Raw genomic sequence first — 57,671 nt, 5'->3', positions numbered from 1 at the left:
ATCCATACTCTTATTATATAAGTGAATGAAATTAGAAGTAAAGCGATTTTGCCTTGAATCTAGCGGATTTCTTCCCGGAAATGAAAAAACTACCACATTTGAATTCACAGTTTTATGTTGCTCTTTGCTTTTCCTTAGCTCAATCTTTTGGTAGACTAAAAAACGGATTTATTTTTTATATTACATATAGCTGAGGATGAGGTAGATGAAAGCAAAGTGGAGATTTATTGATTCCAACAACCGTTCGCCTTATTACAATATGGCGTTAGATGAAGCGTTATTAGAATGGCATAGTAAAGGAGAAATTCCACCTACGATTCGTTTTTACGGATGGAACCCTCCAACGCTGTCAATCGGTTATTTTCAAAAAGCTGAAAAAGAAATTAACTTTGATAAAGTAAAAGAATTAGGACTGGGCTTTGTAAGACGTCCAACGGGCGGCAGGGGCGTGCTTCATGATGAAGAGCTTACTTACAGCGTAATTGTATCTGAAGAGTATCCTAACATGCCTAAGACAGTTACAGAGGCATATCGCGTAATCTCTGAAGGTTTACTGGAAGGATTTCGTTCGTTAGGGCTCGAGGCTTATTTTGCTATTCCTCGTTCAGAAGAAGAAAAAAATAGCTTAAAAAACCCTCGTTCGTCCGTGTGCTTTGATGCTCCTTCTTGGTATGAACTAGTTGTAGAGGGCCGCAAAATTGCTGGGAGTGCCCAAACTAGACAAAAAGGAGTTATTCTACAGCACGGCTCTATTCTGTTAGAGATTGATGAAGATAAATTATTCAGCGTGTTTAATTATCCAAATGATCGTGTGAAAGAAAGAATGCAGCGCGCATTTCGTTCCAAAGCGGTAGCCATCAATGCAATTGCGGGCCGCAAAATCTCTATTGAAGAAGCAAAAGAAGCGTTTTATAAAGGATTTGCTTCTGCTCTTGATATCGATTTAGAACCGTATACACTGTCTGAAGAAGAGGAAGCATATGTAGAAGAACTAGCGCGCACAAAGTACGGATCGGATGAATGGAACTTTAAGCGCTAAACGGATGCCCATGGGAAATAGATAAAAGTGCAACTTCTTATAAGTTGCACTTTTTATTGGGATTTTTAGAAACAATGCTTGGCTAATAGAATACATAGAGAAGAAAAGTCAAACACTTTTTTTACGAAAAAAAAAATATTTCACTTGACACCCTTCTATATGTAGATGTTTGGAGAAGTGTCAAATACTATATATTGAATTCGTCCAAGCCGTGTGGTAAGTTATTGATAGTTGATTGAAAAACTCTATTTCCTTTAAAAGGAAATAGAGTTAATAAATTTATAGATGTTCGATAGGTAAGGAGTTGTGAGAATGACTGTTTTGTTAAATCAAAAAGTGAATATGAATGTTGAAAAGCTCAATTCAGATATTGAACGCTTTCCGCAAGTACATCCGATTACACCGGATATGAAGTTGACTCATAAAGGTGTTTCAAGATTGGTAATGTTAGACCGCTATGCGTTTAAGGATACGGAAAAATTAACGTTATCAGAAGGAGATTTTGTTGTTCTAACCGTAAAGGAAGATCCAAAATTTCCAGCACGAGGACTTGGCTATGTGGAAAGCATTAATTTTGAGCAAAAAACCGCTGTTGTCAAGGTAGAAGATGAGTTTAGAGGAGCTTTATCGCCTGAAGAAGCAGAAAACGGATTAATTACTCGTTCTTTAGATGTCATTGAAAAACCTCTAGAAGTCTTTTATGAGCAAATTGCAAAACGTAATGCAACAGGCTTAGCTTCTGTGGAAAGAACAGAAGAAAAGCGCAAAGAGTGGTTTGAAAAGTTCTATCAAGAGCTTGTTCAGCTAAACTTTGTACCAGCTGGCCGCGTTCTTTACGGTGCAGGTGCTGATACGGACGTAACGTACTTCAACTGTTATGTAATGCCTTATGTAAAAGATTCACGTGAAGGTATTTCAGAACACCGCAAACAAGTAATGGAAATTATGAGCCGTGGAGGCGGTGTTGGAACGAATGGTTCAACTCTTCGCCCGCGCAACACGCTGGCTCGCGGTGTAAACGGCAAATCATCTGGTTCGGTTTCATGGTTAGATGATATTGCTAAACTGACGCATCTTGTTGAACAAGGTGGGTCGCGCAGGGGCGCCCAAATGATCATGCTTGCCGACTGGCATCCTGACATTGTAGAGTTTATTATTTCTAAAATGCAAAATCCTCGCATTTTACGTTTCTTAATTGAAAACACAAATGACGAAATGATTAAAAAACATGCGCAAGATAAATTGAAGTTCACGCCGCTAACAGAGTCTGAAGAAGCGATGTATCAAGGAATCATTAACTATAAACAAATTCCTGGTCTTGGTGGATTCAGTGAAAAAATCATCAAAGATGCAGAAGAAAAGCTGCAAACAGGCGGAACGTACAGCGTTCATAACTCAGAGTTTTTAACAGGAGCAAACATTTCTGTATGCTTAACAAAAGATTTCATGGATGCTGTTGAAAACGATGGAGAATACGAACTTCGCTTCCCAGACGTAGAAAGCTATTCAAAAGAAGAAATGGCTAACTACAATGAAAACTGGCACGAAGTAGGCGACGTGCGCGAATGGGCAAAACAAGGAAACAAAGTTCGTACGTACCGTACTATCCGTGCAAAAGAGCTATGGAACTTAATTAACATCTGTGCAACGTACTCAGCTGAACCAGGCATTTTCTTCTTCGACAATGCTAATGACATGACAAATGCTCAAGCATATGGTCAGCACGTTGTTGCAACAAATCCATGTGGTGAACAACCACTTGCACCATTCTCTGTCTGCAACTTAGCTGCTGTTAACTTAGCGCAAATGGCAGATAAAGAAACGAAAACTGTTAATTTTGAAAAGTTACGTCAAACGGTTGAAACAGGCGTTAGAATGCAAGATAACGTTATTGATGCAACTCCTTATTTCTTAGAAGAAAACCAAAAGCAAGCGCTTGGCGAACGCCGCGTTGGCCTTGGTGTAATGGGTCTTCACGATCTTCTTATTTATTGTGAGACAGAGTACGGCTCTGACAAAGGCAATGAGTTAGTAGATAAAGTGTTTGAAACAATTGCAACGACGGCTTACCGCGCGTCTGTAGAGCTTGGAAAAGAAAAAGGAAGCTTCCCGTTCTTAGTGGGTGAAACAGATGCTGAAACGGCTTCTTTACGTGAAGCATTTACAAATACAGGCTTCATGAAAAAAATGCCTGAAGATATTCGTCAAAACATTAAAGAGAACGGTATCCGAAACTCTCATTTATTAACAGTAGCGCCAACAGGCAGTACTGGAACAATGGTTGGAGTATCAACGGGTCTTGAACCTTATTTCTCATTCTCATACTTCCGAAGCGGCCGTTTAGGTAAATTTATTGAAGTAAAAGCTGATATCGTTCAAGAGTATTTAGATCAGCATCCAGAAGCAGATCCAAACAATCTTCCTGAATGGTTCATTTCAGCTATGGAACTTGCACCACAAGCTCACGCGGACGTGCAATGTGTGATTCAGCGCTGGATTGACAGTTCAATTAGTAAAACAGTAAACGCTCCTCGCGGTTACACAGTAGAGCAAGTTCAAAAAGTGTACGAGCGTCTGTATAAAGGCGGAGCAAAAGGCGGTACGGTGTACGTAGACGGCAGCCGTGATGCACAAGTCTTAACGCTAAAAGCAGAAGAAAATACGTTTGATGAAGAAATTGAAGCGCCAAAAGAAGAAACGAAACCGCACGTTGTGTTAGTTGATACAATTAATGAAATTCGTTCAACTGATGTAACAATCGGTTCTGAAGTAGGTAATACTTGTCCGGTTTGCCGTCAAGGAACGGTAGAAGAAATGGGCGGATGCAACACATGTACAAACTGTGGTGCACAGCTGAAATGCGGCCTTTAATTTTGAACATGATTGACTAGTAAAAGCTGACTCAAACGAGTCAGCTTTTATTATGTATAAAAATGGGGCATAAATAAGAAGCGGGATCGAACGGTTCTTGTATTTGAATAAGCATTGTAGTATGATTTTAATTGAATGTCTTTTATCCAGTTTTATCTTATGACATCGCTTTATTTACACGTTTTTTTCACATAGATTATCAAACATGAACACGATATCACTATAAGAAACAGACATTTATGACTTATTATTAGCAATACATAATATTAATTGGGGGAGATTTCATGCCTACACCGAGTATGGAAGATTATATTGAACAAATATATATGCTAATTGAAGATAAAGGATACGCTCGAGTGTCTGATATTGCTGATGCATTGGCGGTTCACCCCTCATCTGTAACGAAGATGGTTCAAAAGCTAGACAAAGATGAGTACTTAATTTATGAAAAATATCGAGGCCTTGTTTTAACAGCTAAGGGGCAGAAGATTGGAAAACGTCTTGTTTATCGCCACGAGCTTTTAGAGCAGCTGCTGCGCATCATTGGCGTAGATGAGAAAAATATTTATGATGACGTAGAAGGAATTGAACATCATTTAAGCTGGAATTCCATTGATCGAATTGGAGATTTGGTTCAATACTTTGAAGAAAATCATAACCGTATTCAAGATCTTCGCAATGTACAAAAACGAAATGAAGAAGAGCAAAAATTATAAGAAAAAAGCAGCGGCCAATAGCGTCACTGCTTTTTTTCTTTTTATCATAACTTGTTGCTGAGTCGACTACAAATGTAGAGTGGGTAGTTTGGAGGAGAGGCTGTGTACGTCGACGGAGTGTTTTCAGGTGGCGGTATTAAAGGGCTTGCACTGATTGGCGCGTTACAAGCTCTAGAAGAAAAAGGCTTGATCTTTCGGCGGTTAGCCGGAACGAGTGCGGGTTCCATTATTTGTGCATTTGTAGCAGCCGGTTATACAAGTGAAGAAATTGTTGAAATGATGAATGAAATTGAGTTATCGTCTTTTTTAGATCAAAGAATGTCTTTTTTACCATCGAGCTTGACAAAGTGGCTGTTTTTATATTGGAAAATGGGATTGTATAAAGGAGAAAGGCTTGAAAAGTGGATTGCTGAGAAATTGCGGAGCAGAGGAATTCGTACATTTGCTGATTTGCCTGATCAGTCGCTGCGTATTATTGCGTCAGACTTGACCAACAGTACGATGCTTGTTCTTCCAGATGATTTGCCTAAATATCAAATCGACCCGAATCGCTTTTCTGTAGCAAGAGCCGTTCGAATGAGCTGCAGCATTCCATATTTTTTTGAGCCGGTTAAATTAAAATCTACCCCAAGCAGTTTAATAGTCGACGGGGGCGTGTTAAGCAACTTTCCAATTTTTCTGTTTGATGATGATAAAAGTCTTAAGAAGCGACCGGTAATTGGTGTGAAGCTGAGCCCGAAGGACGAAGAAAGGGAACGGAATAAAATTAAAAATGCCGTTGGTTTATTCAGCGCGCTTTTTGAGACGATGAAAGATGCGCACGATGCAAGGCATATTTCAAAACGTCACGAAAAAAATATTATCTTTTTACCTGTTAATCAAGTTTTTGCGACAGAATTTACCCTCACAGAAGAACGGAAGGAGGAGCTGATTGCGTTTGGAAAAAAGCGTACAAGGGCATTTTTGAAAAAATGGTGCTATTAAAAAAACAAGGAGGCTTTTCTCCTTGTTTTTTTAAAAGAATGCTCTATTTTTCTTTTTTCCTTTTTTACCTTCGATGACGGTCAAGTGTGAGTTGTTTTTCTTTTTCTTTAGCGGTTTCGTTGATTTGGATACCGGGCGCTTATTTGAGCTTCGGTACGTATGCATATCAACTTTGTTGCTTCCTCGCTCTTTTTCTTTTTGACGCAGTTTTGATTGTTTTACTGCGCGCACATAGCCTCTATCTTGACCTTTTGTCTGAGAAGGGCGGAGAATAAACCGATAAACTAAGTAAAACAAAATGATAAACAGAAAAATATAACCTGCTTGACGTAATAAAACAGCTGGATCTGTAATCAACGTAAATGCAAAGCCAATGACTCCTAACCCGATTAGACCATATACAAGTGGTTTCACGAATGGACGTCTCATTTTGTTCACCTCCTAAAATAGTAAAAAAAGAAAGCAAAACGGTGTGGATTAGACAACTTGTTCGTCAGTGGTAGAAGAAAGTTCATTTTCAACGCGTAAAAGTTCTTTAAATGAAGCAATCGCAACTTCAACTTGATCATCTTTTGGTTCTTTGGTTGTTAAAAGCTGAAGCCATAAACCGGGATAACCTAAAAAGCGAAGAAGAGGGACATGACGAACTTTATTGGTTAACTGTAACACTTCAAATGATAAACCAAGGACAACTGGAATTAATGCAAGGCGATCCACAATTCGTAACCAAAGAGGATCCGTTGGAACAAGTAGGTAGACAAACATTCCTACAACTACGGTAAAGAGGATAAAGCTACTTCCGCAGCGATAATGAAGTCGAGACTGTGCTTGCACGGCTTCTACCGTAAGTTCAGCATTGTTTTCATATGCATTAATGACCTTGTGTTCTGCTCCATGATATTGAAACACCCGTTTAATAAGTGGCGTTTGTGAAATCACATAAATATAGCCAAGAAGCAATAATAGTTTAAATACTCCTTCAATAAAAACCTGAGCTACACTTGAAGTGAAAACAGGACGTGTCAATTGTGCTAAAAACACAGGAATCAATGTAAATAGTACTTTCCCGAAAAGAAAGGATATTACACCAATAGTTGCAACGCCAAATATTAAAGATAGTTTTGATTCTTTTTTCTCTTTTTGTTGTTCTGCTGCTACTTGAGCATCATCTTCTGGATTCACGTCATAGCGTTCAGAGGAAAAGTTCAAGTGCTGCGTACCGTTTGCACTGGCTTCAACAATAGCAGCAATCCCTCGTAAAAAAGGAATTTTTTTAAAACCAGTGAGTACGGAATTTGATTTTCTTTTTGAATGAAAATAATCAATAGATTGATCTTTGCGGCGAATAGCCGTCACCATCATACGTTTGCCACCGAACATGACACCTTCTATAACGGCTTGACCACCATACGCAGGTTTTTGTAATTTAGACATTTCAGGCACCAACCTAACTTAACTAGACTAGACTTCTTAGTATTTTATATTCTACAGCAAAATCAAATAAACCTCTAGGCGGATGCATGTTATCTAGTTTAGCCAATATTTTTCATCTCCACACCCTTGTTATGAATTTTTTTCCTTTCACTTATAAAATTTGTTTATGAAACTCTGTGCGAAGTAATTTAAAAATGTCTCTTTGATATCAGGCTCCCTTCTTGCGTATAGGAAGAGTAATAAACGTAAAAACTTAGAAATGAGTCAGTAGGAAATGAGAAAAAAGTTCATACTACATCAAGAGGTGATTAATATGTCAGAACCTAAAGAACAGCATGAAAAAAAACAGGATAACCACCCTACGCATAAACAGGAAATGTCTTTTTTATTTAAAGCCATCTTTATTTCCTTTTTTGGAGGGGTTTTCTGGAGCTTTATTGGCTATTTAAATTATCTGTTCAGCTTTAGTGTTATCAATCCAAATATGCTTTTAGATCCATGGGCGTTAGGTGACTGGAAGGATAAAGGAATAGGTGTTATCGTCAGTATTTTTCTTATAGGGGTATTATCTATTGTTGTCGGGTTGTTATACTACGTCCTATTAAAGAAGTTTAAAACAATTTGGATAGGTTTTGCTTACGGCTTATTATGGTGGGCAATTGTATTCGTTGTTTTGAATCCGCTCTTTCCTAACTTAAAAACAATTGGAGAGCTTCCAGCTAACACGATTATTTCATCCCTCTGTATTTATATTTTATATGGTGTATTCATCGGATATTCCATTTCTTTTGAAGCTGCAGAGCTTCAAACAAAAGATGAATCTACAGATTTTCAAACGGCGAATAAGTAGTGTGAATGTTCCAACGTATGCTAATATATTCTATATAATGATTTAAAAAGAAAAATAAAGTGCAAATTCACATAAGTGAGCTGCATAAAGGGTTCGTAGTAGGGGAGAGTGTTGAATTAAGATGAATAAGATTTTAGTAATAAACGGTCCTAATTTAAATCGTTTAGGCGTACGCGAACCAGCGGTATATGGGACAGATAATCTTCAAAATCTTGAAGAGAAGCTTCAGCGAGCAGGCAGAGACCATGGGGTAGAAGTTGAGTGCGTACAGTCTAATCACGAAGGTGTAATTATCGACTGGATTCATGAAGCGGATGAGAAATTTGATGGAATTATGATCAATCCTGGTGCTTTTACTCACTACAGTTATGCCATTCGAGATGCGATTGCCAGTATATCTGTTCCTGTTATTGAAGTGCATATTTCGAACGTACATAAGCGTGAAGAGTTTCGCCACCATTCGGTGACGGCACCTGTTACACATGGTCAAATTGTTGGGTTAGGTTTATACGGATACGAGCTTGCCCTGCAGGCACTTTTACAATTAAGGGGGAAATAAAATGAAAATCGAAAAACTACGCGAACAGTTTTCAAAGTTGAATGTGGATGGTGTTGTAATTACAAGTGAATATAACAGACGCTATATGACCAATTTCACAGGATCTGCTGGTGTCGTTATCATTTCTGAAGACAAAGCGGCATTTGTAACAGATTTTCGTTATGTTGAACAAGCAACTAGTCAAACAGAAGGTTTTGATATCGTTCAGCACAAGGGTCCTATTGTAGAAGAAGTAGCGAATGTAGTGAAACAATTTGGAATTAAAAAGCTTGGTTTTGAACAGAATTATGTTACATATGGACAGCATCAATTATTTGATAAGCATATCGGCGCGGAACTTGTTCCAATCTCGCACGCAATCGAAAACTTACGCTTGATAAAGAGTGACTCAGAGATTAAGATATTAAAGGAAGCTGCAAAAATAGCAGATGCAGCATATGAACATATTTTAACCTTTGTTCGTCCTGGTTTAACAGAGCTTCAAGTATCTAATGAACTGGAGTTCTTTATGAGAAAACAAGGCGCAACATCTTCATCTTTTGATACAATTGTTGCTTCAGGGCATCGCGGGGCTTTACCGCATGGTGTTGCTTCTGAAAAAGTAATTGAAAAAGGGGAACTTGTAACGCTTGATTTTGGCGCATACTATAATGGTTACTGTTCAGATATCACACGGACATTTGCCGTCGGTGAAGTAAGTGATAAGCTAAAAGAAATTTATAATGTCGTACTACAAGCGCAGCTTAATGGAATGAGCGGCATCAAAGCGGGTATGACGGGTAAAGAAGCAGATGCGTTAACGCGTGATTATATTACAGAACACGGATACGGCCAGTATTTTGGACATTCGACCGGTCACGGCGTAGGGTTAGAAGTACATGAAGGCCCATCACTTTCTGTGAAATCTACAGATGTACTGCAGCCAGGTATGATTGTAACCGTTGAACCAGGTATTTACATACCAGACTTAGGGGGCGTTCGTATTGAAGATGATACGATCGTCACAGCAGAAGGTAATGAGGCATTATCGCACTCATCAAAAGAGTTCATTATTTTATAAAATGTAGGAGGATTTCTTCATGATTTCAGTAAATGATTTTCGTACAGGTTTGACAGTAGAAGTAGACGGAGGTATTTGGCGTGTAATGGATTTCCAACACGTAAAGCCTGGTAAAGGCGCTGCATTCGTTCGCTCAAAACTACGTAACCTTCGTACAGGAGCTGTGCAAGAAAAAACGTTCCGTGCAGGTGAAAAAGTAGGAAAAGCACAAATTGATAACCGTAAAATGCAATATCTATATGCAAGCGGCGATCAGCACGTATTCATGGACAACCAGTCTTATGAGCAATTAGAGCTTCCAGCAAGTGCAATTGAATATGAGCTAAAATTCTTAAAAGAGAATATGGAAGTAGCAATTATGATGTACCAAGGTGAGACATTAGGTGTTGAACTTCCAAACACAGTTGAGCTTAAAGTAACAGAAACTGAACCTGGTATTAAAGGTGACACAGCTTCTGGCGGTACAAAACCAGCAACTGTGGAAACTGGCTTAACAGTAAACGTTCCGTTCTTCGTAAACGAAGGCGACGTATTAATTATCAACACAACAGACAGCAGCTACGTATCACGCGCGTAATTGGATCGTGTAAGTAAGCTGCAAACATACAAAAAAGGCAGAGAATCATTCTCTGCCTTTTTTGTATGTTTTTTTGTGCTAACTCTTCCTTATTTTGCATAGGTTGTACTAAACAACGCAGAGATATAGGAGGGGCTTATGAAGCAGTGGTTGGATCATTTAAACGGTACGGTATTAACGATGGCGTGCCTTCGATTTATTTCTTCATTTATTGAGTTTATTGCCGCTATTTTAATTGTCACAAACAATGATGTGAAAAAAGCGTTAATGATTAATGGAATGTTAGCACTTGTTGGTCCGATTGTAATGGTGAGTTCTTTTACCATAGGTTTAGTGTCCGTAGCCGATCAATTATCTTTTGGGAAATTAATCATGATTGTAGTAGGAGTGCTCTTCATTTTAATCGGTGTTTTTAAATAAAAGGTAGGCATAAAATGGTCAAGCTTATAATACATTGAAGTGAGTTCAAATATGAGGGGATGAATATGTTAAACGAAATACTTGCAATCTTTCCGCCTAATTTAAAAAAGACTGTTGAATTTTATGTTACAAACCATTCTCATGTACTAGAAGAAATTCGAGTGCGTATAGGAAGACCTGTCGAATTTACAATCAACAATCAGCCATATTTCGAATCGTATCTTCCAAGTGCAGAAGATGCTTTATTTATCTTAAATAAATTAAGCCAGTTTTCAATTTATATGATTGAAGAAGAATTGAAAAAAGGATATGTCACCATTGAAGGCGGGCACCGGGTTGGGCTAGCGGGAAAAGTTGTAACAGAAAATGGACAGGTTCGTGTGATTCGAGATGTATCATCCTTTAATATCCGGATTGCTAAACAAAAGATTGGTATTTCGAATCAGCTTATTCCTTTTTTATACAATCGCTATTGGCAAAGCACGGTCATTATAGGACCTCCTCAAACAGGAAAAACAACCATGATTCGCGATTTAGCCAGAGTAATAAGTACTGGCATAGAGCGCTCTAAGATTCCTCCGTTTAAAGTGGGAATTGTAGATGAACGATCAGAAATTGCTGGGGCTGTTAAAGGGGTTCCTCAGCATACATTCGGATCTAGAATGGATTTATTAGACAGCTGTCCGAAAGCTGAAGGCATGATGATGATGATTCGCTCCATGAGCCCCGATGTGCTGATCGTGGATGAAGTGGGAAGTGAAGAAGATTGTAAGGCCGTACTTGAAGCGGTTAATGCTGGCGTTCGTGTCATTATGACTGTTCATGGCTATGACATTGACGATTTAATGAAGCGTCCCACTTTGCAAGCTTTAATGAAACTTCACGTATTCAAAAGGTATGTTGTGCTATCGAACAGCCGAGGTCCTGGAACACTTCAGGCTATCTACGATGAGCACTATAATTCCATGAAAACGTCCGTTGAAAAGTCGCTTATTGAAAATAGTAAAGGGTGATGGTGTATGAAACTGTTTGGTGCCATCTTTATCTTATTTGCTTCCACTTACACAGGGTTTGAGTTTGCAAAGCAGCTTAGTGCAAGACCTAGGCAGCTCAGGCAATTAAAAACGGCTCTGAGGTCGTTAGAAGCAGAAATTATGTACAGCAATCGGCCTCTTCAAGAAGTTGCTCATTTGTTATCTCTACAGCTTCCTAATCCTTTGGCTTCTTTATTTAATGAGTTTTCAATGAAATTAAAAGAAGGTACTGAAAGTGTCAAGGAAGCTTGGGAAAAGACGTTGGACCAATTTTGGAAACAAACCGCACTTAAAACGGGAGAACTAGAAATCTTAAAACAATTTGGTGAAACGCTTGGTCAGCATGATCGTTATTCGCAGCAAAAGCATATCTTACTGACGCTGAATCATCTTGAACGCGAAGAACAAGATGCAATTGATAAGCAGAATCGCTATGAAAAAATGGTTAAAAGTTTAGGCTTTCTATCTGGGTTGCTACTGGTCATTCTATTGATGTAGCGATAGAGGAGGATTGAATGTGGGAATTGATATGAACACCATTTTTCAGATTGCTGGGATTGGTATCGTCGTAGCTTTTTTAGTCACCGTACTCGAACAGATGGGAAAAAAAGATTACGCGAACTGGGTTACCCTCATCGGTTTTATTTATATTTTATTTATGGTTGCTTCGATTGTAGAGGACTTATTTCAAAAAATCAAATCGGTTTTTTTATTTCAAGGGTAGAGGGGTGAGTTGCCATTGAAATGCTTCAAATTGTGGGCTTAGGGTTAGTAGCTACGTTTTTGGCTCTTATTTTAAAAGAACATAAATCACCTATTGCTTTTTTACTTGTTGTATTCGTGGGATCCGTGATCTTTCTTTTTTTAATTGATCAAATCTACGAAATTATTAAGATGGTCGAGCGGCTGTCGATTAATGCCCACGTTAACATGATTTATGTGGAAACCATTTTGAAAATTATTGGTATCGCCTATATCGCCGAATTTGGTGCTCAAATTACGAAAGATGCAGGGCAGGGTGCCATTGCTTCTAAAATTGAATTAGGTGGAAAAGTGCTGATTCTCTCCATGGCAATTCCTATTTTAACGGTCATTATTGAAACGATTATTTCAATGCTGCCCAATTAATTTTACTTAATATGAGGTGACGAAATGAAGCGGTGGACGTTTAAAGTGAATATACTCGCTCTTCTTTTGTTCCTCTTTTTTTTCTTTCCAGAAAATGTACAAGCTTCCGAACCCCCGAAGCAGCAAGAACTTGTCAATGAACAAATTGATAAGCTCGGTATCGATGAAGTCAAACAGTTTTGGGACGATATTATTACCCAATACGGCGGCTTTTTACCCGAGAGTCAGAAGGGAAGTTTAGTCGATTTTTTAAAAGGAGAAAAAGAGTTCTCTCTTAAAGAATGGCTAGGAGGTCTTGTAAAGTTTTTATTTCATGAAGTATTAGCGAATGGAAAGCTCCTCGGTACGCTCATTATGCTAACGGTTTTTAGCGTGTTTTTACAAACGCTCCAAAGTGCGTTTAATCAGCAAACCGTAAGTAAAGTAGCGTATGCGCTTGTATATATGGTTTTGATCATCATTGCTCTTAATAGTTTTCAAATTGCTATCTCTTATGCAACGGGAGCGATTGAGACCATGACCAAATTCATTTTAGCTCTGGTGCCGCTGCTGCTTGCCTTAATGGCATCATCAGGAGGAGTTGTATCGGCAGCCTTTTTTCATCCGATGATTTTGTTTTTAATGAACACAAGCGGTTTGCTTATTCAATACGTAGTGATGCCGCTGCTTTTTCTTTCAGCACTGCTTAGCATTGTGAGTACGATTTCAGATGAACATAAGGTTACACAGCTTGCTCAGCTGTTGAGAAATATAAGCATTGGCGTGCTTGGAATATTCCTAACTGTTTTTTTAGGGGTGCTGTCCGTTCAAGGGGCCACCTCAGCTGTTGCCGACGGTATTACAATTCGAACGGCAAAGTTTGTCACAGGGAACTTTATACCTGTTGTAGGACGTGTATTCACAGATGCGGCTGATACAGTCATCAGTGCCTCGCTTCTATTAAAGAATTCAGTAGGGATTGCTGGAGTAGCAGTCTTACTGTTAATCGTCGCGTTTCCGGCTATTAAAGTGTTAACGCTCGCTTTTATCTATAAGCTAGCAGCAGCTCTTCTTCAACCTATTGGAGGAGGACCGGTTATTTCCTGCTTGAGCATTATCAGCAAAAGCGTCATCTATATTTTCGCGGCGCTTGCGGTTGTCTCGCTTATGTTTTTCTTATGTTTAACGGTCATCATTACAGCGAGCAACGTCACAATGATGGTGAGGTGAAGAAATTGCAGGCCTTAACGACGTGGATTACTAATATCGTTCTTTTTATCTTATTAGCTACCATTATTAATTTACTATTGCCCAATTCTAGTTTTCAAAAATATACAAAGCTGGTGGTTGGACTTCTTTTAATGCTGATTATTATTACACCCGTTTTTCAAATTTTCAAAGTGGATGTTAATCAAATGCTGAAATCACTTAGCTTATCATCTATTCGATCCGATCAGCAGGTAGAAAATTCAATAGAAAATCAGAAAAAAGAAATACAAGCTTCACAACGTGCATATATTTTAGAACAAATGGCTGTCCAAATGGAGACAGATGTAAAAGAGGAGTTGATGGATCAGTATGGTGTAGCAATTGATCGAATTCACATTGAAACAAAAAAGCCGAACGACGAACCTACCGCTGATAATATTAAATCCATTTCAGTTGCCGTAAGTAAAAAAGCATCGGATGATTCCGAGGTTGTTTCAGCTGTGAAAGTTATTTCTATTGATACCTCCACACCGATCGAAACAAACAAACCAACAGAATCCAAGAAATTATCCAACTATTTAGCAGCAAAATGGGATGTAAAACAAGGCCAAGTTGTTGTGAATATGGAGGAGGGAGACACGAAATGAGTCAAAAGCCAGAAAAAGGTGACCCATCATTTTTTCAGCGGTTCTTTTCACTTAAACAGTCATCAACTACGAAGAAACCTTCAAAGTTAATGTATATAGGCATTTTACTAGCTGCAGGCGTTATCTTTATGGTATTTAGCAACTCACTCACAACATCTATGAATTCAGGCGGATTACTAAAGAGTGCAAGCAAAGAAACCAGCGCACCACCGGTATCACAGGATGTTCCCGCTTTTAGCTCTAAAAAGACAACAACGATGACAGGTTATGAAGAGCGGTATGAGGAAGAATTGAAAGATATTTTGGATCAAGTTAGAGGCGTAAGTAAGGTAAAAGTAATTGTGAACCTAGATGCAACAGAATCCAAAATATATGAAAAAAACAGCGTCACAAAATCGCAAACGACCAACGAAACGGACCGTGAAGGAGGGACTCGTAAAGTTGAAGATTCCTCAACAGACGAACAGCTGGTCATTGTAAGAAGCGGAGAACAAGAAAAGCCTGTTGTAGTTAAAACCGAAAAACCAAAAGTAAGAGGCGTGTTAGTTGTCGCTAAAGGAGCTGATAATATCGAGGTAAAGAAATCTATTATTGAAGCCGTGACAAGAGCGCTCGATATACCAAGTCATAGAGTAGCAGTATTAGCGAAAAAAGGATGAGGGGGAAATGAATATGTTATTAAAAAAGCAAACGGTTTGGTTATTAACAATGCTAAGTTTAGTGGTTGTGTTATCGGTGTATTATATGACAACGCCAGAAAATCCTCAGAGTAATGTTGCGTTAGTAGACAATGAAAAGCAAGCTGATGACAAGGCTCCTGCAGAAGATACAAAACAACAGACAGATGAGAAATCAGGAACAAAAGAAGATTCAAAAACTGAAGGCTCATCAGAAGATGTAAAGAAGGAAACGGCTAAAAATGCAAAAGAATCAGCGGTTGTATCAAGCACGGACAGCGATGAGCTATTTACGGCGCTTCGTTTGGAATTAAATGATGAAAGAAGTCAATTAAAAGAAGAGTATCAAGAAGTAGCGGCATCAAAAAATGTGACGCCTGCGGAAGTAAGCAAGGCGATGGATAAAATTGATGAATTATCAAAGCTAGGGGAAAAAGAAGCCACGCTGGAAACATTAATTAAAGCAAAAGGATACAGTGACGCGCTAGTAAGAGCAGACGGAAAGCAAGTACAAATTACGGTTAAGACAGAAAAACACTCAAAAACAAAAGCAAATCAAATCATTCAGCTAGTCAAAAAAGAAATGGGTCCAAAAGAAGTAGCGGTAGAGTTTCAGCCAACTAAATAAAGGGAATAAAAGAAGTGTGAAACAGCCGTAAATTGGGGTTGTTTACACTTCTTTTTTTATGAAATGACTAAAATCTAAGCGAGACGGTAAAAATTTTAACATGGCTTTCTTTTTTTACTTCGGTTATAATAGGTTTCATAATCTTATATTAGTACTAGGTGACAAATGTTTTCATACGTATTGTCATCTGTAAAGCTATGTTTCCATTTATAAAACGATAACGCTAAAAAGTTATTATAGAGTAAGTGGAACTTCTTTTTAATGTTTGCCAAACGAATTGAATGGCTGTAGCCATCTATCGTATTATTAACATTGTAGAGAATTCTATTTTCATGAGGTAGGAGTGTTCAATATGTTAAAAATTCAAGAGATCCGTGAGATCATTAAACTAGTTGATCAATCATCAATCGAGGAGTTCACCTATGAGCACGAAGGCTCCAAAATCAAGATGAAGAAAAAAGACGCAATTGTTTCCAAACAAGCGCAGCAAGTAGTGGTTTCGGCACCTGAACAAGTGGCAGCACCTGCACCGCAGGCAGCAGCGGCTCCAGCGCCAGCCCCAGCAGCACAGTCTGCTCAACCAAAAGAAGAACAAGCGGCCCCAGCGGTTGATGAGAGTTTACATAAAATTACATCTCCGATGGTAGGGACATTCTATGCGTCATCATCGCCAGAATCAGATGTATACGTAACTCCTGGAGATAAAGTACAAAAAGATTCGGTTGTATGTATCGTAGAAGCAATGAAATTATTCAATGAAATCGAAGCAGAAGTTAAAGGTGAAATCGTTGACGTATTAGTTGAAAATGGACAACTTGTAGAATACGGTCAACCTCTTTTCTTAGTAAAGCCTGAATAAGGAGCGGTAAATATGATTAAAAAGCTATTAATTGCGAATCGAGGAGAAATTGCGGTTCGAATTATTCGAGCGTGTAAAGAATTAGGTGTAGAATCAGTAGCTGTTCATTCTCAAGCTGATCGTGACTCTTTGCATGTACAATTAGCAGACGAAGCGTATTGTATTGGACCAACGTCATCTAAAGACAGCTATTTAAACTTTACAAACATTATGAGCGTTGCGATGCTAACGGGCTGTGACGCCATTCACCCTGGATACGGCTTTTTAGCTGAAAACGCTGATTTTGCAGAGCTATGCAGAGAGTGTAACGTTACATTTGTAGGACCAAGTCCTGAAGCCATTAACAAAATGGGAACAAAAGACGTAGCGAGAGAAACGATGCGTGAAGCGGGTGTCCCAATTGTCCCTGGTTCAACTGGAATTGTAGAGTCAGTGGAAGACGGTATGTCAATTGCTAATGATATTGGCTATCCTGTTATTATTAAAGCAACGGCAGGAGGCGGAGGAAAAGGAATCCGCGTTGCGAAAAATGAACAAGAGCTTATCAAAGGTATTACAATTACACAGCAAGAAGCTGCTACAGCTTTCGGTAACCCTGGTGTGTACATTGAAAAGTTCATTGAGGATTTCCGTCACGTTGAGATCCAAGTGTTGGCTGATTCTCATGGGAATACTGTACATTTAGGAGAGCGTGATTGCTCGATTCAACGTCGTCTTCAAAAATTAATTGAAGAAACGCCTTCTCCAGCGTTAGACGAAAAAACGCGTGAATTAATGGGCGATGCTGCCGTTAAAGCTGCTCAAGCCGTTAATTACACAGGAGCCGGAACGGTGGAATTCATTTATGATTACCGTGAAAACAAATTTTACTTCATGGAAATGAATACGCGTATCCAAGTAGAACACCCTGTTACAGAGATGGTGACAGGAGTTGATTTAATTAAAGAACAAATCAAAGTGGCAAATGGTGAAACTTTACCGTTTACGCAAGAAGAAGTGACATTTAACGGATGGGCAATTGAGTGCCGAATTAACGCAGAAAACCCAGAGAAAAACTTTATGCCATCACCAGGTACGATTCAAATGTACTTGCCGCCAGGTGGCTACGGAGTGCGCGTAGACTCTGCTGCATACCCGGGCTATGCAATCCCGCCTTACTATGATTCAATGGTGGCTAAATTGATCGTTCATGCGCCAACTCGTGAGGAAGCTATTGAACGAATGAAGCGCGCGTTAGATGAATTTGTTATCGACGGCGTGGCGACCACTATTCCTTTTCACCAAAAACTATTAAATCATGAAAAATTTGTTAGCGGTGAATTCAACACGAAGTTTCTTGAGCTATATGACGTAATGAATTCTTAGTATAATATAAACTATAGGAGGTGCTGTACATGAATGAAAATCATGTATTAGAAATGGAAGAACACCCAAATTCTCTTGGCAAAGTAGAAATTGCTCCTGAGGTTATTGAAGTCATTGCGGGTATTGCTGCTTCTGAAGTAGAAGGCGTTTCTGCAATGAGAGGAAATTTTGCAGCTGGCGTTGTGGAGAAACTAGGAAAGAAAAACCACGGTAAAGGTGTAAAAGTGGACTTAACAGAAAACGGGATAAAAGTAGACGTATTTTGTATGATGAAGTTTGGAGTGTCTATTCCAAACGTAGCGCAACAAGTACAAGATAACATTCGTCAAGCCCTTAAAAATATGACAGCTATTGATCTCGATGAAGTAAACATTCATATCGTAGGGATTCAGTTTGATACGCAAAAAACTGATATTGAAGAAGTTGAATAAAACAAACGTTGACCTAACGGCTGTTGCTAAAATGGAATAACGTATGATTACTTGTTCCTTTTCAACACAAGCTATGGTAAAGTGAAAAAGACTGTCTCGTCATAAAGACGGTCTTTTTCGTGTTCTACAAACTTCGTCTAAGAACAATGAAGTATCGTTTCATAAACTATGCTATTATCTAGGTATACTAGTTGAAGAAGATAAATAAAGGAGCAAAAATAATGAAAAGACATACAGCACGCCAAAAAGCATTACAAGCACTATTTCAGCATGATTTAGGGCAGACCGAGCCAATGGAGGCAATCGGAAATGTTGTACAAAATGAAAAGTCTGATCAATTTTTAGAAAGTCTCGTGCTAGGTGTGGTTGAACATCAGCAAGAAATTGATGAACTTTTACGCAATCATTTAGAAAAATGGACGTTAGATCGTGTAGCTACTGTAGACCGCGTTATCCTACGTATTGCCGTATACGAAATGAAGTATGAAGAAGAAATTCCTACGAGCGTTACGTTAAATGAAGCGATTGAATTAGCGAAAACGTTTGGCGATGATCAATCAAGCAAGTTTATCAATGGCGTATTGTCTAAAGTGTTAACAACTTTATCTAAATAAAGGTTCATCTTGCCAAATCAAGTGACCAAAATGCTTCTCTCCTTTATATAAAGGGGAGAGGGTGACTGCAAAGGAGGCAAAACGATGAGTGAAGTGCGTTATCTAACCGTTACGGCTCTTACACGATACATTAAGCGCAAGTTTGATGTAGACCCTCACATGCAAGATGTATGGATTAAAGGAGAAATTTCTAACTTTAAACGTCATAGTCGGGGACATATGTATTTCACCTTGAAAGATCAAAATGCTCGTATCGCAGCCGTTATGTTTGCTGGGCATAACCGGCAGCTTAATTTTCAGCCTGAAGAAGGAATGAATGTACTCATTCGAGCTGAAATTTCGGTTTATGAACCAAGCGGAAACTATCAAATGTACGTAAAAGAAATGCAGCCTGATGGCGTTGGAAACTTATACTTGGCCTACGAACAGCTGAAAAAAAAGCTGGAAAAAGAAGGCTTATTTGATCCTGCTAGGAAACGAAAACTGCCGAAGTATCCAACAACAATAGGTGTTATTACATCTCCAACTGGAGCAGCCGTACGTGATATTATTACGACATTAAAGCGCAGATATAACGCGAACATTATTGTGATGCCCGCTCTTGTTCAAGGAGTGAATGCGGCACCGTCTATCATTAAGGCAATTGAAGAAGCAAACCGTCGTAAAGAAGCAGACGTATTAATTGTTGGCCGCGGTGGTGGGTCAATTGAAGAGCTTTGGGCTTTTAACGAAGAAAGCGTTGCTCGTGCAATTTTCACTTCTACTATTCCTGTTATTTCAGCGGTTGGACATGAAACCGATTTTACAATTGCAGATTTTGTAGCAGATCTTCGCGCTCCTACTCCAACGGGTGCTGCGGAATTGGCTGTGCCTCATATCAGTGAAATTACAGAAAGATTGACTCAGCGAAATATCCGTCTTCTTCGTTCGATGAAAGAAATGCTTCAGTCTAGTAGCCGCAGGCTTGAACGATCCCAAAAATCATATGCTTTTCGTTATCCTCAAAAGTTGGTCGAGCAAAAAGAGCAGCAGTTAGATCAGTTGATGGAGCGTTTTTATCGTGAAGGTAGAAGGTACATTGAAGATAAACGGACGAACTCCGAGCAGCTAACAGCCGCTTTGTTGCGCAATCACCCCCAGCATCAGTTAACGAAAGCAGCGGAGCGTCAACAGCAGCTGACGAAAATGCTGACAAAAGAGATGCAGCAGCTGCTAAAGCAAAAACAGCTTTTATTTGCAACGGCAACGTCAAAATTACATACGCTTAGTCCATTAAAAACAATGGAAAGAGGCTACAGCTTAGTATACGATAAAGAAAAAGAGTTAATTAAATCAACCAAACAAGTATCCAAAGGCGATGTGGTAAACGTTCGTTTGACCGATGGACAGTTGCAGTGTGAAGTTTCGAAAATAGAGGAGCGATGAAAAATGGCGACAAATAAAGAGTATACGTTTGAAGAGGCGATGGAGCAGTTAGAAACCATCGTAAACAAGCTAGAAGAAGGCGACGTGCCTTTAGAAGAAGCAATTCAACAATTCCAAGAAGGCATGACTCTTTCAAAATTCTGTCACGATCGTCTTCAGCATATTGAAAAGCAAATGGAAACTATTTTACGTGAAGACGGAACGCTTGAGCCATTCTCGGTGCAGGAGGAAGAGTGATGGTGAATGAAATGAATTTAAAAGAGTATATTTCTTTTACAAAAGATCGAGTAGAAACACGCTTGCCTGAAGTGGTAAAAGCATTACATGCTCCGGTTAACTTAAAGGAATCCATGCTTTACTCTCTTACGGCAGGAGGAAAGCGACTTCGCCCAGTGCTGTTGTTTGCAACGCTACATGCGTTTGGAAAAGACGAGAGCATGGGATTAGAAACAGCATGTGCAGTGGAAATGATTCATACATATTCTCTCATTCACGATGATTTACCTAGCATGGATGATGACGACTTAAGAAGAGGTAAACCGACGAATCACAAGGTGTACGGCGAAGCAACGGCTATATTAGCTGGAGATGCTCTTTTAACAAATAGCTTTCAGCTCATTTCTGAAGCGGCACATCCTGAGATTACATCACATATGAAGCTTCAGCTCATTACAGAACTGGTAAAAGCAAGCGGAACAGAAGGTATGATCAGCGGACAGGTTGCGGATATGGAAGGCGAAAAAAAGCAGCTCACGCTAGATGAGCTTGAATATATTCACCTTCACAAAACGGGGAAGCTGCTAGGTTTTTGTGTAAAAGCAGGAGCTATTCTTGCAAAAGCTACGCCTCTACAGCAAGAATTATTAGAAGAATTCAGTAAGCATGTAGGGTTAGCGTTTCAAATTCAAGATGATATCTTGGATGTGGAAGGGTCTGAAGAAAAATTAGGAAAGCCAATTGGCAGTGATACAGAAAATGAAAAAACGACATATCCTTCTTTGTTAGGTATGGAAGCGGCCAAAGAAAAGTTACAGTATCATGTTGAACAAGCACTTCTCTCGTTACGTCAAGCTCAAATTAAGCACGGGTTACTAGAAGAAATTTGTTTATATATAGCAAAACGTGATAGTTAATGACGAGTTCTGTCAGGTTTTTTGAGTGATACAGTAAAATAAGATTGAGTCCCAATAGGGGCTATGCTATAATGATTTTACTACTGTATAAAAGCGTAGTGCATAGGTTTGAAAGACATATACAATATCTTGGTGGCCGTTATCACATTTGTGTTAGCGGCTATTTTTTCACTGTTTTCCTTTGAATATCACTGGTTTACTGATAGAATATCAAAGGTATTGTAAGTAATAAGGAAATACTAAAAATTGACTATACGTATAAAACAATAGACAATGTATTAAGGTAACTTTATAACAAGTACGAAAGTGAGTGATCCACCTTGGATCTTACAACGATAAAAAATCCTGAGTTTTTAAAGAAAATGTCAGTAACACAATTAGAAGAACTAAGTGAAGAGATTCGTCGTTTTTTAATTACAAAGCTTTCTGCAACTGGTGGTCATATAGGGCCGAATTTGGGGGTTGTTGAGTTAACGCTTGCACTCCATAAAGTGTTCGACAGCCCAAAAGATAAATTTTTATGGGACGTGGGGCATCAGTCGTATGTCCATAAAATTTTAACAGGACGAGCGGGAGAGTTTGATACAATCCGTCAATATAAAGGATTATGCGGTTTTCCAAAGCGTGACGAAAGTGAGCATGATGTATGGGAAACGGGACATAGTTCTACATCTCTTTCAGCCGCAATGGGAATGGCTGCTGCAAGAGATTTACAAAAAACAAAAGCTCATATTGTTCCTATCATTGGGGATGGAGCTTTAACAGGTGGTATGGCTCTTGAAGCGCTTAACCACATCGGGCACGAGCAAACGGATATGACCGTTATTTTAAATGACAATGAAATGTCTATCGCTCCTAACGTGGGTGCTGTACACAGTATTCTAGGACGTTTGCGCACGGCGGGCAAATACAACTGGGTAAAAGATGAGCTTGAAGTCTTGCTGAAAAAAGTGCCTGCAGTAGGCGGAAAGCTTGCAGCAACGGCAGAACGTGTAAAAGATGGTCTAAAGTACATGGTCGTGTCAGGCATGTTCTTTGAAGATCTTGGCTTTACGTATTTAGGCCCGGTTGATGGCCATAGCTATGACGATTTATTGGAAACGTTACAATATGCAAAGAAAACAAAAGGACCGGTACTGATTCACGTTATTACGAAAAAAGGGAAAGGGTACTTGCCAGCGGAAAGCGATAAAAGCGGAGCATGGCATGGTACAGGCCCTTACAAAATTGAGTCTGGTGACTTTATTAAAGACAAAAATGTTCCGATTGCTTGGAGTAAATTAGTAAGTGATACGGTATTGAAGATGGCTAGAGAAGATGATCGCATTGTAGCCGTAACGCCAGCAATGCCTGTAGGTTCAAAACTCGAAGCATTTCAAAAAGAGTTTCCACATCGCATGTTTGATGTTGGGATTGCAGAGCAGCATGCAACAACAATGGCAGCGGGTCTTGCAACTCAAAATATGAAGCCCTTTTTAGCTATTTATTCTACGTTTTTACAGCGTGCATACGATCAGGTGGTTCATGATATTTGCCGTCAGAAGCTAAATGTATTTATTGGAATTGATCGCGCTGGACTAGTAGGTGCTGATGGTGAAACGCATCAAGGCGTGTTTGATATTGCATTCTTACGTCATTTGCCTAACCTTGTTATTATGATGCCAAAAGACGAGAATGAAGGCCAGCACATGGTTCACACTGCTTTGACTTATGAAGAAGGTCCGATTGCTATGCGCTACGCTAGAGGAAACGGATTAGGTGTTGAACTAGATTCAGAACTGAAAAACATTCCAATCGGTACATGGGACGTATTAAAAGAAGGTTCAGATACAACCATTTTAACGTTTGGTACAACGATTTCAATGGCGATGGATGCAGCAGCAGAACTTGAGAATCAAGGAATCAGCGTCAAAGTGGTAAATGCTCGTTTTATTAAACCGCTGGATGAAAAAATGCTTCATGAGATTTTCCAAACGAATAAGCCTGTGATTACGGTAGAAGAAGCGGTACTTCAAGGCGGTTTTGGGAGCGCGGTGTTAGAGTTTGCATCAGAGCACGGCTATTATGATACGCGCGTTGAACGTATGGGGATTCCAGATCGCTTTATCGAGCACGGAAGCGTAACAAAACTTTTAGAAGAAATTGGCTTAACCAAAGAAGAGATTATAAATCGAGTTAAAAAACTCGTAACACCAACACAAAAGAGGCTTGAAGTTAAGTGACAAAAAAAGAACGAGTAGATGTATTATTAGTAGAACGAGGTTTGATTGAAACAAGAGAAAAAGCAAAGCGTACAGTAATGGCAGGACTTGTTTATGCGAATGAAGTCCGTTTGGATAAGCCGGGAGAGAAAATTGAACGCGATACGCCGCTGACAATTAAAGGTGCAGTAATGCCTTACGTCAGCAGAGGCGGCTTTAAGCTTGAAAAAGCGATTAAAGAATTTAATGTCCATGTAGCGGATAAAATCATGATTGATATTGGTTCTTCTACTGGAGGCTTTACTGATTGTGCCCTTCAAAATGGAGCGAAGATGTCCTATGCGCTAGACGTAGGCTATAATCAGCTAGCTTGGAAGCTTCGTCAAGATGAACGAGTAGAAGTAATGGAACGAACAAATTTCCGTTACGTGACGCCAGCTGATTTATCAAGAGGCTTGCCTGAATTCGCTTCTATTGATGTATCATTTATTTCCTTAAGACTCATTCTTCCTGTGTTAAAAACACTTCTTGTTCCACACAGCGACGTTGTTGCGCTCGTTAAGCCACAGTTTGAGGCTGGAAGAGAGCAAGTTGGGAAAAAAGGAATCGTGCGTGATTCAAAAGTGCATGAAGAAGTCCTTCAAGGCATGGTGGATTTCTCGCTTCGTCAAGGATACGATGTATATAACATGTCGTATTCACCGATAACGGGAGGAGATGGAAATATCGAATTTCTTCTCCACCTGCGCTGGAAAGGCGAGCGTGAACTTGGTGAAAATCAAGCTCCGCTTACTGTGCATGAAGTAGTCGAAGAAGCACATAAGACGTTAAAAGAGAAAAAGTAATAATGGCCAATGTTAAGCAAAGACTTAGCATTGGCGATTTGATTATGACTCTTTATACAAAAGGTGCATAATCAAGTTGAACACATTATGATACTTAATTAGTGAAAGACTTATAAACAACAAATCAAAAAGAAGATTACATATTAATGTGAGGTGCCAACATGAATAAAGGGCAAAGACATATTAAAATTCGTGATATTATCACGAATAATGATATTGAAACACAGGATGAATTGGTAGATATTTTAAAAAACCAAGGTTTTAATGTAACACAGGCAACAATCTCTCGTGATATTAAAGAATTGCACTTAGTCAAAGTGCCTTTGATGGACGGTCGATACAAATACAGCTTGCCTGCAGATCAGCGTTTTAATCCCTTACAAAAGTTAAAGCGCTCTCTTATGGACGCATTTGTAAAAATTGATTCAGCTGGGCATATGTTGGTGATGAAAACATTACCGGGAAATGCAAATGCGATTGGCGCATTAATTGATCATTTGGACTGGGATGAAATATTAGGAACAATTTGTGGAGACGATACATGTTTGATTATTTGCCGTACTCCTGAAGATACGCAAATTATATCAGACCGATTCTTAGAAATGTTATAAAGGTGAGTGAAGCAGGTTGTTAGCTGAATTATCCATTAAAAACTTTGCGATTATTGATGAACTTTCTGTTTCATTTGAAAAAGGCTTAACGGTATTAACAGGCGAAACAGGAGCGGGGAAATCGATTATTATTGATGCCATTTCATTGTTAGTAGGTGGAAGAGGCTCTTCGGAGTTTGTACGCCACGGAACAGACAGAGCCGAAATTGAAGGACTTTTCTTATTTGATGAAGAACAGCATCCAAGTCATGAAAAAGCTAAACAAGTCGGTTTAGAAGTGGAAGATGGAATGATTGTGCTTCGCCGAGACATTACCACAAATGGGAAAAGTATTTGCCGGATCAACGGTAAGCTCGTAACGTTAGCTATCCTACGTGAAGTCGGACAGACGTTAATTGATATACATGGACAGCACGAGCACCAAGATTTAATGAATCAAGATCGTCATTTAACTCTTCTTGATCAATATGGAGGAGAAAAAGTAGAAGAGGCTTTGACGGAGTATCGAGAGGTATTTTCTAGGTATACATCGCTAAAAAAACAGCTCGATCAATTAACTGAAAATGAACAGCAGATGGCACATCGCCTCGATCTTATTCAATTTCAATTAGATGAAATCAAAGCGGCAAATTTGCAGCTGAACGAAGACGAGGAACTAAATGAAGAGCGTTTGAAGATTTCTAACTTTGAAAAGATCTATACGTCGCTAAACGATGCGTACAATGCGCTGCACGGTGAACACCAAGGTTTAGATTGGGTAGGTGTAGCCATGAATCATACGGAGGATATTTCGTCACTGGAAAAAAACTATGCCGAAATTTCTGAGATCATTTCATCGAGCTTCTACCAGCTAGAAGACGCATCTTATAAAATTCGTCAGCAGCTTGATTTATTAGAATTTGATCCCAAACGCTTAGATTTTATTGAAGCGCGTTTAAATGAAATTAATCACTTAAAGCGTAAATACGGTCAAAGTGTAGATGAAATTCTAGAATATGCAGCGCAAATTGAAGATGAAATTGATCGTATTGAAAATCGAGATACGCATGTGAGCAAGATCAAAGAAGAGTTAAACAGTGTAGCACAGGATTTATTAGTAGAAGCTAATAACGTTTCAGCTATTCGAAAAAAACTTGCTCAAGAGTTAACGGACAGCATCCATCATGAGCTTCAAGAACTGTATATGGCTAAGACCGTATTTCAAATTAAATTCTCTGTTGTAAATGCAGGTAAAAATGATGTTGAAGTAAATGGAGAAAGAATAAAATTCACCAAAGACGGCATTGACAACGTAGAATTTTATATTTCTACCAATCCTGGTGAACCGTTAAAGCCTCTTGCAAAAGTAGCATCAGGAGGAGAACTGTCAAGAATTATGCTGGCGTTAAAAAGCATCTTCTCTAAGCATCAAGGCGTGACGTCCATTATCTTTGATGAAGTTGATACAGGCGTAAGTGGAAGAGTAGCTCAATCGATCGGTGAAAAAATACATGCTATTTCTGTTGATTCACAAGTTCTCTGTATATCTCATCTGCCTCAGGTAGCAGCAATGGCAGATACTCATCTCTTTATTGCTAAAGAGATAAAAGGCGATCGTACAACGACGTCTGTTCTTCCATTAACTGTTGATGAAAAAGTAAAAGAAATTGGTCGAATGATTGCAGGAGCTGAAATTACAAGCTTAACAAAGGAACATGCCAAAGAGCTTTTAGATTTAGCGGATAAGATGAAGCACACCATTTAAAAAAAACACCTTTTAACACGTAACAGTATGTGTTAAAGGTGTTTTTTTATACAAAATGGAGGAACTGAAAATGTTTCCTTGCACTTCTTTTCATTTTTCTCTGAACTTCTGTTATAAATGCGCTCTAAGAAGGCTAAATTAAATGTGTAGCCATTTAGGCGAGGAAGCGAGGAGAGTGAAAACATGCAAAATCGATACAGACATATAATTGGTGCGATTCTCCTTGTTTCGTTCATTTTTGTAGGATTTATTCCAGTTGTGCAACAATATATACACATTCCAAAACAAATCGTCTTATTTGAACAGCAAAAAGAAAAAATTAATACGACATTACCGCTTAGCGTAGAAGCTTCATCACCTGTTTACGATGTAACAAGTAACAAGGCGAAGCTGACCGTAGCAGGCAAACAGGTAGGCAAAGAAGAGTTGATGCTTCATTTGGCCGGTATTCCTGTAAAGCGTGTAGATGTGCAGGTATTATCTGATTTTAAAGTCATTCCAGGTGGACAATCAATCGGTGTGAAATTAAATTCAAAAGGTGTTCTTGTTGTAGGCTATCATCAGGTAGATACAGCAAAAGGTAAAAGATCTCCTGGCGAAATTGCGGGTATTCAAGTTGGAGATATGATTACGAAGATTAATGGTAAAACCATTGAAAAAATGAGTGATATTACACCGTTTATTCAGCAGGCAGGAAAAACGGGTGAACCATTAAATCTGCATATTTTAAGAGAAAAAAAGCAGTTTGATACTAAGCTGTATCCGTTAAAAGATAAGCAAGATTATGCGTACAGAATCGGTTTATACATCCGTGATTCAGCTGCAGGAATTGGCACAATGACTTTTTATGATCCAAAATCTAAAAAATATGGCGCTTTAGGCCACGTTATTTCGGATATGGATACAAAAAAGCCAATCGTAGTAGAAGATGGACAAATTGTCCGTTCGACCGTTACATCAATTGAGAAAGGTTCTAACGGCGTTCCGGGTGAAAAGCTAGCAAGGTTTTCTGAAGATAGACAAATCATTGGAAATATTACACGAAATAGTCCTTTTGGTATTTTTGGAAAATTGTCTTCAACGATGGAAAACGGAATAATGGATAAAGCAATGCCAATTGCCCTATCTCATCAAGTAAAAGAAGGACCGGCTAAAATTCTAACGGTAGTAGATGATGATCAAGTGGAAGAATTTGATATTGAAATTATGAGTACTATACCTCAAAAGTTTCCAGCTACTAAAGGAATGGTTATTAAAATTACAGATCCTAAATTGTTAAAGAAAACAGGTGGAATTGTTCAAGGAATGAGCGGGAGCCCGATTATTCAAAACGGTAAAGTCGTTGGAGCGGTTACCCACGTTTTTGTAAATGATCCTACCTCGGGTTATGGTGTCCATATTGAATGGATGCTTAACGAAGCAGGAATTGATATTTATAAAAATAATCGAAAAAAAGCGAGCTAATGTTGTCATTAGTTCGCTTTTTTTGATAAAAATTATTGTCGTAAATGTACGAGAAAAACGTCGAAAAACAAAGAAAATAAGAGAAAATCGAATAAATTCCATTTAAAAGACTTTTTTCTAAAAAAATAAAGGAAATAATGTTGCATTGTCGAATTTGTCCTTTAGAATAAAGAATAGAGACACGTAGGAAACGACGTATAACATAAAGGACTGAGGAGGAAGCTGCATTGAAAAAAATTAAAGTATGCTTGGTTGATGATAATCGGGAACTAATTGGTTTGCTTGAAGATTATATTTCAGAGCAAGAAGACATGGAAGTAATCGGAGTAGCTTACAATGGACAAGAGTGTTTATCCATTTTAAAAGATAAAGATCCGGATGTTCTTGTATTAGACATTATTATGCCGCATCTAGATGGATTAGCAGTTTTAGGTCAGTTAAAAGAAATGAAAAAAGAAAATTATCCAAATGTCATTATGCTAACAGCATTTGGGCAAGAAGACGTAACGAAAAAAGCGGTTGATTTAGGAGCTGCTTATTTTATTCTAAAGCCGTTTGATATGGAAAACTTAGTGAATCATATTCGTCAAGTTAGCGGACAAACATCTTCATTTATGCAACGTTCATCTTCTTCCATGCGTTCACATCGCGACAGCAAACCAGCAAATTTAGATGCAAGCATTACGAGCATCATTCACGAAATTGGTGTACCTGCTCATATCAAAGGCTATTTGTATTTGAGAGAAGCCATTTCAATGGTATATAAGGATATTGAGCTGCTTGGGTCGATTACAAAAGTACTGTATCCTGATATTGCAAAAAAATATAATACAACGGCAAGCCGCGTTGAGCGTGCCATTCGTCATGCCATTGAAGTAGCATGGAGCCGAGGAAACATTGATTCCATTTCGTCATTATTCGGGTATACTGTCAGCATGTCAAAAGCGAAGCCGACAAACAGTGAATTTATCGCTATGGTTGCGGATAAATTACGCCTTGAACATAAAGCGAGTTGAAAGGGATAGGACTGCTGGAATTACGGGGTTTTGAGTGAGCTGATACCTTTTGTAATACAGAGTACATGCCGATAAATCTTTGGAATTTACACTAGATAGTAAACTAAAAACCAATAAACTTTTTACTGCAGGGCCAATGAATTTTACTCATTCATTGGTCTTTTTATTTTGTTTTAAGAGGTGAAAATATTGAGGTTAATGGAACGTGCATTTTGTTTTTCTTTATATCCATAGTGGAGTATTTTATTGAAATAATTTATTTAATTGTTATGAGGGTTTTGTGTTTGAAAGAAGATTTAGAAGATGCATTGAAAAATTCATGTCCATATTTTAAATGGGATATAGATAAGTAAATTATAAAAAAGCAGCCTTCAGAAAAGGCTGCTTTTTTTAATCCATTAATTTAGCAATCGGTTTTGAAAGGAACAGAACAATAATTCCAAGTACAATTGTTACAGCTCCGATTAAGCTGAAGATATCGAAATAACCTAAAGACTGTGTATAAGATGCAAGAACACCCGCTAGCTTATTAGCAACAGCAGAGCTTGCCATCCATACGCCCATTAAAAGAGAAGCAAGCTTTAATGGAGCCAGTCTACTTACCATAGACAGCCCTACTGGCGAAATCATAAGCTCAGCTAGCGTGTGCAGGAAGTAAGTGAAAATCATGAACAGGATATTTACTTTTAAAGCTGGGTCATTACCAGTATACATAACGGCTGGAATTAAAATTAAGAATCCTAATCCCACTGTCACAAGTCCCATACCCATTTTTGTTGGCGTTTTGAAATCACCGCGTTTTGAATTTCCGAGCTTGTACCAAACTAGTGACATAATTGGTGCTAAAATCATGATAAACAGCGGATTCAATGATTGGAACCACTCTGTTGGAACCGTGAAACTACCTATTTGACGATTAATTTGATCTTGAGCATATAGCGTTAAAGAACTTCCGGCCTGTTCAAAAGCTGTCCAGAAAGCAATAACAACGAAGGCTAGAATAACGATAGCAACCGTTCTTTTCTTTTCTCGTGCTGACAGCGGAGCAGTTGATGTTTGAGATGCCGCTGCGTGAACTTTTCCTGTAGGCTCTTTCCCGATATCACCTAAGTAGCGATTAGCCAGTAGGTTAAATAAAATTTGTCCAACAACCATTCCGATAGCTGCTGTTAAAAATCCGTATTTGTAACTCATTAATCCAACAACTAACGGTGCGAAAAATGCACCAAAGTTAATACCCATATAAAAAATGGTAAAAGCACCGTCACGGCGAGGATCATTTTCTTCATAAAGATCTCCGACCAATGTGGAGATATTTGGTTTGAAAAATCCGTTTCCGATAATTAATAAAGCAAGTCCGATATACAAAGCGGCTACACTTTGATGAATGAAGATGGAAAAATTCCCGAGTGCCATAATCACACCACCGATAGTGATGGCTAGCCTTCTTCCGAGGAAGCGGTCTGTTAAATATCCGCCAATCATCGGCGTAATGTAAACAGCACTAGTGAATGTTCCATATAAGCTCAGTGCAGTTGCTTTATCTACCCCTAGTCCACCTTGAGCAGCGGTAGCAGTTAAATAAAGAACCAGAATGGCTCTCATTCCATAATAACTAAATCTTTCCCATGCCTCAGTAGCGAATAATAAGTACAGTCCAGGAGGGTGTTTTTTCCTAGACCCATTTGGCTGCTGATTTTCGTGTTGTACAGCTGCTTGCATAATGAAGTCCCCCTAAATTTTTCTCATACTATTTAATTCTTTTGTTTGAATTGATCAAAAAATCAGAATATAAGTACTGGAATAAATATAATGTCTTTTTATTTTAGTAGAAAAACAATAATTTCGTCAATGAAATTATATGGAAAAATCAAAAAATAATTAAATATACACAAAAAAGTATTAAATTACTTATTTAAAAGCATTTTTAAAAATACATTTATATTATTAAATATTCTAATATATGTTATAGGGAATGAAATGAGAAGGTAATACTATTTTTGGAAATGAAAATTCAAAAGAAAAAAGGATCTGTTATTCAGATCCTTTTTTATCTTCGCTCGCATTTAATTCAGCAAGTTTCTGCAGCAAAATATGCTGAGGCATATGCATTAATTGCTCGAGGGGGATATTTAATTGTTCCGCTAATTTTACGGCTGTATCCGGTGAAATTTGCAGTGGTCTCATACACAACAACCTCCTTTTGCATATAAAGTAATGAAAGTAAAAAAAGTATAAACAGTAAATTCGTGCTTTCACTATTAAGTAATGCTAAAGTTAATAATAAGTGATAATAGAGGAGTTGAGCAAGTATGTTTGTAATAGGTCATCGCGGCGCAGCTGGAACGTTTCCTGAAAATACGATGATTTCCTTCAAAGAAGCAGCGAGAGTTGGAGCACACGGAATTGAACTTGATGTGCATATGACAAAGGATGGAGAACTTGCTGTAATTCATGATGAAAAAGTAGATCGAACGACGAATGGAAAAGGGTATGTAAAAGATTTTACGTATCAAGATTTAAAAAAATTAGATGCAAGCTATAAGTTCAAAAAAAAGTATGGAGTATGTAAAATCCCCACGTTAAATGAAGTAATGGAGTGGGCTTCAAGTGAAGGAATTAGCGTAAACATTGAGTTGAAAAACAATATATTTGACTATCCATACTTAGAAATGAAAGTCTTGGATTTAATTTATTTATACAAGATGAAGGATCGAACGATGATTTCATCTTTTAATCATAACAGCTTAGCCCGAATTGGTTCTCTGGATTCTACGATTGAAACAGCTATTTTATATTCTTATCCGATGTATGAGCCTTGGGTATATGCGCAGCATCTTGGCGCAAAAGCTCTTCACCCTAATCAGCGTACCGTTAATGAAGTAAATGTAGCGGCTTCAAAAGATTGTCAAATTCCAGTGCGACCTTACACAGTAAATGATGTAAAAGTAGCTGAGCAGCTTCGAAAATATGGATGTGAATCCGTTATTACCGATTATCCAGAAAAAATGGTGAAGCAATTTGGAGGACGCTTTTCGTAAAAAAACATCGCATTAATGCGATGTTTTTTTATCTTTTTGAAATCTGTTTTGAACTTTGTTTCGCTTGCGGTCTCTGTGCAGAATAAAGCCGGCAACAAATCCAAGGCCGATTAAAAATAATAGAAGCCCGACTGAAAATTGCAAAAATAAAGAAGGGAACGGGGATTGCAGGATGCCAAAAATCATATCTCTCATAAGTTTAATGCCATAGCCAGCGAGTATACCGGGAATAAGTAAGATTAGCAGTGCGATAATTCGAACCATAAATGCTCCTTTCGCTTCTCTTTTTTAAAATGAATGCGCTTACACTTCGAAACCGTTATACTTGAATCATAAAAGAACTAAATAAATTGTCAAGAGCGTTTCTTTTTTTATATGATAGGTATATGCAATATTTTGCACGGGATATGTACATATTAAGTAGAAAAGGTGAAAAAATATGCAAAATGTGTTGATCGTTGGAGGAGGAAAAGGCGGATTAGCTCTTCTGAAAATCTTGTTGGAAACAGAATTTATGAAAGTGATTGGTGTAGTAGACGTACGAGCTAACGCGCCGGCTGTTTTGCATGCGCAAGAACAAGATATTTCAACCGGAATGAATTGGGAGCCTTATATGACAAAGCAGCTCGATGTCATTGTTGAAACAACAGGTAAACAAGGCGTCTTTCAACAATTGCAAAGAAGCAAACCCGCTGATGCACTGGTAGTGCCGGGATTGGTTGCTGAAATTATGGCAAATCTGATGGAGGAAAAAGAAGAGTTAATTCAGAGGTTAAAGCAAGAATCGTATAAATATGATCTTATTTTTAACGCAGCTCATGATGCGATGGTCGTGATTGATAGGAATGGATATATTACGCTATTTAATCAAAGTGCCGAGCGCTTGACGAACTTTTCACACAGAGATGTAATTGGCAAGCATCTTCATGAAGTCATTCCAAATAGTAAACTTGTTGATGTTCTTCATACAAAAACGATTGATCAAAATAGTGAATTTGTGTTAGATAGCGGACGCAAGGTAATTACGACTAGAATACCAATACTCGACGAGAATGGAGAGCTGTTTGGGGCCTTTTCCATTTTTAAAGATATTACGGACGTTGTCGGATTGGCAGAAGAAGTTACGAACTTAAAAGAAGTACAAACTATGCTTCAAGCTATTATTCAATCTTCTGAAGAAGCTATTTCGGTTGTCGATGAAGAAGGAAGAGGGATTTTAATTAATCCTGCTTATACGAGAATTACGGGTTTAAAAAAGACGGATATTATTGGTCAGCCCGCGACTGCTGATATCTCTGAAGGAGACAGTATGCACATGAAGGTGCTGCAAACAAGGCGTCCTGTTCGAGGTGTAAGAATGAGGCTAGGTCCGAGTAAAAGAGACGTGGTTGTCAATGTTGCACCCGTTATTGTCGACGGGAAATTAAAAGGCAGCGTTGGCGTTATTCATGATATGTCTGAAATTCAAGAGCTTACAAATGAACTCAAAAGAGCGCGTCAAATTATCCGAACGCTTGAAGCAAAATATTCATTTGCTGATATCATTGGGCAATCTGAAGAGTTTCAGTTAGCAATTGAGCAGGCTAGACTTGCTGCTAAAACACCAGCTACTGTTTTGCTTAGAGGTGAATCTGGGACGGGTAAAGAGTTGTTTGCACATGCGATTCATAATGCGAGCAGCCGAAAATTTAATAAATTTGTCCGGATTAACTGTGCTGCGCTTTCTGAGTCTTTGCTTGAAAGCGAACTTTTTGGGTACGAAGAAGGAGCTTTTTCCGGGGCAAAAAGAGGCGGGAAACGCGGCGTTTTTGAAGAAGCCAATAACGGTAGCATCTTTTTAGATGAAATCGGGGAGCTCTCAGCTCATATGCAGGCTAAGCTGCTTCGGGTGCTTCAAGAAAAAGAGCTTATTCGCGTTGGAGGAACGACTCCTATTCCGGTGAATGTTCGCGTTATTGCAGCTACGAATGTGAATTTAGAAAAAGGAATGGCTGATGGAAGCATCAGACAGGACTTGTATTATCGGCTAAACAAAATTCCGATTCACATACCTCCTCTTCGGAAGAGAAAAGAGGATATTGGTGCGCTTGTTACACACTTAATTACAAAAATTAATCAAGATTACGGCCGGCATGTTGAAGGAGTAACAGAGCGGGCTTTACAGTCATTAAGATCATACGACTGGCCAGGAAACGTCAGAGAGCTTGAAAACATATTAGGCAGAGCGATTATTTATATGCACTATACAGAAACAATGATTGATTCTGTTCATCTCCCTTCACTTGAAGGTAAGGGCAAAAAAGAAAAAAATCAGGTGAATGAAGAGGTAGTATTCGAAGGGAAGACTTTAGCGCACATGATGGAAAATTACGAAGCGGAACTTATTCAAAAAGTGCTGCTTGCAAACGAATATAACCGAACGAAAACAGCAAAACAGCTCAATATTTCGCTGCGTTCTTTGTATTATAAGTTGGAAAAATACAATCTTGCAAATAACAGCATGCAATAAAATGCATGGTGTGCAATTTATTGCATATAAATAGAGAGGTATTCTTTTTTTCTATTTGGTGTTAGAATCAATAAAAAAATTTTTTTTGTGCGTAAGAACCGATATAAGCAGCTATATTATGTAATATATGCAGTGGATGGCACAAATCTTGCATGTATTTTAGGTGACTGCATAAACGCGCAGTATGCTCTTTAAAACGGAGCAAAAGAAAGAATGAAAAAGGAGAGGTCGAACATTCCATGACTCTTGCTACCATCTTATCTCGGGTTGCTAAGCAGTCTTCTTTGACTGTTGCTGTTGCTGCAGCTGAAGACTTAGAAACAATTGAGGCAGTGTATGAAGCTGTGTCAAGGGAAGTTTCTGAATTTATTTTGTTTGGCAATGAAACGACAATTAATGAATTATTCAGGCAGTACCGCCCATCCTTACTCACTCATAAGGCTGTGACGGTCGTACATACGGAGTCCGTTTTAGAAGCGGCTCAATTGGCTGTGCGTTCAGTTCAGCAAGGTCAAGCTCATATCGTAATGAAAGGGAATTTATCCACATCGCTTATTTTAAAAGCTGTGTTAAATAAAGAGCATGGTTTGCGTACGGGAAATGTTTTATCACATGTAGCTGTGTTTGACGTTCCTCACTATGACCGTCCGATTCTTGTAACAGATGCAGCTATGAATATTACGCCGTCTCTGGAAGAGAAAGTTCAAATCATTCAAAATGCGGTGAACGTTGCCCACTCGATTGGGATCGAGATGCCAAAGGTAGCTCCTATTGCAGCGGTTGAAGTTGTGAACCCTTTGATGCCTGCAACAGTAGAGGCTGCACTTCTTACACAGATGAACCGCAGAGGACAAATTAAAGGCTGCGTTATTGATGGACCTTTAGCACTCGACAATGCCATTAATATAGAAGCAGCCAAGCAAAAAGGCATTCAAAGTGAAGTTGCCGGTCAAGCAGATATATTACTCGTTCCAGCAATTGAAACAGGGAACGTCTTATATAAATCCCTCATTTATTTTGCTAAAGCAAAAGTTGGAGCTATTCTAGCGGGAGCAAAAGCTCCGGTCGTCTTAACATCCAGAGCAGATTCATCAGAAAGTAAATTATACTCACTGGCGCTTGCTATCAGCGTCGCTCAACAGAATTCTTAGGAGGCACTAACAATGAAAATTTTTGACTATATGGAAACATACGATTATGAGCAGTTATTATTTTGCCAAGATAAAGATTCAGGCTTAAAAGCCATTATTGCGATTCACGATACAACAATTGGACCAGCCCTAGGCGGTACGAGAATGTGGACATATGAATCAGAAGAGGCTGCAATTGAAGATGCGCTTCGTCTATCACGCGGAATGACTTATAAAAATGCAGCAGCAGGCTTGAATTTAGGCGGAGGGAAAACGGTTATTATCGGAGATCCTCGCAAAGACAAAAATGAAGCGATGTTCCGTGCATTTGGTCGCTTTATTCAAGGATTAAATGGTCGATATATTACAGCAGAAGATGTGGGCACAACGGTAGAGGATATGGATATTGTATATGAGGAAACGGATTATGTAACGGGTGTATCTCCTGCTTTTGGTTCATCAGGCAATCCATCACCAGTCACAGCCTACGGTGTATACCGAGGAATTAAAGCAGCAGCAAAAGAAGCATTTGGAACAGATATGCTTGAAGGAAAAGTAGTAGCTGTCCAAGGCGTAGGAAACGTAGCATATAATTTATGCCGCCACCTTCACGAAGAAGGAGCGAAACTTATTGTAACGGATATTAATAAAGAAGCTGTTCAGCGTGCGGTAGAAGAATTTGGTGCGCAAGCAGTAGACCCGAATGATATTTATGGTGTAGAATGTGATATCTATGCTCCTTGTGCACTCGGAGCAACGATTAACGATGAAACGATCCCTCAAATAAAAGCAAAAGTTATTGCAGGGGCAGCTAATAATCAATTAAAAGAAACGCGTCATGGTGATTTAATCCATGAATTAGGCATTGTATATGCACCGGACTATGTTATTAATGCAGGAGGCGTTATTAACGTAGCTGATGAGCTAGTTGGATATAACCGTGAGCGTGCGCTGAAAAAAGTTGAAGGTATTTATGATAATATTGAAAAGGTAGTTGAAATCTCAAAACGAGATGGCATTCCAACCTATCTAGCAGCAGATCGCTTAGCTGAAGAAAGAATTGAAAAGCTGCGTCGTTCACGCAGTCAATTTTTACAAAATGGACAGCATATTTTAAGTAGACGTCATACGCGCTAATGTTTGAGCTGAAGGCTAGGCAAAAGGAATAAATGAAATCCTTTCGACCTAGCCTTCGTTTATGAGAATGATAAGGTAGGAGGACATTTGTTGGATATGCACGAATATCGAATGCTGATAATAAATCCGGGTTCAACGTCCACGAAAATTGGCGTATTTCACAACGATAAACCAATTTTTGATCGAACAATCCGCTACGATTCACAGCAAATGAATCAGTTTGAGACGATATATGCACAGTATGAGTTCCGTAAAAACTCGATTTTAGAGGCACTTGATGAAGAAGGGATTAATTTATCTAAATTAAGTGCAGTATGTGGAAGAGGAGGGCTTTTACGCCCGATTGAAGGCGGCACATACGAAGTAAATCAAGCCATGCTCAAAGATTTAAAAGACGGTTATGCCGGCCATCATGCTTCAAATTTAGGCGGGATTTTAGCGTTTGAGATTGCATCTGGATTAAATATTCCAGCGTACATTGTTGATCCAGTGGTGGTAGATGAGCTAAGTGACATCGCTCGTATCTCAGGAACTCCTTTTATGGAAAGGAAAAGCATCTTTCACGCGCTGAATCAAAAATCGGTTGCTCGAAAAGTGGCTAAAGAAATGAATAGCACATACGAACAACTGAACGTTATTGTTACCCATATGGGTGGAGGCATTACAGTCGGAGTTCATCAACGCGGAAAAGTAATTGATGTGAACAATGGCCTGCACGGTGACGGTCCTTTTAGTCCAGAGCGCGCTGGCGGTGTACCGGTTGGTGAATTAGTTCGTCTTTGCTTTTCAGGTCAGTATTACCGCGATGAGATTATGAAAATGCTTGTAGGAAAAGGCGGGCTTGTCGGTTATTTGGGCACATCTGACGTGCAGAAAGTCGAAGCGCTAGTGAAAAATGGAAACGAAAAAGCTAAGCTTATCTACGAAGCAATGGCTTATCAAATTTCGAAGGAAATTGGAGCTGCCAGTACGGTATTGCATGGAAAAGTAGATGCCATTATTTTAACGGGAGGCATTGCTTATTCAAAAGCGTTTGTTGAGCTGATTATTAATCATGTAAAGTGGATTGCAGATGTCATTGTTTATCCTGGAGAAAATGAGCTTCAAGCGCTAGCTGAAGGGGCTCTCCGAGTGCTTACAGGTGAAGAAGAAGTGAAGGAATATAAAGGCGCTTAATAGCGTTTGCAGAAAGGTGTGAAGCAGTGTGGCAAAAGAATATGATTTGGTCATTCTCGGCGGTGGAACCGGAGGGTACGTAGCAGCTATTCGTGCCTCTCAGTTAGGTCTATCAGTAGCGGTTGTGGAAAAAAATAAGTTAGGCGGCACATGCCTGCACGCAGGGTGTATCCCAAGCAAAGCTTTACTAAGAAGTGCAGAAGTCTATCAAACGGCTAAGAAAAGCAGTGAATTTGGCGTAGAAACGTCCAATGTACTATTGAACTATGCACGTGTACAAGAACGAAAGTCAGAAATTGTTTCACAGTTACATAACGGTGTTAAACAGCTAATGAAAAAAGGTAAAATTGACGTATATGAAGGAATTGGACGTATTTTAGGACCTTCTATTTTTTCTCCTATGCCAGGAACCATCTCCGTCGAATTAAAAAGCGGTGAAGAAAACGAAATGCTTATTCCAAAGAATGTAATTGTCGCAACCGGGTCTCGTCCTAGAACATTACCTGGTTTAACGATTGACGGAGAGAAAGTAATCACTTCAGATGAAGCATTAAAGATGGAAACACTTCCTGCTTCTATTATTATTGTGGGAGGCGGCGTCATTGGAATTGAATGGGCGTCAATGCTCACAGATTTTGATGTTGATGTAACGGTTGTGGAATACAGCGATCGAATTTTACCAACAGAAGATCAAGATATCTCCCGTGAAATGACGAAGCTTTTAAAAGCAAAAGGAGTTACCATTATTACTTCTGCTAAAGTAATGGCTGATACACTGTCTATTGATGGTCAGGTGAAAATTTCCGCTCAAGTAGGAGACGATATGCAACAATATGAAGCAGAAAAGCTGCTTGTATCTGTAGGGCGTCAAGCGAATGTCGAAGGAATTGGTCTCGAGAATACTGATATTGTAGTAGAAAACGGTGTGATTGCCACGAATGATTTTTATCAAACGAAAGAATCTCATATCTACGCAATTGGAGATGTGATTGGCGGACTGCAGCTTGCACATGTAGCTTCTCACGAAGGAATTGTAGCTGTGGAGCATTTACATGGTGACAAGCCTTTGAAGATTGATTATACAACAATCTCTAAATGCGTATATAGCAGCCCGGAGGCAGCAAGTGTAGGATTAACAGAACAAGAAGCAAAACAGCAAGGATTTCAGCTGAAGGTTGGAAAGTTTCCGTTTAAGGCCGTTGGAAAAGCTCTTGTATATGGAGAGGCAGAGGGATTTGTTAAAATTATTGCCGATGCCGACACAAATGATGTTCTTGGTGTGCATATGATTGGACCTCACGTGACGGATATGATTTCTGAAGCGGGTCTTGCAAAGGTATTGGATGCTACACCATGGGAAATTGCTCATACCATTCATCCTCATCCTAGCCTTTCAGAAGCGATGGGAGAAGCTTCATTAGCTGTAGATGGAAAAGCGATTCATTTTTGATGATTAAAGGAGGTTTAAACATGACAAAAAACCGTCATGAATCATTAGGATTAACTGATGAACAAGTACTTGAAATGTACCGCACTATGCTGCTTGCAAGAAAAATTGATGAGCGTATGTGGCTATTAAACCGTGCAGGGAAGGTGCCTTTTGTTATTTCATGTCAAGGTCAAGAAGCCGCTCAAGTTGGCGCAGCTTTTGCCTTAAACAGAGAGAATGATTACATATTACCTTATTACCGCGATCTGGGTGTTGTACTAGCATTTGGAATGACCGCGCGTGATTTAATGCTTTCTGGGTTTGCTAAAGCAGAAGATCCAAACTCAGGAGGTCGTCAAATGCCAGGTCACTTTGGGCATAAGGAAAAGCGAATTGTAACAGGATCTTCTCCAGTTACAACACAGGTGCCTCATGCAGTAGGAATCGCTTTAGCAGGACGATTGGAGAAAAAAGACTTAGTAACGTTTGTCACGTTTGGAGAAGGATCTTCTAACCAAGGAGATTTCCACGAAGGCGCGAACTTTGCAGGTGTTCATAAGCTTCCTGTTATCTTTATGTGTGAAAATAACAAGTATGCGATTTCTGTTCCGGTTGAAAAGCAGCTAGGATGCGCAAAAGTATCTGATCGTGCGATTGGATATGGTATGCCAGGCTACACAATTGATGGAAACGATGTCCTTGAAGTATACCGAGTGGTAAAAGAAGCAAGAGATCGTGCATCCAGAGGAGAAGGGCCTACTCTTATTGAAACTGTTTCAGAGCGTTTGACTGCCCATTCAAGTGATGATGATGATCGTGCATATCGCGGAGCAGAAGAATTGTCTGAAGCTAAAAAGAGCGATCCGCTTTCGTACTTTGCGACTTATTTAAAAGAGGTTAATGTGTTAACCGATGAACGAGAAAAACAAATGCTTGATGATATTATGAACATCGTTAATGATGCAACAGATTATGCTGAAAACGCTCCTTATGCAGAAGCGGAATCGGCTTTAAAATACGTGTACGGTGAGTAAGGAGGAGAACATATGCCGGTTATTTCATATATTGATGCAGTAACAATGGCCATTCGTGAAGAAATGGAAAGAGATTCCCGCGTGTTTGTATTAGGAGAAGACGTAGGGAAAAAAGGCGGCGTATTTAAAGCAACCAACGGACTGTACGAACAGTTTGGGGAAGAAAGAGTTATTGACACACCTCTTGCAGAGTCTGCTATTGCAGGCGTAGGAATCGGAGCGGCAATGTACGGCATGCGTCCGATTGCTGAAATGCAATTTGCTGATTTTATTATGCCTGCAGTCAATCAAATTGTGTCAGAAGCAGCAAAAATTCGCTATCGTTCTAATAATGATTGGAGTTGTCCAATTACAATTCGAGCTCCTTACGGCGGCGGAGTTCACGGCGCTCTTTATCATTCTCAGTCTGTTGAAGCACTGTTTGCCAATACGCCAGGGTTAAAGATTGTGATGCCTTCTACGCCTTATGACGTAAAAGGATTATTAAAAGCAGCTATTCGTGATGATGATCCAGTTCTTTTCTTTGAGCATAAGCGTGCGTACCGTTTGATTAAAGGAGAAGTCCCTGAAGATGATTATGTACTTCCGATTGGCAAAGCAGATGTAAAGAGAGAAGGAGACGACATCACGGTTATTACATATGGTCTTTGTGTACACTTTGCTCTTCAAGCTGCTGAAAAACTGGAAGCAGACGGTATTTCAGCACACATCTTAGATTTAAGAACGGTCTATCCGCTTGATAAAGAAGCTATTATAGAAGCAGCATCTAAAACAGGTAAGGTTCTGCTTTTAACGGAAGACAACAAAGAAGGCAGCATTATGAGCGAAGTAGCAGCTATTATTGCTGAACACTGCTTATTTGATTTAGATGCGCCAATTCAGCGCCTTGCTGGCCCTGATGTTCCAGCTATGCCGTATGCACCAACAATGGAAAAATATTTTATGGTGAATCCAGATAAAGTAGAAAAAGCAATGAGAGAATTAGCTCAATTTTAAAAGGAGTTGTATCAATTGGCTATTGAAAAAATTACGATGCCGCAGCTCGGTGAAAGTGTAACAGAGGGTACAATTAGCAAATGGCTCGTTTCTGTTGGAGATCACGTAAATAAGTACGACCCGTTAGCTGAAGTCATGACGGATAAAGTAAATGCTGAAGTGCCTTCTTCTTTTAGTGGAACAATTAAAGAGTTAATTGCAGGTGAAGATGATACTTTGCCTGTAGGAGAAGTGATTTGTTTAATTGAAGTAGAAGGAACTGTACCTCAAGAAGAACAGAAAACGTCTGATAAGACTGTAGAAGAATCAGCGCCAAAAACAGCGGATAGTCAATCCAATAAAAGCCGATACTCTCCAGCTGTTATGCGCCTGTCGCAAGAGCATAATATTAATTTAGATGCCGTGACAGGAACAGGAGCGGGCGGCCGCATTACGAGAAAAGATATTTTAGCTGTTATCGAAAAAGGCGGAGCTGCTGAAGTGAAAGAAACACCTGCATCAACAGTTCAGCCAGAAGCACCTGTAGCAGCAGCTGCTCCAAAAACGCAGCAGCCCGCGCCGGTTGTGTCCGCAGCAGGAGATCAAGAAATCCCTGTTACAGGCGTGCGCAAAGCTATTGCAGCAAATATGCTTCGCAGCAAGCATGAAATTCCACATGCATGGACAATGGTTGAAGTTGATGTAACGAACTTAGTTTCTTATCGTGATGCATTAAAGACGGAGTTTAAACAAAAAGAAGGTTTTAACTTAACGTATTTTGCGTTCTTCGTAAAAGCAGTGGCTCAGGCTTTAAAAGAATTCCCTCAAATGAATTCAATGTGGGCAGGGGATCGTATTGTTCAGAAAAAGGACATTAATGTATCGATTGCTGTTGCAACAGACGATGCTTTATTTGTGCCGGTTATTAAACAAGCCGATGAAAAGACAATCAAAGGCATTGCGCGTGAAATTACCGAACTCGCGCAAAAAGTTCGTACGGGTTCATTGAAGTCTGAAGACATGCAGGGCGGAACGTTTACTGTTAACAACACAGGCTCATTTGGTTCCGTGCAATCAATGGGGATTATTAATTACCCTCAAGCGGCTATTTTACAAGTAGAATCTATTGTAAAACGTCCGGTTATTATTGATAACATGATTGCTGTTCGAGATATGGTTAACTTATGTTTATCACTTGATCACCGAGTGTTAGACGGCTTGGTGTGCGGCAGATTCTTGGCAAGAGTTAAAGAGATTTTAGAATCTACGTCTAAAGAGAATACGTCCGTCTATTAAAAAAGAGGCTGGCGCAAAACTGTTTTAGCTGAAGGAAGATCCGAACGATGAATTGAGATTCTTGATAGAGAATCCCACTCGTTCGGATTTTTTTATCGTGATGGTAAATGTAGGGTAATTATGTCCCCGTCTCGTTTTATTTTGAAGCAATGATTGAACAATTTGTAAAAGATGTATTAAAATAAAAGAAGAATCATCAAACTTCAAAGTGTAATCATCTAGGTCTAGCAGGCAGCTATTAACTGTAAAGGGGCATGGAAATGAAAACAAATACATTATCATTTCATGAATTTACACGTACACCTAAAGAAGATTGGGCACAGGAAGTTAGCAAAAACACCGCGCTCCGCTCAAAAGAAACGTTAGAAAACATCTTTTTGAAACCGCTTTATTTTGAAAGTGATACGGCACATTTAGACTACTTGCAGCAGAGTCCGGCGGAAATAGATTGTTTAAGAGGAGGCGGTAAAGAATCATACATACTAGGGGAATGGGAAATCACCCAAAAAATCGACTTACCTTCTATTAAAGAAAGCAATAAACTTCTTTTACACAGTTTGAGAAATGGACAAAATACGGCCGCTTTTACGTGCAGTGAAGCAATGAGGCAAGGAAAAGACATTGATGAAGCAACTGAAGCTGAAGTAGCCTCAGGCGCTACAATTTCTACTTTAGAGGATGTTGTTCATTTGTTTCAGCATGTAGCTCTTGAAGCTGTGCCTTTATTTTTAAATACGGGATGTACATCCGTTCCACTTCTTTCGTTCTTAAAAGCATACTGTGCTGATCATAACTTTGATATGAGACAGCTGACAGGTACGGTTGGAATGGATCCGCTCGGCACCCTTGCTGAATATGGAAGAGTTCCACTTTCTACTCGAGATTTATACGATCATTTAGCTTACGCAACGCGTTTGGCTCACAGTAATGTTCCAGAGCTCAAAACGATCATTGTATCAAGTATTCCTTACCATAACAGCGGTGCAAACGCTGTTCAAGAACTAGCTTATATGCTTGCTACAGGAGTGCAGTATATTGATGAATGCATAAAACGCGGTTTGTCCTTACATCAAGTTTTACCTCATATGACCTTTTCGTTTTCAGTTAGCTCACATTTATTTATGGAAATATCAAAACTTCGTGCTTTTCGCATGCTTTGGGCAAATGTGGTTCGTGCTTTTGATGACACGGCCGTTTCAGTGCCGTTTATCCATACAGAAACGTCACATCTTACACAGTCTAAAGAAGACATGTATACAAATGCATTAAGGAGCACAGTTCAAGCATTTGCTTCTATTGTAGGAGGAGCCGATAGTCTGCATATTGAACCATATGATTCCGTTACATCTTCATCTTCTCAGTTCGCTCATCGCCTTGCCCGTAACACTCACTTAATTTTGCAGCACGAAACACATATATCAAAAGTAATGGATCCTGCCGGAGGCTCTTGGTACGTTGAAGCTTACACACATGAATTAATGACAAAAGCTTGGGAGTTATTTGGCAACATTGAAGACCACGGGGGAATGGAAGAAGCTTTAAAACAAGGGCGAATTCAAGATGAAGTTGAACAAATGAAAGTAAAAAGACAAGGGGATATAGAGTGCCGCATTGAGCGCTTGATCGGAGTCACACACTATGCTCCTAAGCAACAGGATGTATCTCAAGAGATAAAAAGCACGCCGTTTAAAAAAGAAGAAATAAAAATGCGTAAATACAGTGACCAGAACGCTTCGGAATTTTCATCAAACCTTTCGCTAGAGGACTATACAAAGCTAGCATCTAAAGGGGTAACAGCAGGGTGGATGCTAAAACAAATGGCGAAGCAGACACAGCCTGACAGTATTGTGCCGCTCACTAAGTGGAGAGCAGCAGAGAAGTTTGAAAAAATACGGGTTCATACAAAGGGGATGAGCATTGGCATTATGGAGCTCACAGATCCTAGCAGCCGTAAAAAAGCTGAGATTGCCCGGTCTTTATTTGAAAGCGCAGGCTTTGCGTGTGAAACAATTAAAAACATAGATTCCTATGTCGAGATAGCAGATTGGATGAATGAACAAGAGCACGAAGCATATGTGATCTGTGGAAGTGATGAACTCGTGCAAAAGCTCTTAACGAAAGCGATGACTTATTTTGAGGAAGATTCCGTTTATGTGTACGTAGTAGGGGAAGAACATGTATCACGCAAAACGCAGTGGCAGCAAAAAGGTGTAATGAGCGTCATACATCCTAAGACGAATGTTATTCAATGCGTTAAGAAGTTATTATGTGCTTTGGAGGTAGAAGTTCATGTATAAAAAGCCTTCTTTTTCTAATATTCCATTATCATTTTCAAAGCAGCAAAGGGAAGATGACGTGGCTCAAAGTTCATTCACTGCCTTTCAAACAAATGAACAAATTGAATTAAAATCAGTATATACAAAAAAAGACAGAGATAGCCTCGACTTTATTCACTTTGCACCTGGTGTCCCACCGTTTGTGAGAGGACCGTATGCAACGATGTATGTGAATCGGCCTTGGACGATTAGACAGTACGCAGGATACTCAACGGCGGAGGAAAGCAATGCCTTTTACCGCCGAAACCTAGCTGCTGGACAGAAAGGGCTGTCTGTTGCTTTTGACCTCGCTACCCACCGCGGCTATGACTCTGATCATCCAAGAGTTGTTGGAGATGTAGGGAAAGCAGGTGTGGCAATTGATTCAATGATGGATATGAAGCAGCTGTTTGAAGGGATTCCGCTTGATCAAATGTCTGTGTCGATGACAATGAACGGGGCGGTGCTTCCTATTTTAGCTTTCTACATCGTAACAGCTGAAGAACAAGGCGTAAAAAAAGAAAAGCTGGCTGGAACGATTCAAAATGATATTTTAAAAGAATATATGGTGCGCAATACGTATATTTATCCTCCTGAGATGTCGATGCGAATCATTGCGGATATTTTTAAATATACAGCGGAGTACATGCCGAAATTTAACAGTATTAGTATATCAGGCTATCATATGCAAGAAGCAGGTGCTCCAGCAGACTTAGAGCTTGCTTATACGCTTGCAGACGGACTTGAATATGTACGAACCGGCTTGAAAGCGGGGATTACAATTGACGCATTTGCTCCGAGGCTATCCTTTTTCTGGGCAATTGGAATGAACTATTTTATGGAAGTAGCGAAAATGAGAGCAGGAAGGCTGCTATGGGCAAAACTAATGAAGCAGTTTGAGCCGGATAATCCTAAATCTTTAGCTCTTAGAACGCATTCTCAAACGTCCGGCTGGAGCTTAACGGAGCAGGATCCATTTAATAATGTTATTAGAACATGCGTCGAAGCTCTGGCTGCAGTATCAGGACATACGCAGTCGCTTCATACAAACGCACTGGATGAGGCGATTGCTCTTCCAACTGATTTTTCAGCTAGAATTGCCCGAAATACGCAGCTTTATTTACAAAATGAAACGGAGATTTGTTCCGTTATTGATCCTTGGGGAGGCTCTTATTATGTGGAATCATTAACGAACGAATTAATGATAAAAGCGTGGAAGCACCTTGAAGAAATAGAGCAGCTCGGCGGAATGACAAAAGCAATAGAAGCAGGCGTACCTAAAATGAAGATAGAAGAAGCCGCTGCGCGCAGACAAGCAAGAATAGATTCGCAGGCAGAAATTATTGTAGGTGTGAATCAGTTTGAGCCGGAGCAAGAAGAACCGCTTGATATTCTTGATATTGATAACACAGCAGTTCGAATGAAGCAGCTGGAAAAGTTAAAGAAAATACGCAGTGAACGTAACGAACGAGCGGTAATCGAAGCGCTTAATCGACTTACCAATTGTGCCAAAACAGGTGAAGGGAATCTCCTTGCTTTTGCGGTTGAAGCTGCGAGAGCTAGAGCTACACTAGGTGAAATTTCAGAAGCTATTGAGAAAGTGGCTGGAAGACATCAGGCTACTTCTAAGTCAGTCAGCGGGGTATACAGTGCGGAGTTTGTGCATCGAGATCAAATCGAAGAAGTTCGAAAGCTCACTGCTGAATTTTTAGAGGAAGAAGGAAGGCGCCCAAGAATTTTAGTCGCAAAAATGGGGCAAGACGGTCACGACAGAGGATCGAAAGTGATTTCAACAGCCTTTGCTGACCTTGGATTTGACGTTGATATCGGTCCTTTATTTCAAACGCCTCAAGAAACAGCAAGGCAAGCTGTAGAAAACGACGTACATGTGATTGGCATAAGCTCTTTGGCAGCCGGGCATAAAACGTTACTGCCGCAGCTTGTTGAGGAATTAAAGAAATTAGAGCGCGACGATATCGTTGTTATTGTCGGAGGCGTTATTCCTAAACAAGACTACTCATTTCTTTTAGAACACGGCGCTTCTGCAATCTTTGGACCTGGAACAGTAATCCCAAAAGCGGCCGTTTCCGTTTTATATGAAATAAAGAAACGGTTAGAAGAATAGTTGGTGAAGACAATTGGTGAAATTAAAAACGGTACAAGATTATAAACAAGGGCTGCTTGAAGGAAAAAGAACAGCGTTAGCTCAAGCCATTACTTTAATTGAAAGTAAAGCGCCGAAGCATAAAGTACTAGCACAACAGCTGATTAAAGAAATCTATCCTTATACGGGGCATTCAGTGCGCATTGGTTTTACAGGCGTACCCGGAGCAGGAAAAAGTACGCTGATTGACAAATTTGGTTCGTACCTATGTAAAAATGGCCATTCCGTTGCAGTTTTGGCAGTCGATCCAAGCAGTACCTTGTCTGGAGGAAGTATTTTAGGAGATAAAACGAGAATGGAGCTTCTTACCAAACAAGAGAATGCTTTTGTCCGTCCTTCACCTTCTCAAGGAACGCTTGGAGGTGTTCATCTTAAAACGAGAGAAGCCATTTTTCTTTGTGAAGCGGCTGGGTATAACATCATATTTGTCGAAACGATGGGCGTTGGCCAAGGTGAAATGATTGTAAAAGAGATGGTAGACTTCTTTGTTCTGCTTGCTTTAACTGGAGCAGGAGATGATTTGCAAGGAATTAAAAAAGGGCTGCTTGAGTGGGTTAATTTGATTTGTGTAAATAAAGCAGACGGGGATAACCGCCTAAAAGCAGAAGTGACTGCAAAAGAATACGAAAGCATCATCGGTTTCCTTCACGGTCATTCTGGAGGATGGAACCCACAGGTCATCACAACTTCTGCTTATGAAGAAGTATCATTCCAAGACTTGTGGAAGATAATTTGTGACTATAAGGAATGGATGAATAAAAATGATCTGTTTTATACAGTAAGGCAAAAGCAAATGAAGGCATGGTTACAAGCAAGTGTTAATGAATATTTACAAGAATCATTTTATGAACATCCTTTAGTTAAGCAAACGTTAGGGGATGTTGAAAAACAAATGATGACGGGAGATGTCACGATGGCTGAAGCTCTCGAACACTTGATTAAAACCTACCGGCAGGCGATGAAGGAAATATAAAAAAGGATCCTGCATTTTATGTGGATCCTTCTACACTAGGGAGTTAAGAGTATAGTTTTCTAGCTGTAAAAATAGTATCACCATTTCTTTTCTTGTTTAATCTTGATTACCAAGAAAAAATGAGTCAAAGCAATCGCCTTTTTAGTTTTCGTTTGCTATGATAAAGAATAGATAGCAAAAGGGAGGTATGAAAATGAATATCGATTTTAACTTGTTTATGAACGACGTTGTTCGTCAAGCCCGCAAAGAAATTACAGCTGCTGGTTATACAGAATTAACGACGGCTGAAGCGGTAGATGAAACGTTTAAAAAGCCTGGTACAACGCTTGTAATGGTGAATTCAGTTTGCGGTTGTGCAGGAGGTATTGCAAGACCTGCTGCAGCGCACTCTGTACATTATGATAAACGTCCAACAAACTTGGTTACAGTATTTGCTGGGCAAGATAAAGAAGCAACTGCACGTGCACGCGAATACTTTGAAGGTTATCCGCCTTCGTCTCCATCTTTCGCTTTATTAAAAGACGGAAAAATTATCACAATGGTAGAGCGTCACGAAATTGAAGGCCACGACCCAATGTCAGTTGTGATGAAGCTGCAAGAAGCATTCGAACAGCACTGTGAAGAAGTGTAAGAGGGAAGCCGTTTTGAACGGCTTCTTTTTTTATGCGTTTTTTTACCTATCTGTATGCAGGCTTTCTAGAGAGTGGAAAATGTTAAGAAAAGGTATTTTCAAATAGTGAAACTTATATTTAAAAAAGATATTGCATATTTATAATGTTGTGTTAAAATACATTTATATGAATATATATTTAAATTTCGACATTTACTTGCAATAGCAAAAAACTTATTTCATAATATTATTAATTTTTAAAAAATAATGTAAGGAATAAACTAGGGGGAACGAAGATGAAATTGAAGAAGTGGTTATCGGTAACGGCAATTGGTCTTTTAACAGCAGGCGTTTTAGCTGCATGCGGAGCAGGAGAAGGAACGTCTAATGGCGGAGCAAGCAGCGACGACAAAGATAAAAAAGTACTAGTAATGGGAACATCAGCAGATTACCCACCATTTGAATATATTGATACGGCAAAAGGTGATAGTGAAGCAATCGGATTTGACGTAGATTTAGCAAAAACAATCGGTAAAAAGTTAGGTTATGACGTACAGGTGAAGGATATGGAATTTGGCGGATTAATTCCAGCTTTACAATCTAATAAAGTCGATTTAGTTTTAGCGGGTATGACGCCAACTGAAAAGCGTAAAAAGAACGTGGACTTCTCAGACGTATATTATGAAGCAAAAAACATGATTGTATCGAAGAAAGATGCGCCAATTAAAAATGCAGAAGAACTAAAAGGAAAAACAGTCGGTGTACAAACTTCTTCTATCCAAGCAGACGAAGCAAAAGAAATTGCAAAAGAAGTTGACGGAGTAAATGTAACAACGCGTGACCGTATTCCAGAACTAATTCAAGAAATGAAATCAAATCGTATCGATGCAGCAATTATTGAAGATACAGTAGCTAAAGGGTATGTGAACAAAGACAAAAGCTTGCAAATGTCTGATACAGGACGTCCAGATTCAAGTAAAGGATCAGCAATCGCATTTCCTAAAGACAGCAAGCTAACGAATGACTTTAACCGTGAATTAAAGAAAATGAAAGAAAACGGTGAATTAGATAAATTAATCGTTAAGTGGTTTGACGACCAAAAATAAGAATGATAGTTAGAGAGGAATGGAACTAGGCATGAATTTGGATTTTTCGCAAATCGTGCCTTCTATGCCTTATATTTTAAAAGGGATAGGGGTAACGATACAGATAGTCCTAGCTTCAGCAATTTTAGGGTTTGTGCTGGGAGTTATTTTATCTTTATGTAAAATCAGCCGCAATAAACCTCTTCAATGGTTTGCGGATGCATATACGTCCGTGTTTCGCGGAACACCGCTTGTACTGCAATTATTATTAATATACTTTGGATTACCTCAGCTGCTCGGGTTTGATATTGCCCCGTTTCCAGCGGCCGTTGCTGCGTTCGGGCTAAACTCTGCAGCATATATATCTGAAATTATTCGCGCTGGTATTTTAGCTGTTGATAAAGGACAGCGTGAAGCGGCATTAGCGTTAGGAATTCCTTATCGCCGCATGATGGGACAAATTATTTTGCCACAGGCACTTAAAAATATTTTACCTGCTTTAATGAATGAGTTCATTACATTAACAAAGGAATCAGCTATCGTTACAGTTATTGGAGCACTCGACATTATGCGCCGTGCTTACATTGTAGGTGGAGAAAAATTCGCCTACCTTGAACCGTTAATTTTTGCAGGGTTGATTTATTATGTAATGGTAATGGGCTTAACGCTCCTTGGTAAAGCAGTCGAGAGGAGAATGAGAAAAGGTGATTAACGTTGAAAATTTACACAAATCATTTGGCAATAATGAAGTTTTAAAAGGTATTTCAACTACGATTAAGGAAAAAGAAGTCGTAGCTGTTATTGGCCCTTCTGGTTCTGGTAAATCTACTTTTTTACGCTGTATGAACCTGCTTGAAGAACCGACGAGCGGAGTAGTTTCAATTAACGGTCAAGTGATTACAGATAAAAAAACAAACATTATGCGTGTGCGTGAAAACGTAGGAATGGTATTTCAGCATTTTCACTTGTTTCCACATATGACAGTGCTTGAAAATTTGACGTATGCTCCGATGACGGTAAAAGGCGTGTCAAGAGAAACGGCTGTTGCTAAAGGCAAAGAATTACTTCAAAAAGTGGGACTTGCTCAAAAAGCCAACGAGTTTCCAAGTCGCTTATCGGGCGGTCAAAAGCAGCGTGTAGCTATTGCCAGAGCACTGGCAATGGAACCGAAAGTGATGCTGTTTGACGAACCAACATCAGCATTGGATCCAGAGATGGTAAAAGAAGTACTAGATGTAATGAAGTCGCTAACAGAAACAGGAATGACGATGGTCATTGTAACGCATGAAATGGGATTTGCACGAGAAGTAGCGGATCGTGTGCTGTTTTTAGACGGCGGTGTGCTTGTTGAAGATGCGCCTCCGGCTGAATTTTTCTCAGCGCCTAAAAGCAGGCGTGCTAAAGATTTCTTAGAAAAGATTTTATAATAAAAAAAGTGCAGGAAGAGTACGATCTTTTCTGCACTTTTTTTATTGAAATTTATATGGTACAGCAAGATTTAAGGTTGTGTTATTTTTCTATTCGTGTTAATAAAGAATAGAGTATTTTATCACACTAAAAAGAAACTAACATGTAGGAGTCTAGAAAATGAAATTTAAAATTGGGTACCGGACAATTAAAACAGCCGTCGGTACATCACTGGCTATTATTATAGCTCAGTTCTTTCACCTTGAGTTTTTTGTATCAGCTGGAATTATCACCATTTTGTGCATTCAAAATTCAAAGAAAAAATCGTTGCGAAGTGCAAGCGATCGTTTTATTGCTTGTTCTTTATCCATTCTATTTTCATTTATATTCTTTGAAGGGATTGCTTATCATCCACTTGTTATAGGACTGATGCTGCTTTTGTTTATCCCGGTTACGGTTATATTCAAAGTTAATGCAGGCATTGTTACAAGCTCCGTTATTTTGCTTCATATTTACTCCAAAGGCAATATGACATGGGGAATCGTTTTTAATGAACTTGGCTTAATTGTAATTGGGATAGGTGTTGCCCTGCTTGTGAATTTATACATGCCAAGTTTAGATCAAGAGCTTCGCACGTATCAGCAAGAAATTGAAGAGAATTTCCGGTCGATGTTAAAAGAAATTGCCCTATATCTCAGAACCAATGACAGCAGTTGGGACGGTAAGGAAATTGCAGATACGGTAAAAATTTTAGAAAAAGCAAAGAGCCTTGCGTTTCGTGATGTAGAAAATCATTTTGTGCGTGGGGAAAACTATTATTACCGCTATTTTAAAATTCGTGAAAAACAGCTTGAAATTATTGAGCGAACGCTTCCTCTCATTACCGCTATTGATTTAGTGGTAGAACAGCGCTACATGATTGCCGATTTCATTGAAGAATTAAGTCTATCCATCCACCCCGGTAATACAGCAAAATTATTTTTAGCCAAACTTCAGCATTTACGAGAAGCTTTTGCAGAGATGCCGCTTCCTAAAACGCGGGAAGAGTTTGAAGCGCGTGCCGATTTACTGCACGTAGTCAAAGAAATTGAACAATATTTGGTTATTAAACAAACCTTAAAAATAAGTTAAACAGCATGCATGTTGTTTATCTTGCTTACGAACACTAAATAAGACAAGAGAGATCTCTCTTGTCTTTTACTTAGGACTAACGTAAGGTGGTGGATTACGTGCATGTGTTTGCTTTTATCCTTTTACTACTATCTCCGGTTTGGCCATTAGGAGAAAATCCGTTGCCAAATGATCCTTATATTATTATTAATAAACAAAGCAATGAGCTTGCTTATATCCAAAATAAAGAAATTAAACAAATTATTAAAGTAGCAACGGGGAAAACAGTTAATCTGACGCCCGAAGGGGAGTTCACGGTAACAGTAAAAGCTGTTAATCCTTATTATCGGAGAAGTAACATTGAAGGAGGCGCTCCTCAAAATCCTCTAGGTGTAAGATGGATTGGGTTTGATGCAAGAGAGACTGACGGACGTATTTATGGCATTCATGGTACAAATCAGCCGGGTTCCATCGGTAAATATGTATCGAATGGCTGTATTCGCGTAGAAAATCGTGAAGTAAGCCATTTATATGATCAAGTCCCGTTAGGTACAAAAGTGTGGATTGTATCTACAGATCAATCCTTTGAAGAGTTAGCCGCTCAAAAAGGCATTGTGAATATACAGCAAAAGACTGGTGACTAGTCACCAGTCTTTTTTATATGTTTGCATTGCACACAGAAACGGCAGTGCAGCTATGTTTTTAGTCATCAGTCCCGATTAAAACCACATGGCAAGTCCCGCTAAAAGCGTAGATATTAACATGACAAGAAGCATTAAAAACACAATGGTTTTTTGGATTTTCTTATTAGACATACAACCAAAGTCCTCCTACACGTTTTTTTCTTATTTTACATGTCTTCCGCTGCTTAGACAAGCAACTTTCTGTAGATACGCGAGCAGGAGATTTCTTTTGTTTTCAAGAATATGTGTAAATGAAAACGCTTTTTTAAGAGGTGAGAAAGTGATAAAAGGAATTGATCACATAGGAATAGCTGTAAAATCAATTGAAGGCAGCCTCCCGTTTTATGAAAAGGTATTAGGACTGTCTCTATTAAAAGTAGAAGAAGTAGAAGAACAAGGAGTAAAAGTTGCTTTTATTCAGTGCGGCAACGTAAAAATTGAATTATTAGAGCCGCTCTTTGAAGACAGTGCGGTCGGCACGTTTATCAAAAAGAGAGGTGAAGGTCTTCATCATGTTGCTTTAGGTGTGCGCACGATTGAAGAACGGATTAACGAGTTAAAGGAAAAGGGTGTACACATGATTGACGATGTTCCGCGAAAAGGCGCAGGGGAAGCATCCATTGCTTTTTTGCATCCAAAGTCAGCAAACGGTGTTCTTTATGAGCTCTGTGAAAAAACACTAGAGGAGGAGAAGAAACATGGTTGACATTTATGATAAGTTAAATGAATTGTACGATAAACGCCGAAAGATCGAGTTAGGCGGCGGAGACGAAAAGATTGAAAAACAGCACCATAAAGGAAAACTAACGGCACGCGAACGAATTGAAATTCTTTTGGATGAACATACATTTGTCGAATTAAATCCGTTTATTGAACATCGGTGTGCAGATTTCAGTATGAATAATCAAGTAGGACCAGGAGACGGGGTAGTAACAGGTTACGGCAAGGTAAACGGTCGCTCAGTCTACTTGTTTTCGCAAGATTTTACAGTATTCGGAGGCGCGCTAGGTGAAATGCATGCTAAAAAAATTGCGCACGTAATGGACTTAGCGGCTAAAACAGGCGTGCCGTTTATTGGCTTAAATGATTCAGGGGGAGCTCGTATTCAAGAGGGCGTCATGTCTCTTGATGGATACGGTCATATTTTTTATCGAAATGCCATTTATTCGGGTGTCATGCCTCAAATATCTGTTATTATGGGTCCCTGTGCAGGCGGAGCCGTGTACTCACCGGCGATTACTGACTTTGTTTTTATGGTAGAAGAAACAAGTCAAATGTTCATTACAGGACCAAAAGTAATTGAAACGGTAACGGGAGAAAGCATTTCCTCTGAAAATCTTGGAGGAGCAGCTGTTCATAACGAAATTAGCGGTAATGCCCATTTTAGAGGTGCAACAGAACAAGAGGTGCTAGAACAAGTACGAACGCTCTTAAGCTATCTTCCTCAGTCTAGCCAAGAGCAGCCTCCTTTAGCCTCAAAGGCAGAGTCTGATCATTATCGTCCGGATTTATTAGACGTTGTCCCGTTTGATGCCGTGCGCCCTTACGATGTGCGTCAAGTCATTCACCAAGTAGTGGACGAGCACTCATTTTTTGAAGTGCAAAAAGACTTTGCAAGAAATATTGTCATTGGTTTTGCCCGCATAGATGGAAAAGTTGTCGGACTTGTGTGTAACCAGCCTAAAGTAATGGCAGGCAGTTTAGATATTAACTCCTCAGATAAAGCAGCAAGGTTTATTCGATTTTGCGATTCATTTAATATCCCACTTATTACATTTGAAGATGTTACAGGTTTTTTCCCAGGTATCAAGCAGGAACATGGCGGAATTATACGTCATGGTGCTAAAATTTTATATGCATACTCCGAAGCTACCGTTCCGAAAATCACGGTGATTTTGCGAAAGGCGTACGGAGGTGCATACGTAGCTTTAAATAGTAAATCGATTGGAGCGGACCTTGTGTATTCGTGGCCGAATGCAGAAATCGCTGTTATGGGTCCTCAAGGTGCTGCGAATATTATCTTTGCAAACGACATTCGAGGTAGCGAAAACCCAGATAAAACAAGACACGAAAAAATTGAACAGTATCGCGAGAAATTTGCTAATCCTTACGTAGCGGCGAGCGCTGGAATGGTGGATGATGTTATTGATCCTAGGGAAACGCGAATAAAATTAATACAAGCGCTTGAAATGTTGCACAATAAAAAGGAAGAGCGTCCAGCAAAGAAACATGGTAACATACCATTGTAGGTTATTTTTGGAGGGATTACATATTATGATTAATGAACAACGAATCGTTGATTTATTTATTGAATTAGTACAAGTAGACTCAGAAACAAAGCATGAAGAAAAAATTGCTGTTGTACTAAAAGAAAAATTTACCGCATTAGGCGTCGAAGTAGTAGAAGATGATGCCAAAGAAAAAACGGGTCACGGAGCCAACAACTTAATCTGCACACTGCCAGCTACAAAAGAAGGCGTAGACACAATCTACTTTACGTCTCATATGGATACAGTCGTACCTGGAAACGGTATTAAACCATCTATTGAAGATGGCTATATTAAAAGTGACGGCACGACAATTCTTGGAGCGGATGATAAAGCAGGCTTAGCAGCAATGCTAGAAGCCATCACCGTATTAAAAGAAGAAAACATCGCGCACGGCAAAATTGAATTTATCATTACAGTAGGAGAAGAATCTGGCTTAGTGGGCGCTAAAGCTCTTGATTCTAGTCTCGTAACGGCAAAATTCGGCTATGCTTTAGATAGCGATGGCAAAGTGGGAGACATTATTGTTGCTGCGCCGACGCAGGCAAAAGTAAATGCAACAATTTATGGAAAAACAGCTCATGCAGGTGTAGCTCCTGAACGAGGCGTTTCTGCTATTACGATTGCTTCAAGAGCCATTTCTAAAATGCCCCTTGGACGTATTGATGAAGAGACTACAGCGAACATTGGACGTTTTGAAGGTGGAACGCAAACGAATATCGTATGCGACCGCGTCGATATTTTAGCAGAAGCTCGTTCATTAATTCCAGAAAAAATGGAAGCACAAGTAGCGAAAATGAAAGAAGCGTTTGAAACAGCTGCACAAGAAATGGGCGGACGTGCAGAAGTGGATATTAAAGTGATGTATCCAGGCTTTAAATTTGGCGATGGAGATCATGTTGTCGAAGTTGCTAAAAAAGCCGTGGCTAATATCGATCGTCCTTCACGCCTGCTTCAAAGCGGAGGCGGAAGCGATGCAAATGTAATCGCAGGCTTTGATATCCCAACAGTAAATCTAGCAGTTGGTTATGAAGACATTCATACAACAAATGAAAAAATTCCGGTAGAAGAACTGGTGAAGACATCTGAACTAGTAGTGTCGATTATTAAAGAAGTAGCAAAATAATAGTTGCAGCCTTGCTTTTATATAAAAGCAAGGCTTTTTACATAGTGAATAGTAAATAGTCTGAATTTTTTAACATAATGTATAATGAAGAAAAGACGGTCGTTTTGTACAATAAAGTTAGTAATACATTTTACCAAAGTAGAAGTTGAAAATAACGTATATAAAAAATATGTAAGCGCTTTCAATTCGAGTTTTATCAACAGATATCCTTGGGAGGTTGATGCAATGCGATCACAGGAAAGTTTGCAGTCCATCATTCAAAACTTTAATGAAGTAGAAAAAGGGTTGTCAAATAGAGAAGCAGTCGAAGAATCTAATCGATGTTTGTACTGTTATGATGCACCCTGTATTCAGGCATGCCCTACAGGAATTGACATCCCGACGTTTATTAAAAAAATTGCATCGGGCAATTTAAAGGGGTCTGCCGAAACGATTATGTCTTCTAATCCCGTAGGAGCAAGCTGTTCGAGAGTTTGTCCAACCGATGAACTATGTGAAGGAGCGTGTGTGCTTAACCACTCAACCAAACCAATTATGATTGGAGATTTGCAGCGCTACGCAACGGATTGGGCTATTCAAAATGAACAGGTGCTGTTTGAGAAAGGAAGAGCAAACGGTAAAAAGGTAGCAATTGTTGGTGGAGGTCCGGCTGGTCTCTCTGCAGCAAGAGAACTGGCCCGATTT

Annotated in this window: 58 protein-coding genes (1 of these 58 cut by a window edge); 52 read left to right on the top strand and 6 right to left on the bottom strand. The window is 39.3% G+C overall.

Annotation, left to right across the window (positions count from 1 at the left end; all coding sequences use genetic code 11):
- The first annotated feature begins 205 nt into the window (after positions 1–205).
- The 4 genes from AC1D0Y_RS03555 to AC1D0Y_RS03540 all read left to right on the top strand — a co-directional run bounded on the left by AC1D0Y_RS03555 (position 206) and on the right by AC1D0Y_RS03540 (position 5,610).
- Positions 206–1,039 carry a lipoate--protein ligase family protein gene (locus AC1D0Y_RS03555; protein ID WP_013085005.1) on the top strand — a complete coding sequence of 278 codons (834 nt, stop codon included), beginning with the start codon at positions 206–208 and terminating at the stop codon, positions 1,037–1,039.
- Between the two features lie 312 nt (positions 1,040–1,351).
- The gene (locus AC1D0Y_RS03550) at positions 1,352–3,910 is read left to right on the top strand and encodes a vitamin B12-dependent ribonucleotide reductase (protein ID WP_477707340.1); all 2,559 of its coding nucleotides are present in this window, start codon (positions 1,352–1,354) and stop codon (positions 3,908–3,910) included.
- A 284-nt stretch (positions 3,911–4,194) separates the two neighbouring features.
- Positions 4,195–4,626, top strand: a complete 432-nt coding sequence (gene mntR / locus AC1D0Y_RS03545) for a transcriptional regulator MntR (protein WP_013085004.1) — start codon at positions 4,195–4,197, stop codon at positions 4,624–4,626.
- A gap of 102 nt (positions 4,627–4,728) precedes the next feature.
- Positions 4,729–5,610 carry a patatin-like phospholipase family protein gene (locus tag AC1D0Y_RS03540; protein WP_016765549.1) on the top strand — a complete coding sequence of 294 codons (882 nt, stop codon included), beginning with the start codon at positions 4,729–4,731 and terminating at the stop codon, positions 5,608–5,610.
- A 30-nt stretch (positions 5,611–5,640) separates the two neighbouring features.
- Here AC1D0Y_RS03540 and AC1D0Y_RS03535 read toward each other — a convergent pair whose 3' ends face one another.
- Positions 5,641–6,039 (bottom strand): SA1362 family protein, encoded by a 399-nt coding sequence (locus tag AC1D0Y_RS03535; RefSeq protein WP_013059160.1) that lies wholly within the window; start codon positions 6,037–6,039, stop codon positions 5,641–5,643.
- Positions 6,040–6,087: 48 nt separating this feature from the next.
- A complete protein-coding gene (locus AC1D0Y_RS03530) occupies positions 6,088–7,044 on the bottom strand; it encodes a DUF1385 domain-containing protein (protein WP_098331862.1) in 957 nt (318 codons plus the stop codon).
- A 313-nt stretch (positions 7,045–7,357) separates the two neighbouring features.
- Here AC1D0Y_RS03530 and AC1D0Y_RS03525 point away from each other — a divergent pair, with 313 nt between their 5' ends.
- From AC1D0Y_RS03525 to spo0A, 26 genes are all read left to right on the top strand, one after another.
- Entirely contained in the window at positions 7,358–7,894 is a 537-nt protein-coding gene (locus AC1D0Y_RS03525; protein ID WP_060746982.1) for a YqhR family membrane protein, read from the top strand.
- A gap of 121 nt (positions 7,895–8,015) precedes the next feature.
- Positions 8,016–8,453 (top strand): type II 3-dehydroquinate dehydratase, encoded by a 438-nt coding sequence (aroQ, locus tag AC1D0Y_RS03520; RefSeq protein WP_013059157.1) that lies wholly within the window; start codon positions 8,016–8,018, stop codon positions 8,451–8,453.
- 1 nt (position 8,454) lies between these two features.
- Entirely contained in the window at positions 8,455–9,513 is a 1,059-nt protein-coding gene (locus AC1D0Y_RS03515) for a M24 family metallopeptidase (RefSeq protein ID WP_028410654.1), read from the top strand.
- 19 nt (positions 9,514–9,532) lie between these two features.
- A complete protein-coding gene (efp, locus tag AC1D0Y_RS03510) occupies positions 9,533–10,090 on the top strand; it encodes an elongation factor P (RefSeq protein WP_013059155.1) in 558 nt (185 codons plus the stop codon).
- 138 nt (positions 10,091–10,228) lie between these two features.
- Positions 10,229–10,510, top strand: coding sequence for a YqhV family protein (locus tag AC1D0Y_RS03505; protein WP_013059154.1), 282 nt, complete (start codon positions 10,229–10,231; stop codon positions 10,508–10,510).
- A gap of 65 nt (positions 10,511–10,575) precedes the next feature.
- Positions 10,576–11,523, top strand: a complete 948-nt coding sequence (gene spoIIIAA, locus AC1D0Y_RS03500) for a stage III sporulation protein AA (RefSeq protein ID WP_060746984.1) — start codon at positions 10,576–10,578, stop codon at positions 11,521–11,523.
- Positions 11,524–11,529: 6 nt separating this feature from the next.
- Positions 11,530–12,042, top strand: a complete 513-nt coding sequence (spoIIIAB, locus tag AC1D0Y_RS03495) for a stage III sporulation protein SpoIIIAB (RefSeq protein ID WP_028410656.1) — start codon at positions 11,530–11,532, stop codon at positions 12,040–12,042.
- 19 nt (positions 12,043–12,061) lie between these two features.
- On the top strand, positions 12,062–12,268 hold the full coding sequence (gene spoIIIAC, locus AC1D0Y_RS03490; RefSeq protein ID WP_013059151.1) for a stage III sporulation protein AC: 207 nt from the start codon (positions 12,062–12,064) through the stop codon (positions 12,266–12,268).
- Positions 12,269–12,288: 20 nt separating this feature from the next.
- Positions 12,289–12,672, top strand: a complete 384-nt coding sequence (spoIIIAD, locus tag AC1D0Y_RS03485; protein WP_013059150.1) for a stage III sporulation protein AD — start codon at positions 12,289–12,291, stop codon at positions 12,670–12,672.
- A gap of 24 nt (positions 12,673–12,696) precedes the next feature.
- On the top strand, positions 12,697–13,881 hold the full coding sequence (gene spoIIIAE, locus AC1D0Y_RS03480) for a stage III sporulation protein AE (protein WP_013059149.1): 1,185 nt from the start codon (positions 12,697–12,699) through the stop codon (positions 13,879–13,881).
- A gap of 5 nt (positions 13,882–13,886) precedes the next feature.
- Positions 13,887–14,507, top strand: coding sequence for a stage III sporulation protein AF (gene spoIIIAF / locus AC1D0Y_RS03475; protein WP_028410657.1), 621 nt, complete (start codon positions 13,887–13,889; stop codon positions 14,505–14,507).
- Positions 14,504–15,166 carry a stage III sporulation protein AG gene (gene spoIIIAG, locus AC1D0Y_RS03470; protein WP_013084996.1) on the top strand — a complete coding sequence of 221 codons (663 nt, stop codon included), beginning with the start codon at positions 14,504–14,506 and terminating at the stop codon, positions 15,164–15,166. Before spoIIIAF ends, spoIIIAG begins: the two co-directional genes overlap by 4 nt.
- 13 nt (positions 15,167–15,179) lie before the next feature.
- On the top strand, positions 15,180–15,812 hold the full coding sequence (locus AC1D0Y_RS03465; RefSeq protein WP_477707369.1) for a SpoIIIAH-like family protein: 633 nt from the start codon (positions 15,180–15,182) through the stop codon (positions 15,810–15,812).
- A gap of 352 nt (positions 15,813–16,164) precedes the next feature.
- Complete coding sequence (gene accB / locus AC1D0Y_RS03460; RefSeq protein ID WP_028410660.1) at positions 16,165–16,671, top strand: acetyl-CoA carboxylase biotin carboxyl carrier protein; 507 nt, start codon at positions 16,165–16,167, stop codon at positions 16,669–16,671.
- Positions 16,672–16,683: 12 nt separating this feature from the next.
- Positions 16,684–18,036: an acetyl-CoA carboxylase biotin carboxylase subunit gene (gene accC / locus AC1D0Y_RS03455; protein WP_013084993.1), complete on the top strand. Its 1,353-nt coding sequence runs from the start codon at positions 16,684–16,686 to the stop codon at positions 18,034–18,036.
- Between the two features lie 29 nt (positions 18,037–18,065).
- Positions 18,066–18,467 (top strand): Asp23/Gls24 family envelope stress response protein, encoded by a 402-nt coding sequence (locus AC1D0Y_RS03450; protein ID WP_013059143.1) that lies wholly within the window; start codon positions 18,066–18,068, stop codon positions 18,465–18,467.
- A gap of 221 nt (positions 18,468–18,688) precedes the next feature.
- Complete coding sequence (gene nusB, locus AC1D0Y_RS03445) at positions 18,689–19,081, top strand: transcription antitermination factor NusB (RefSeq protein WP_013059142.1); 393 nt, start codon at positions 18,689–18,691, stop codon at positions 19,079–19,081.
- An 84-nt stretch (positions 19,082–19,165) separates the two neighbouring features.
- On the top strand, positions 19,166–20,506 hold the full coding sequence (gene xseA / locus AC1D0Y_RS03440; protein WP_060746986.1) for an exodeoxyribonuclease VII large subunit: 1,341 nt from the start codon (positions 19,166–19,168) through the stop codon (positions 20,504–20,506).
- Positions 20,507–20,509: 3 nt separating this feature from the next.
- Entirely contained in the window at positions 20,510–20,743 is a 234-nt protein-coding gene (locus tag AC1D0Y_RS03435) for an exodeoxyribonuclease VII small subunit (protein ID WP_013059140.1), read from the top strand.
- The gene (locus AC1D0Y_RS03430; protein ID WP_013059139.1) at positions 20,743–21,639 is read left to right on the top strand and encodes a polyprenyl synthetase family protein; all 897 of its coding nucleotides are present in this window, start codon (positions 20,743–20,745) and stop codon (positions 21,637–21,639) included. Before AC1D0Y_RS03435 ends, AC1D0Y_RS03430 begins: the two co-directional genes overlap by 1 nt.
- Positions 21,640–21,959: 320 nt before the next feature.
- Positions 21,960–23,861, top strand: a complete 1,902-nt coding sequence (gene dxs / locus AC1D0Y_RS03425) for a 1-deoxy-D-xylulose-5-phosphate synthase (RefSeq protein WP_477707339.1) — start codon at positions 21,960–21,962, stop codon at positions 23,859–23,861.
- Positions 23,858–24,685 carry a TlyA family RNA methyltransferase gene (locus AC1D0Y_RS03420; protein ID WP_014458249.1) on the top strand — a complete coding sequence of 276 codons (828 nt, stop codon included), beginning with the start codon at positions 23,858–23,860 and terminating at the stop codon, positions 24,683–24,685. The genes dxs and AC1D0Y_RS03420 overlap by 4 nt, the downstream gene beginning before the upstream one ends.
- A gap of 161 nt (positions 24,686–24,846) precedes the next feature.
- A complete protein-coding gene (gene ahrC, locus AC1D0Y_RS03415) occupies positions 24,847–25,296 on the top strand; it encodes a transcriptional regulator AhrC/ArgR (RefSeq protein ID WP_013059136.1) in 450 nt (149 codons plus the stop codon).
- Between the two features lie 16 nt (positions 25,297–25,312).
- A complete protein-coding gene (gene recN, locus AC1D0Y_RS03410) occupies positions 25,313–27,040 on the top strand; it encodes a DNA repair protein RecN (protein ID WP_028410663.1) in 1,728 nt (575 codons plus the stop codon).
- A gap of 183 nt (positions 27,041–27,223) precedes the next feature.
- A complete protein-coding gene (gene spoIVB, locus AC1D0Y_RS03405; RefSeq protein WP_016765539.1) occupies positions 27,224–28,504 on the top strand; it encodes a SpoIVB peptidase in 1,281 nt (426 codons plus the stop codon).
- Between the two features lie 227 nt (positions 28,505–28,731).
- Positions 28,732–29,520, top strand: coding sequence for a sporulation transcription factor Spo0A (gene spo0A, locus AC1D0Y_RS03400; RefSeq protein ID WP_013084985.1), 789 nt, complete (start codon positions 28,732–28,734; stop codon positions 29,518–29,520).
- 390 nt (positions 29,521–29,910) lie between these two features.
- Here spo0A and AC1D0Y_RS03395 read toward each other — a convergent pair whose 3' ends face one another.
- Both AC1D0Y_RS03395 and AC1D0Y_RS03390 read right to left on the bottom strand, forming a co-directional pair.
- Positions 29,911–31,242 (bottom strand): peptide MFS transporter, encoded by a 1,332-nt coding sequence (locus AC1D0Y_RS03395; RefSeq protein WP_013084983.1) that lies wholly within the window; start codon positions 31,240–31,242, stop codon positions 29,911–29,913.
- Between the two features lie 312 nt (positions 31,243–31,554).
- The gene (locus tag AC1D0Y_RS03390; RefSeq protein WP_013059130.1) at positions 31,555–31,707 is read right to left on the bottom strand and encodes a YycC family protein; all 153 of its coding nucleotides are present in this window, start codon (positions 31,705–31,707) and stop codon (positions 31,555–31,557) included.
- 125 nt (positions 31,708–31,832) lie between these two features.
- Here AC1D0Y_RS03390 and AC1D0Y_RS03385 point away from each other — a divergent pair, with 125 nt between their 5' ends.
- Entirely contained in the window at positions 31,833–32,561 is a 729-nt protein-coding gene (locus AC1D0Y_RS03385; RefSeq protein ID WP_028410665.1) for a glycerophosphodiester phosphodiesterase, read from the top strand.
- A gap of 12 nt (positions 32,562–32,573) precedes the next feature.
- Here the strand turns inward: AC1D0Y_RS03385 and AC1D0Y_RS03380 are convergent, their stop codons facing one another.
- Positions 32,574–32,825, bottom strand: coding sequence for a DUF2627 domain-containing protein (locus tag AC1D0Y_RS03380; RefSeq protein WP_013059128.1), 252 nt, complete (start codon positions 32,823–32,825; stop codon positions 32,574–32,576).
- Positions 32,826–33,000: 175 nt separating this feature from the next.
- On the opposite strand from AC1D0Y_RS03380, the gene AC1D0Y_RS03375 reads away from it, so the two are divergent.
- The 17 genes from AC1D0Y_RS03375 (at position 33,001) to AC1D0Y_RS03295 (ending at position 53,555) form a co-directional block, all read left to right on the top strand.
- A complete protein-coding gene (locus AC1D0Y_RS03375; protein ID WP_028410666.1) occupies positions 33,001–35,070 on the top strand; it encodes a sigma-54 interaction domain-containing protein in 2,070 nt (689 codons plus the stop codon).
- Positions 35,071–35,309: 239 nt separating this feature from the next.
- A complete protein-coding gene (gene yqiS / locus AC1D0Y_RS03370; protein WP_028410667.1) occupies positions 35,310–36,221 on the top strand; it encodes a phosphate butyryltransferase in 912 nt (303 codons plus the stop codon).
- 12 nt (positions 36,222–36,233) lie between these two features.
- Positions 36,234–37,337 carry a branched-chain amino acid dehydrogenase gene (gene bcd / locus AC1D0Y_RS03365; protein WP_013059125.1) on the top strand — a complete coding sequence of 368 codons (1,104 nt, stop codon included), beginning with the start codon at positions 36,234–36,236 and terminating at the stop codon, positions 37,335–37,337.
- Between the two features lie 96 nt (positions 37,338–37,433).
- Positions 37,434–38,513: a butyrate kinase gene (buk, locus tag AC1D0Y_RS03360; RefSeq protein ID WP_371264485.1), complete on the top strand. Its 1,080-nt coding sequence runs from the start codon at positions 37,434–37,436 to the stop codon at positions 38,511–38,513.
- 28 nt (positions 38,514–38,541) lie between these two features.
- On the top strand, positions 38,542–39,963 hold the full coding sequence (gene lpdA / locus AC1D0Y_RS03355; RefSeq protein ID WP_217598382.1) for a dihydrolipoyl dehydrogenase: 1,422 nt from the start codon (positions 38,542–38,544) through the stop codon (positions 39,961–39,963).
- Positions 39,964–39,983: 20 nt separating this feature from the next.
- Positions 39,984–40,976: a thiamine pyrophosphate-dependent dehydrogenase E1 component subunit alpha gene (locus AC1D0Y_RS03350; RefSeq protein WP_102812639.1), complete on the top strand. Its 993-nt coding sequence runs from the start codon at positions 39,984–39,986 to the stop codon at positions 40,974–40,976.
- Between the two features lie 12 nt (positions 40,977–40,988).
- Complete coding sequence (locus AC1D0Y_RS03345; RefSeq protein WP_013084975.1) at positions 40,989–41,972, top strand: alpha-ketoacid dehydrogenase subunit beta; 984 nt, start codon at positions 40,989–40,991, stop codon at positions 41,970–41,972.
- 15 nt (positions 41,973–41,987) lie between these two features.
- Complete coding sequence (locus AC1D0Y_RS03340) at positions 41,988–43,247, top strand: dihydrolipoamide acetyltransferase family protein (protein WP_028410670.1); 1,260 nt, start codon at positions 41,988–41,990, stop codon at positions 43,245–43,247.
- A gap of 260 nt (positions 43,248–43,507) precedes the next feature.
- Positions 43,508–45,544, top strand: a complete 2,037-nt coding sequence (locus AC1D0Y_RS03335) for an acyl-CoA mutase large subunit family protein (protein WP_477707338.1) — start codon at positions 43,508–43,510, stop codon at positions 45,542–45,544.
- A complete protein-coding gene (gene scpA / locus AC1D0Y_RS03330) occupies positions 45,537–47,687 on the top strand; it encodes a methylmalonyl-CoA mutase (protein ID WP_028410672.1) in 2,151 nt (716 codons plus the stop codon). Before AC1D0Y_RS03335 ends, scpA begins: the two co-directional genes overlap by 8 nt.
- Positions 47,688–47,703: 16 nt before the next feature.
- Positions 47,704–48,699: a methylmalonyl Co-A mutase-associated GTPase MeaB gene (gene meaB, locus AC1D0Y_RS03325; RefSeq protein WP_060746994.1), complete on the top strand. Its 996-nt coding sequence runs from the start codon at positions 47,704–47,706 to the stop codon at positions 48,697–48,699.
- A gap of 193 nt (positions 48,700–48,892) precedes the next feature.
- Positions 48,893–49,330, top strand: coding sequence for a BrxA/BrxB family bacilliredoxin (locus tag AC1D0Y_RS03320; RefSeq protein ID WP_221840780.1), 438 nt, complete (start codon positions 48,893–48,895; stop codon positions 49,328–49,330).
- Positions 49,331–49,611: 281 nt separating this feature from the next.
- Positions 49,612–50,415 carry a transporter substrate-binding domain-containing protein gene (locus tag AC1D0Y_RS03315; RefSeq protein WP_026106695.1) on the top strand — a complete coding sequence of 268 codons (804 nt, stop codon included), beginning with the start codon at positions 49,612–49,614 and terminating at the stop codon, positions 50,413–50,415.
- Positions 50,416–50,446: 31 nt separating this feature from the next.
- Entirely contained in the window at positions 50,447–51,106 is a 660-nt protein-coding gene (locus tag AC1D0Y_RS03310) for an amino acid ABC transporter permease (protein WP_013059114.1), read from the top strand.
- Entirely contained in the window at positions 51,099–51,821 is a 723-nt protein-coding gene (locus AC1D0Y_RS03305; protein ID WP_477707337.1) for an amino acid ABC transporter ATP-binding protein, read from the top strand. The genes AC1D0Y_RS03310 and AC1D0Y_RS03305 overlap by 8 nt, the downstream gene beginning before the upstream one ends.
- 160 nt (positions 51,822–51,981) lie before the next feature.
- Entirely contained in the window at positions 51,982–52,932 is a 951-nt protein-coding gene (locus AC1D0Y_RS03300; protein ID WP_013059112.1) for an aromatic acid exporter family protein, read from the top strand.
- A gap of 98 nt (positions 52,933–53,030) precedes the next feature.
- Entirely contained in the window at positions 53,031–53,555 is a 525-nt protein-coding gene (locus AC1D0Y_RS03295) for a L,D-transpeptidase (RefSeq protein ID WP_028410676.1), read from the top strand.
- Positions 53,556–53,630: 75 nt separating this feature from the next.
- Here AC1D0Y_RS03295 and prli42 read toward each other — a convergent pair whose 3' ends face one another.
- The gene (gene prli42 / locus AC1D0Y_RS03290) at positions 53,631–53,726 is read right to left on the bottom strand and encodes a stressosome-associated protein Prli42 (protein WP_149917156.1); all 96 of its coding nucleotides are present in this window, start codon (positions 53,724–53,726) and stop codon (positions 53,631–53,633) included.
- Between the two features lie 148 nt (positions 53,727–53,874).
- Here prli42 and mce point away from each other — a divergent pair, with 148 nt between their 5' ends.
- The 4 genes from mce to AC1D0Y_RS03270 form a co-directional block, all read left to right on the top strand.
- A complete protein-coding gene (gene mce / locus AC1D0Y_RS03285) occupies positions 53,875–54,300 on the top strand; it encodes a methylmalonyl-CoA epimerase (RefSeq protein WP_477707336.1) in 426 nt (141 codons plus the stop codon).
- Positions 54,293–55,843 (top strand): acyl-CoA carboxylase subunit beta, encoded by a 1,551-nt coding sequence (locus AC1D0Y_RS03280; RefSeq protein ID WP_028410678.1) that lies wholly within the window; start codon positions 54,293–54,295, stop codon positions 55,841–55,843. The genes mce and AC1D0Y_RS03280 overlap by 8 nt, the downstream gene beginning before the upstream one ends.
- 25 nt (positions 55,844–55,868) lie before the next feature.
- Positions 55,869–56,987, top strand: coding sequence for a tripeptidase T (locus tag AC1D0Y_RS03275; RefSeq protein WP_013084962.1), 1,119 nt, complete (start codon positions 55,869–55,871; stop codon positions 56,985–56,987).
- Positions 56,988–57,212: 225 nt separating this feature from the next.
- A protein-coding gene (locus AC1D0Y_RS03270) for an NAD(P)-dependent oxidoreductase (protein WP_028410679.1) crosses the window boundary here: on the top strand, positions 57,213–57,671 show its beginning. It continues 903 nt past the right edge of the window; the window shows 459 of its 1,362 coding nt (coding positions 1–459); the start codon lies at positions 57,213–57,215; its stop codon lies off the right edge, out of view.

It is taken from the genome of Priestia sp. P1_B12_1 (genome assembly GCF_056406695.1).
Note: the sequence above shows the minus strand (reverse complement) of the source record. Positions and strands in the feature narration are given on the sequence as shown.

What these genes read in the sequence shown, in the direction of transcription:
- AC1D0Y_RS03450 (WP_013059143.1), top strand. Translation starts at nt 18,066, where the DNA reads ATGAATGAAAATCATGTATTAGAAATGGAAGAACACCCAAATTCTCTT.
- AC1D0Y_RS03550 (WP_477707340.1), top strand. Translation starts at nt 1,352, where the DNA reads ATGACTGTTTTGTTAAATCAAAAAGTGAATATGAATGTTGAAAAGCTC.
- AC1D0Y_RS03310 (WP_013059114.1), top strand. Translation starts at nt 50,447, where the DNA reads ATGAATTTGGATTTTTCGCAAATCGTGCCTTCTATGCCTTATATTTTA.
- mntR (WP_013085004.1), top strand. Translation starts at nt 4,195, where the DNA reads ATGCCTACACCGAGTATGGAAGATTATATTGAACAAATATATATGCTA.
- bcd (WP_013059125.1), top strand. Translation starts at nt 36,234, where the DNA reads ATGAAAATTTTTGACTATATGGAAACATACGATTATGAGCAGTTATTA.
- nusB (WP_013059142.1), top strand. Translation starts at nt 18,689, where the DNA reads ATGAAAAGACATACAGCACGCCAAAAAGCATTACAAGCACTATTTCAG.
- AC1D0Y_RS03335 (WP_477707338.1), top strand. Translation starts at nt 43,508, where the DNA reads ATGAAAACAAATACATTATCATTTCATGAATTTACACGTACACCTAAA.
- AC1D0Y_RS03320 (WP_221840780.1), top strand. Translation starts at nt 48,893, where the DNA reads ATGAATATCGATTTTAACTTGTTTATGAACGACGTTGTTCGTCAAGCC.
- spoIIIAG (WP_013084996.1), top strand. Translation starts at nt 14,504, where the DNA reads ATGAGTCAAAAGCCAGAAAAAGGTGACCCATCATTTTTTCAGCGGTTC.
- AC1D0Y_RS03380 (WP_013059128.1), bottom strand. Translation starts at nt 32,825, where the DNA reads ATGGTTCGAATTATCGCACTGCTAATCTTACTTATTCCCGGTATACTC.
- yqiS (WP_028410667.1), top strand. Translation starts at nt 35,310, where the DNA reads ATGACTCTTGCTACCATCTTATCTCGGGTTGCTAAGCAGTCTTCTTTG.
- AC1D0Y_RS03435 (WP_013059140.1), top strand. Translation starts at nt 20,510, where the DNA reads ATGGCGACAAATAAAGAGTATACGTTTGAAGAGGCGATGGAGCAGTTA.
- AC1D0Y_RS03300 (WP_013059112.1), top strand. Translation starts at nt 51,982, where the DNA reads ATGAAATTTAAAATTGGGTACCGGACAATTAAAACAGCCGTCGGTACA.
- AC1D0Y_RS03275 (WP_013084962.1), top strand. Translation starts at nt 55,869, where the DNA reads ATGATTAATGAACAACGAATCGTTGATTTATTTATTGAATTAGTACAA.
- aroQ (WP_013059157.1), top strand. Translation starts at nt 8,016, where the DNA reads ATGAATAAGATTTTAGTAATAAACGGTCCTAATTTAAATCGTTTAGGC.
- AC1D0Y_RS03395 (WP_013084983.1), bottom strand. Translation starts at nt 31,242, where the DNA reads ATGCAAGCAGCTGTACAACACGAAAATCAGCAGCCAAATGGGTCTAGG.
- scpA (WP_028410672.1), top strand. Translation starts at nt 45,537, where the DNA reads ATGTATAAAAAGCCTTCTTTTTCTAATATTCCATTATCATTTTCAAAG.
- accB (WP_028410660.1), top strand. Translation starts at nt 16,165, where the DNA reads ATGTTAAAAATTCAAGAGATCCGTGAGATCATTAAACTAGTTGATCAA.
- spoIIIAB (WP_028410656.1), top strand. Translation starts at nt 11,530, where the DNA reads ATGAAACTGTTTGGTGCCATCTTTATCTTATTTGCTTCCACTTACACA.
- prli42 (WP_149917156.1), bottom strand. Translation starts at nt 53,726, where the DNA reads ATGTCTAATAAGAAAATCCAAAAAACCATTGTGTTTTTAATGCTTCTT.
- AC1D0Y_RS03505 (WP_013059154.1), top strand. Translation starts at nt 10,229, where the DNA reads ATGAAGCAGTGGTTGGATCATTTAAACGGTACGGTATTAACGATGGCG.
- AC1D0Y_RS03465 (WP_477707369.1), top strand. Translation starts at nt 15,180, where the DNA reads ATGTTATTAAAAAAGCAAACGGTTTGGTTATTAACAATGCTAAGTTTA.
- spoIVB (WP_016765539.1), top strand. Translation starts at nt 27,224, where the DNA reads ATGCAAAATCGATACAGACATATAATTGGTGCGATTCTCCTTGTTTCG.
- buk (WP_371264485.1), top strand. Translation starts at nt 37,434, where the DNA reads ATGCACGAATATCGAATGCTGATAATAAATCCGGGTTCAACGTCCACG.
- AC1D0Y_RS03350 (WP_102812639.1), top strand. Translation starts at nt 39,984, where the DNA reads ATGACAAAAAACCGTCATGAATCATTAGGATTAACTGATGAACAAGTA.
- AC1D0Y_RS03525 (WP_060746982.1), top strand. Translation starts at nt 7,358, where the DNA reads ATGTCAGAACCTAAAGAACAGCATGAAAAAAAACAGGATAACCACCCT.
- spoIIIAE (WP_013059149.1), top strand. Translation starts at nt 12,697, where the DNA reads ATGAAGCGGTGGACGTTTAAAGTGAATATACTCGCTCTTCTTTTGTTC.
- AC1D0Y_RS03430 (WP_013059139.1), top strand. Translation starts at nt 20,743, where the DNA reads ATGGTGAATGAAATGAATTTAAAAGAGTATATTTCTTTTACAAAAGAT.
- AC1D0Y_RS03375 (WP_028410666.1), top strand. Translation starts at nt 33,001, where the DNA reads ATGCAAAATGTGTTGATCGTTGGAGGAGGAAAAGGCGGATTAGCTCTT.
- spoIIIAA (WP_060746984.1), top strand. Translation starts at nt 10,576, where the DNA reads ATGTTAAACGAAATACTTGCAATCTTTCCGCCTAATTTAAAAAAGACT.
- xseA (WP_060746986.1), top strand. Translation starts at nt 19,166, where the DNA reads ATGAGTGAAGTGCGTTATCTAACCGTTACGGCTCTTACACGATACATT.
- spoIIIAD (WP_013059150.1), top strand. Translation starts at nt 12,289, where the DNA reads ATGCTTCAAATTGTGGGCTTAGGGTTAGTAGCTACGTTTTTGGCTCTT.
- AC1D0Y_RS03530 (WP_098331862.1), bottom strand. Translation starts at nt 7,044, where the DNA reads ATGTCTAAATTACAAAAACCTGCGTATGGTGGTCAAGCCGTTATAGAA.
- ahrC (WP_013059136.1), top strand. Translation starts at nt 24,847, where the DNA reads ATGAATAAAGGGCAAAGACATATTAAAATTCGTGATATTATCACGAAT.
- AC1D0Y_RS03385 (WP_028410665.1), top strand. Translation starts at nt 31,833, where the DNA reads ATGTTTGTAATAGGTCATCGCGGCGCAGCTGGAACGTTTCCTGAAAAT.
- accC (WP_013084993.1), top strand. Translation starts at nt 16,684, where the DNA reads ATGATTAAAAAGCTATTAATTGCGAATCGAGGAGAAATTGCGGTTCGA.
- AC1D0Y_RS03280 (WP_028410678.1), top strand. Translation starts at nt 54,293, where the DNA reads ATGGTTGACATTTATGATAAGTTAAATGAATTGTACGATAAACGCCGA.
- AC1D0Y_RS03390 (WP_013059130.1), bottom strand. Translation starts at nt 31,707, where the DNA reads ATGAGACCACTGCAAATTTCACCGGATACAGCCGTAAAATTAGCGGAA.
- AC1D0Y_RS03515 (WP_028410654.1), top strand. Translation starts at nt 8,455, where the DNA reads ATGAAAATCGAAAAACTACGCGAACAGTTTTCAAAGTTGAATGTGGAT.
- efp (WP_013059155.1), top strand. Translation starts at nt 9,533, where the DNA reads ATGATTTCAGTAAATGATTTTCGTACAGGTTTGACAGTAGAAGTAGAC.
- AC1D0Y_RS03535 (WP_013059160.1), bottom strand. Translation starts at nt 6,039, where the DNA reads ATGAGACGTCCATTCGTGAAACCACTTGTATATGGTCTAATCGGGTTA.
- AC1D0Y_RS03345 (WP_013084975.1), top strand. Translation starts at nt 40,989, where the DNA reads ATGCCGGTTATTTCATATATTGATGCAGTAACAATGGCCATTCGTGAA.
- AC1D0Y_RS03555 (WP_013085005.1), top strand. Translation starts at nt 206, where the DNA reads ATGAAAGCAAAGTGGAGATTTATTGATTCCAACAACCGTTCGCCTTAT.